This is a genomic window from Paenibacillus sp. FSL L8-0641, assembly GCF_038006265.1.
GTDB classification, from domain to species: Bacteria; Bacillota; Bacilli; order Paenibacillales; family Paenibacillaceae; genus Paenibacillus; species Paenibacillus polymyxa_D.
Genome location: NZ_JBBOUW010000001.1, coordinates 2,742,814 through 2,800,484, shown reverse-complemented (window position 1 = coordinate 2,800,484; position 57,671 = coordinate 2,742,814). Strand labels below are relative to the sequence as shown.

Annotated in this window: 46 protein-coding genes (2 of these 46 only partly in view); 26 read left to right on the top strand and 20 right to left on the bottom strand. The window is 44.4% G+C overall.

The features are described from left to right. On the bottom strand, positions 1-372 hold the 5' end (the start) of the coding sequence (locus tag MKY16_RS12375) for an aminopeptidase (protein WP_039273168.1). It extends 861 nt beyond the left edge of the window; only the first 372 of its 1,233 coding nucleotides appear in the window; it begins with the start codon at positions 370-372; the stop codon falls past the left edge of the window. 162 nt (positions 373-534) lie between these two features. Here MKY16_RS12375 and MKY16_RS12370 point away from each other — a divergent pair, with 162 nt between their 5' ends. From MKY16_RS12370 to MKY16_RS12330, 9 genes are all read left to right on the top strand, one after another. After that, positions 535-831, top strand: coding sequence for a hypothetical protein (locus MKY16_RS12370; protein ID WP_023988878.1), 297 nt, complete (start codon positions 535-537; stop codon positions 829-831). A gap of 126 nt (positions 832-957) precedes the next feature. Further along, the gene (locus MKY16_RS12365) at positions 958-1,761 is read left to right on the top strand and encodes an MBL fold metallo-hydrolase (protein ID WP_340955520.1); all 804 of its coding nucleotides are present in this window, start codon (positions 958-960) and stop codon (positions 1,759-1,761) included. A gap of 137 nt (positions 1,762-1,898) precedes the next feature. Continuing rightward, entirely contained in the window at positions 1,899-2,918 is a 1,020-nt protein-coding gene (locus tag MKY16_RS12360; protein WP_013310435.1) for an aldose 1-epimerase, read from the top strand. A 155-nt stretch (positions 2,919-3,073) separates the two neighbouring features. Further along, positions 3,074-3,775, top strand: a complete 702-nt coding sequence (locus MKY16_RS12355) for a FadR/GntR family transcriptional regulator (protein WP_340955517.1) — start codon at positions 3,074-3,076, stop codon at positions 3,773-3,775. A gap of 96 nt (positions 3,776-3,871) precedes the next feature. Then, positions 3,872-5,416 (top strand): 2-isopropylmalate synthase, encoded by a 1,545-nt coding sequence (locus MKY16_RS12350; protein ID WP_029517510.1) that lies wholly within the window; start codon positions 3,872-3,874, stop codon positions 5,414-5,416. A gap of 164 nt (positions 5,417-5,580) precedes the next feature. Next, entirely contained in the window at positions 5,581-6,969 is a 1,389-nt protein-coding gene (fumC, locus tag MKY16_RS12345) for a class II fumarate hydratase (protein ID WP_340955516.1), read from the top strand. Positions 6,970-7,168: 199 nt separating this feature from the next. After that, entirely contained in the window at positions 7,169-8,635 is a 1,467-nt protein-coding gene (locus MKY16_RS12340; RefSeq protein WP_029517512.1) for a potassium/proton antiporter, read from the top strand. A 221-nt stretch (positions 8,636-8,856) separates the two neighbouring features. Continuing rightward, positions 8,857-9,978 carry a phosphodiester glycosidase family protein gene (locus tag MKY16_RS12335; protein WP_029517513.1) on the top strand — a complete coding sequence of 374 codons (1,122 nt, stop codon included), beginning with the start codon at positions 8,857-8,859 and terminating at the stop codon, positions 9,976-9,978. A 41-nt stretch (positions 9,979-10,019) separates the two neighbouring features. After that, positions 10,020-11,024, top strand: coding sequence for a copper amine oxidase N-terminal domain-containing protein (locus tag MKY16_RS12330; protein WP_340955515.1), 1,005 nt, complete (start codon positions 10,020-10,022; stop codon positions 11,022-11,024). A gap of 125 nt (positions 11,025-11,149) precedes the next feature. Here the strand turns inward: MKY16_RS12330 and MKY16_RS12325 are convergent, their stop codons facing one another. Continuing rightward, on the bottom strand, positions 11,150-11,689 hold the full coding sequence (locus tag MKY16_RS12325) for a helix-turn-helix domain-containing protein (protein WP_165146539.1): 540 nt from the start codon (positions 11,687-11,689) through the stop codon (positions 11,150-11,152). A 269-nt stretch (positions 11,690-11,958) separates the two neighbouring features. Between MKY16_RS12325 and MKY16_RS12320 the strand changes: the two genes are divergently transcribed. Beyond that, a complete protein-coding gene (locus MKY16_RS12320; RefSeq protein ID WP_029517516.1) occupies positions 11,959-12,372 on the top strand; it encodes a DoxX family protein in 414 nt (137 codons plus the stop codon). Between the two features lie 49 nt (positions 12,373-12,421). Further along, a complete protein-coding gene (locus MKY16_RS12315; protein WP_340955513.1) occupies positions 12,422-13,288 on the top strand; it encodes a VOC family protein in 867 nt (288 codons plus the stop codon). 78 nt (positions 13,289-13,366) lie between these two features. Here MKY16_RS12315 and glsA read toward each other — a convergent pair whose 3' ends face one another. Continuing rightward, on the bottom strand, positions 13,367-14,305 hold the full coding sequence (glsA, locus tag MKY16_RS12310; RefSeq protein WP_209947475.1) for a glutaminase A: 939 nt from the start codon (positions 14,303-14,305) through the stop codon (positions 13,367-13,369). A 295-nt stretch (positions 14,306-14,600) separates the two neighbouring features. On the opposite strand from glsA, the gene MKY16_RS12305 reads away from it, so the two are divergent. The 3 genes from MKY16_RS12305 to MKY16_RS12295 are packed head-to-tail and all read left to right on the top strand — an operon-like array spanning position 14,601 to position 27,506. Next, entirely contained in the window at positions 14,601-18,041 is a 3,441-nt protein-coding gene (locus MKY16_RS12305; RefSeq protein WP_245231637.1) for an amino acid adenylation domain-containing protein, read from the top strand. Between the two features lie 7 nt (positions 18,042-18,048). Then, a complete protein-coding gene (locus tag MKY16_RS12300) occupies positions 18,049-26,628 on the top strand; it encodes an amino acid adenylation domain-containing protein (protein WP_340957568.1) in 8,580 nt (2,859 codons plus the stop codon). Next, complete coding sequence (locus MKY16_RS12295; RefSeq protein ID WP_340955508.1) at positions 26,625-27,506, top strand: hypothetical protein; 882 nt, start codon at positions 26,625-26,627, stop codon at positions 27,504-27,506. Before MKY16_RS12300 ends, MKY16_RS12295 begins: the two co-directional genes overlap by 4 nt. Positions 27,507-27,616: 110 nt before the next feature. On the opposite strand, the gene MKY16_RS12290 is transcribed toward MKY16_RS12295, so the two are convergent. Next, positions 27,617-27,919, bottom strand: coding sequence for a hypothetical protein (locus MKY16_RS12290; RefSeq protein WP_069011801.1), 303 nt, complete (start codon positions 27,917-27,919; stop codon positions 27,617-27,619). Positions 27,920-28,211: 292 nt separating this feature from the next. On the opposite strand from MKY16_RS12290, the gene MKY16_RS12285 reads away from it, so the two are divergent. The 5 genes from MKY16_RS12285 (at position 28,212) to katA (ending at position 32,943) form a co-directional block, all read left to right on the top strand. Then, entirely contained in the window at positions 28,212-29,117 is a 906-nt protein-coding gene (locus MKY16_RS12285) for an NUDIX hydrolase (protein ID WP_029515141.1), read from the top strand. Between the two features lie 28 nt (positions 29,118-29,145). Further along, positions 29,146-29,637 carry an NADAR family protein gene (locus MKY16_RS12280; protein ID WP_039273133.1) on the top strand — a complete coding sequence of 164 codons (492 nt, stop codon included), beginning with the start codon at positions 29,146-29,148 and terminating at the stop codon, positions 29,635-29,637. Then, on the top strand, positions 29,634-30,533 hold the full coding sequence (locus MKY16_RS12275; RefSeq protein ID WP_340955507.1) for a TIGR02452 family protein: 900 nt from the start codon (positions 29,634-29,636) through the stop codon (positions 30,531-30,533). Before MKY16_RS12280 ends, MKY16_RS12275 begins: the two co-directional genes overlap by 4 nt. A 59-nt stretch (positions 30,534-30,592) precedes the next feature. Then, on the top strand, positions 30,593-31,195 hold the full coding sequence (gene cysC / locus MKY16_RS12270; RefSeq protein ID WP_165146527.1) for an adenylyl-sulfate kinase: 603 nt from the start codon (positions 30,593-30,595) through the stop codon (positions 31,193-31,195). Between the two features lie 290 nt (positions 31,196-31,485). Then, positions 31,486-32,943 (top strand): catalase KatA, encoded by a 1,458-nt coding sequence (gene katA, locus MKY16_RS12265; RefSeq protein WP_029515135.1) that lies wholly within the window; start codon positions 31,486-31,488, stop codon positions 32,941-32,943. 121 nt (positions 32,944-33,064) lie between these two features. Here the strand turns inward: katA and MKY16_RS12260 are convergent, their stop codons facing one another. The 7 genes from MKY16_RS12260 to MKY16_RS12230 all read right to left on the bottom strand — a co-directional run bounded on the left by MKY16_RS12260 (position 33,065) and on the right by MKY16_RS12230 (position 41,025). After that, a complete protein-coding gene (locus MKY16_RS12260) occupies positions 33,065-34,375 on the bottom strand; it encodes an MATE family efflux transporter (protein ID WP_340955505.1) in 1,311 nt (436 codons plus the stop codon). Then, positions 34,342-35,184 (bottom strand): ABC transporter ATP-binding protein, encoded by an 843-nt coding sequence (locus tag MKY16_RS12255; RefSeq protein ID WP_069011811.1) that lies wholly within the window; start codon positions 35,182-35,184, stop codon positions 34,342-34,344. Before MKY16_RS12255 ends, MKY16_RS12260 begins: the two co-directional genes overlap by 34 nt. Continuing rightward, positions 35,177-36,013 (bottom strand): ABC transporter ATP-binding protein, encoded by an 837-nt coding sequence (locus MKY16_RS12250; RefSeq protein WP_069011813.1) that lies wholly within the window; start codon positions 36,011-36,013, stop codon positions 35,177-35,179. Before MKY16_RS12250 ends, MKY16_RS12255 begins: the two co-directional genes overlap by 8 nt. 8 nt (positions 36,014-36,021) lie before the next feature. Next, positions 36,022-36,876 (bottom strand): nickel transporter permease, encoded by an 855-nt coding sequence (gene nikC, locus MKY16_RS12245; RefSeq protein WP_340955504.1) that lies wholly within the window; start codon positions 36,874-36,876, stop codon positions 36,022-36,024. After that, a complete protein-coding gene (gene nikB, locus MKY16_RS12240) occupies positions 36,873-37,817 on the bottom strand; it encodes a nickel ABC transporter permease (protein ID WP_340955502.1) in 945 nt (314 codons plus the stop codon). The genes nikC and nikB overlap by 4 nt, the downstream gene beginning before the upstream one ends. Before the next feature lies 1 nt (position 37,818). Further along, positions 37,819-39,354 carry a nickel ABC transporter substrate-binding protein gene (nikA, locus tag MKY16_RS12235; protein WP_081317590.1) on the bottom strand — a complete coding sequence of 512 codons (1,536 nt, stop codon included), beginning with the start codon at positions 39,352-39,354 and terminating at the stop codon, positions 37,819-37,821. Between the two features lie 207 nt (positions 39,355-39,561). Next, the gene (locus MKY16_RS12230; protein WP_069011926.1) at positions 39,562-41,025 is read right to left on the bottom strand and encodes a DHA2 family efflux MFS transporter permease subunit; all 1,464 of its coding nucleotides are present in this window, start codon (positions 41,023-41,025) and stop codon (positions 39,562-39,564) included. A 137-nt stretch (positions 41,026-41,162) separates the two neighbouring features. On the opposite strand from MKY16_RS12230, the gene MKY16_RS12225 reads away from it, so the two are divergent. Together MKY16_RS12225 and MKY16_RS12220 are read left to right on the top strand one after the other, a co-directional pair. Continuing rightward, a complete protein-coding gene (locus MKY16_RS12225; RefSeq protein WP_029515149.1) occupies positions 41,163-41,732 on the top strand; it encodes a TetR/AcrR family transcriptional regulator in 570 nt (189 codons plus the stop codon). Positions 41,733-41,932: 200 nt separating this feature from the next. Then, positions 41,933-42,184 carry a YolD-like family protein gene (locus MKY16_RS12220; protein ID WP_340955501.1) on the top strand — a complete coding sequence of 84 codons (252 nt, stop codon included), beginning with the start codon at positions 41,933-41,935 and terminating at the stop codon, positions 42,182-42,184. A gap of 206 nt (positions 42,185-42,390) precedes the next feature. Here the strand turns inward: MKY16_RS12220 and MKY16_RS12215 are convergent, their stop codons facing one another. After that, positions 42,391-42,720, bottom strand: coding sequence for a DUF3817 domain-containing protein (locus tag MKY16_RS12215; protein WP_029515152.1), 330 nt, complete (start codon positions 42,718-42,720; stop codon positions 42,391-42,393). Positions 42,721-43,098: 378 nt separating this feature from the next. On the opposite strand from MKY16_RS12215, the gene MKY16_RS12210 reads away from it, so the two are divergent. Next, the gene (locus MKY16_RS12210; protein WP_029515153.1) at positions 43,099-45,150 is read left to right on the top strand and encodes a stalk domain-containing protein; all 2,052 of its coding nucleotides are present in this window, start codon (positions 43,099-43,101) and stop codon (positions 45,148-45,150) included. Between the two features lie 299 nt (positions 45,151-45,449). Here the strand turns inward: MKY16_RS12210 and MKY16_RS12205 are convergent, their stop codons facing one another. Genes MKY16_RS12205 through MKY16_RS12185 form a run of 5 tightly spaced genes read right to left on the bottom strand, consistent with a single transcriptional unit; the run spans position 45,450 to position 49,726 of the window. Then, the gene (locus MKY16_RS12205; RefSeq protein WP_340955499.1) at positions 45,450-46,838 is read right to left on the bottom strand and encodes a HAMP domain-containing sensor histidine kinase; all 1,389 of its coding nucleotides are present in this window, start codon (positions 46,836-46,838) and stop codon (positions 45,450-45,452) included. Continuing rightward, positions 46,829-47,488 carry a response regulator transcription factor gene (locus MKY16_RS12200; protein WP_029515155.1) on the bottom strand — a complete coding sequence of 220 codons (660 nt, stop codon included), beginning with the start codon at positions 47,486-47,488 and terminating at the stop codon, positions 46,829-46,831. Before MKY16_RS12200 ends, MKY16_RS12205 begins: the two co-directional genes overlap by 10 nt. Before the next feature lie 37 nt (positions 47,489-47,525). Next, positions 47,526-48,284 carry a lantibiotic immunity ABC transporter MutG family permease subunit gene (locus tag MKY16_RS12195; protein ID WP_340955497.1) on the bottom strand — a complete coding sequence of 253 codons (759 nt, stop codon included), beginning with the start codon at positions 48,282-48,284 and terminating at the stop codon, positions 47,526-47,528. Between the two features lies 1 nt (position 48,285). Next, entirely contained in the window at positions 48,286-49,017 is a 732-nt protein-coding gene (locus MKY16_RS12190; protein WP_318627335.1) for a lantibiotic immunity ABC transporter MutE/EpiE family permease subunit, read from the bottom strand. Between the two features lies 1 nt (position 49,018). Continuing rightward, complete coding sequence (locus MKY16_RS12185; RefSeq protein WP_069011825.1) at positions 49,019-49,726, bottom strand: lantibiotic protection ABC transporter ATP-binding protein; 708 nt, start codon at positions 49,724-49,726, stop codon at positions 49,019-49,021. A 150-nt stretch (positions 49,727-49,876) separates the two neighbouring features. Here MKY16_RS12185 and MKY16_RS12180 point away from each other — a divergent pair, with 150 nt between their 5' ends. Beyond that, positions 49,877-51,004 carry an NAD(P)/FAD-dependent oxidoreductase gene (locus tag MKY16_RS12180; RefSeq protein ID WP_340932285.1) on the top strand — a complete coding sequence of 376 codons (1,128 nt, stop codon included), beginning with the start codon at positions 49,877-49,879 and terminating at the stop codon, positions 51,002-51,004. Positions 51,005-51,128: 124 nt separating this feature from the next. Here the strand turns inward: MKY16_RS12180 and MKY16_RS12175 are convergent, their stop codons facing one another. After that, complete coding sequence (locus MKY16_RS12175; RefSeq protein ID WP_340932283.1) at positions 51,129-52,292, bottom strand: MFS transporter; 1,164 nt, start codon at positions 52,290-52,292, stop codon at positions 51,129-51,131. Positions 52,293-52,403: 111 nt separating this feature from the next. Between MKY16_RS12175 and MKY16_RS12170 the strand changes: the two genes are divergently transcribed. Next, positions 52,404-52,709, top strand: coding sequence for an ArsR/SmtB family transcription factor (locus tag MKY16_RS12170; RefSeq protein ID WP_014599797.1), 306 nt, complete (start codon positions 52,404-52,406; stop codon positions 52,707-52,709). A 110-nt stretch (positions 52,710-52,819) separates the two neighbouring features. Here the strand turns inward: MKY16_RS12170 and MKY16_RS12165 are convergent, their stop codons facing one another. Next, positions 52,820-53,686, bottom strand: a complete 867-nt coding sequence (locus MKY16_RS12165) for a MurR/RpiR family transcriptional regulator (protein ID WP_029515164.1) — start codon at positions 53,684-53,686, stop codon at positions 52,820-52,822. Between the two features lie 181 nt (positions 53,687-53,867). Between MKY16_RS12165 and MKY16_RS12160 the strand changes: the two genes are divergently transcribed. Together MKY16_RS12160 and MKY16_RS12155 are read left to right on the top strand one after the other, a co-directional pair. Beyond that, positions 53,868-54,887, top strand: a complete 1,020-nt coding sequence (locus MKY16_RS12160) for a Gfo/Idh/MocA family oxidoreductase (RefSeq protein WP_340955495.1) — start codon at positions 53,868-53,870, stop codon at positions 54,885-54,887. A 1-nt stretch (position 54,888) separates the two neighbouring features. Next, a complete protein-coding gene (locus MKY16_RS12155) occupies positions 54,889-55,875 on the top strand; it encodes a Gfo/Idh/MocA family protein (protein ID WP_340955493.1) in 987 nt (328 codons plus the stop codon). 144 nt (positions 55,876-56,019) lie between these two features. Here the strand turns inward: MKY16_RS12155 and MKY16_RS12150 are convergent, their stop codons facing one another. Next, positions 56,020-57,671: the 3' portion of an alpha-galactosidase gene (locus MKY16_RS12150; protein WP_340955491.1), read on the bottom strand. Its footprint extends 583 nt past the window's final position; 1,652 of the gene's 2,235 nt are visible here — the last part of the coding sequence; its start codon lies off the right edge, out of view; the stop codon is at positions 56,020-56,022.

Sequence of the window (57,671 nt, the reverse complement as noted above, 5' to 3'; positions counted from 1 at the left end):
CCGCACGCGCTGAGCAGCAGTAATTCGGCTGGACGGAATCCCCTGAAGCAAATCCGGATTTTCTGCAATGACATGGAGTACAGCTGCGCCATTTTCGACCTCTTCAGTCATTTCGGCTGCGTACCATTTGGGAGCAATATTAAAAGTTTCATCAGGAGCTAGTTCATACTGTAATCGAGTAATGGTCTCATCACTCCATTTTACTGTAACCAGCTTGGCTCCGGCAGTATACGCTGATTTGACGATAAGTCTCACGAGTTCGGCGGACAAAATTGGTGCATGAACGATGAGTGTCTGCCCAGGATGGACATTGGCGCCGACCCGAACGGCTAACTCGGCATATTTTTGCAATTTTTGTTGAAAATCTGACATGTAACTTTCCTCCATTTCACGAAAAGCCTTAAATAAGGCTTGGGTAACTTGCACAGTTTTTTTGCAAATTCCACACATAGCTTATATATTGTACAATGTAACGAAAAGGTTCACAAATTAGTTTTGGTACTATTTAGTGAAAATGAAAGGGCGGATAGATGAATGACAGAGCAAAATTCACCTCAGGAAGTGAAAGAAGTACATATTCAACAGGCACAAATGACAAGAGATGAGAATGGTGCTTATTTGGGCCAAGTGGTATTTGGAGTAGACGGGCAGAGTTCTGTATATGAAATCACATTCCACAGTAAAAGAGGAAAGGAATGGGATTACAGTCTCCATTTTGCGGGGGAGCCACGGGTGGAGGAAGAGATGCTGCAAATGGATAGCTGGATTGAAGAGAACGATGATTTATTCGACTATTTGCTAGATACGGCATGGAGCAAATTACCCGAGTAATGTAAACATGGTCTATTTTCTTGACAAGCGGATTATATTTAGCAGTGTCCGCATAATCTGCTGACATGGGGGAAGCCTAAAGGTCGATATTAACAGTAAATTCCATGTGAATAGGAGGGTGAAGCTTTGGCAAATCATCTGTTCACCGAAGGAATGACGGCAAATGAAGAGGCTGCTCCCGATCTCCTGAGCTTACGGACGCTATTTGTAAATATGTGTTTTATTGGGGAGCCAGGAAGCCGTTCCTGGGTGCTGGTGGATACGGGGATGACAGGATTTACGGACTCGATTATACGCCTGGCAGAGAAACGGTTCACTGGCCCTCCGATCGCTATTGTGCTTACACATGGTCATTTTGATCATGTAGGTTCGGTTATTGAGTTGGTACAGCATTGGGGTACACCTGTTTATGCACATCCTTTGGAATTACCTTATTTGACGGGAATGAAGGATTATCAAAAACCTGACCCTAGTGTAGGGGGAGGTTTAATGTCGGGCATTTCCTTCTTATACCCCAGTGATGCTATAGATCTCGATGATCGCATCACCTCCCTGCCCCAAGATGGCAGTGTCCCTGGTGCCCCTGGTTGGAAGTGGCTGCATACGCCAGGACATACACCTGGTCATGTATCGCTTTTTCATGAGCGAAGAAGGTTAATGGTGGCCGGTGACGCTTTTATTACGGTGAAACAGGAATCGGCACTGGCCGTTATTTTACAGGAAAAAGAAATACACGGGCCTCCTGCGTATTTTACAACAGATTGGCAAGCTGCGCAGCGCTCGGTGGAAATGCTGGTCAAGTTAAAGCCTGAGATTGCAGTTACAGGACATGGTCATTATATGCATGGTGCTGAGCTGACAGATCAGCTAGAGCGACTGGCAGGAGATTTTGAGCACATGGCTGTACCCAAACAAGGACGTTATGTGTAGTCATGTGTGAAGGACGATGCCTTGCGGGGCATCGTTTTTTTTGTGGACGTGGAATTTTTTTGCTCAGCATGGTATAGTCAAGCCAAAAGCTAAACGCTTTCATTAAACATCGTCATTTCATCAAGGAGGATTTTTTGATGACACAACAACATGCTGCAATTGGTGATCTTTATTATGGAATACCGGCGATTCGTCTTAAATTTGGACGATATGAAGCGGTTGCCCTGCCGGGAAACGGCGCAAATCTGATTTCTTTTCGTGACAATGAAACGGGATATTCTTTTCTGCGTGAGCCAGATGCTGAAAGCATAGAGGCTTTTAAGCAAAGCCCGTCCGTTTACGGAATTCCTTTCCTGTTCCCTCCGAATCGGTATGAGGATGGAAAATTCCTGTGGAATGGTGTTACATATGAGCTGCCGATAAATGAAGAGGCGACCCACAACCATCTGCACGGCTTTTTACACACTGTTCGGTGGGAGGTCGAGGACTACGGTTCCGGGGAGCAGGGCAGCTATGTGGTAATGAATCAGCATGTAAGGGAAGGACATCCCATGTTCCGCTATTTACCCTTCACCTTTACCATGAAACTAACGTACAGTCTGGACGAATTTGGCCTGCATCAGCGTTATGTGATCCATAACGAGGGCGATCAACCGATCCCCAATTTATTTGCCTTTCACACAGCGATTCGCGTTCCGTTCGTACCCGATAGCTCGCCTGAGGACTACAAGATTAAGGTCACAATCGGTGAGCGTCGTGAGCTGACGGAACGGTTGTTGGCCACAGGTCAGTTCCAGCCTTTATCTCCGGAAGAGGAACTGCTGAAGACGACGGGAGTTAGTCCTTATTTTGCCTCTATGGATAATCATTACACGGCAGCTCCGCAAAATGGACGCAACTACATGGAACTGACACACAGTAAGACAGGTGCTACCCTCGTATACGATGTAGGTACAGCTTATAAGCATTGGATGATCTGGAATAACAAAGCGAACAAGGAATTCATCTGTCCTGAGCCGCAAATGAACATGATCAATGCACCGAATCGTCCAGACCTACCAGCGGAGGAGATCGGATTGATAGCACTGGCTCCAGGCCATATTTTTGAAGCAACCAGCCGTTTGTATTGTATTACACCTAATAAATCGAAATCCTAGCATTTAAATTTATCCTTATAGGCCTGTATCGTGTCCAACGGTGCAGGCTTTATTTGGGGTTGTAAAGCACAGGTAAGGGCCAATGGGGAAGGAGGACGAAAAAGGTTGCAGAATGCCAAGCAGTCATAGTATGATACGAAACAGGAGATGATCAGATGAATTTTCCTTTTCAAGCCGTCAAACGCAAGCAAATCGCCGATGAAGTAGCTGAACAGCTGCAACGAAAAATTGCTACTGGTGAATGGGATGTGGGCACTAAGATTCCAACCGAACCTGAGCTCATGAAGCTATTCGGAGTCGGGCGATCTACAGTACGTGAAGCGGTTAGCGTTCTGGTGCATGCCGGTCTATTAGAGAAAAAGCAAGGACACGGAACTTTTGTTTGCCAACCGACAACTTCTCAAGAGCCATTGGATTACCGTCTAAGCCGTGCTGAAATTATTGAGGTTTATGAAGTGCGGAGTGTGTTGGAACTAGAGATTGCCAGATTGGCTGCGTTACGTCGTAAAGACGAGGATCTACGCTTGATGCGTGAGGCGCTGGATCGTCGTGCTGCAACCCTGGCCGCTGGAGATATGAACGGGTATTTGGATGCGGATATCACTTTTCACTTGGCTGTTGCCGGAGCTACACGCAATAAGGTGCTTACAGATGTATATGGCAGCTTTGTAGAGGCCATTCGCAAGGCGTTGAACAATCTCATTACCGATCCGGCGATGCAAAATCATTTTACTGTGCAGCATGAAAAAATATATGAAGCAATCCGGGATCAGGATGGCAAGGCTGCCGAGATGTATAGTATTCAACATTTGGACGGCACCAAGCTGGAGCTGCAAAAGCATATGGGAAGTTCATAATTTTTTTTACTCTTAAACATCAGATGATCGGATGAATAAAATATTTAAACCTTCTACTTGAGCATCTCCTAAAATCAAACCAAAGGTGGTATCTGTATGCGCAAAATATGGGTGTTGGACACAACGTTAAGAGATGGAGAACAATCACCAGGAGTTAGCTTAACTAGCACGGAAAAGGTGGAAATTGCCCTTCAGCTGCAAAAATTAGGCGTAGATCGGATTGAGACCGGCTTTCCAGCAACCTCGCCTGGTGAGATCACCAGCATGCAGGAGATTGCCAAACAGGTTACCCAAGCGACACTGGTTGGTTTTGCGCGCTCGAAAGAACAGGATATTGATGCGGTCAGAGAGGCGCTACGAGGAGCAGAGGATGCCTGTCTTCATTTGTTTCTGGCTACCTCACCTATTCACCGCCACCATAAGCTTCGAATGGATAAAACGAAAGTATTAGAGACCGCTGCTGCTGCCATTCGTTATGGACGCAAGTATTTCAGCAAGGTAGAATTTTCAGCAGAGGACGCCAGTCGTACCGAACTGGACTTTATTTGTGAGGTCGTAGATATGGCGATTCGTGCTGGAGCGACAATCGTCAATTTACCGGATACGGTGGGATATGCCTCCCCGGATCAGTTCGGTGAAATGTTTAGAATTGTAAAACAACAAGTGCCCGGTATCGAAAAAATACAACTTAGCACACATTGTCATGATGATCTTGGTATGGCAACAGCTAACACGCTGGCGGCCATCCGTAATGGTGTAGACCAATTTGAAGGTACCATCAATGGCATCGGTGAGCGAGCCGGAAATACACCTATCGAAGAAGTTGCACTGGCCCTTGACACCAGAACCGAGCTTTATGGTGCACAAACGAGTCTGGTTTTAGAGGAACTGTATGCTACCAGTCGCCTGGTGAGCAAACGAACGGGGATGTCGGTGCCGGGAAACAAGGCCATTGTTGGAGCCAATGCGTTTGCTCACGAGTCTGGTATACACCAAGACGGGATGCTTAAAGAGCGTACAACATATGAGATCGTGTCCCCTGAGCGTATTGGTCTGAAGACGAGTAAACTTGTGTTGGGCAAGCACTCGGGTCGACATGCATTTAAAGAAAAACTGGCGGACATGGGGTTTGATGCTTTGACGGAGGAACAGCTGCAAGAGACGTTCCGCAAATTCAAAGCATTGACGGATAAGAAAAAACAGGTGTTGGATGAAGACTTGCTCGTCCTGATGGACGAAAGCCGCAATGCCTCGCCTCAAATGTACACACTGGATTCCATTCAGGTGTCTTATGGTAATCAGTCGGTTCCAGTCGCATCCATTCGATTGGGTAAACAAGATGGGACAGCAATTGATGAAGTGGCAATGGGTAACGGTTCTGTAGATGCGATTTTCCATGCTATAGACAAGGCCAGTGGTGAAGAGGTGGAGTTGGAGGATTATTCGATCCAATCTGTAACTTATGGCAAAGACGCATTGGGGGAAGTGCACGCCATTTTGAGGCAAGGAGAGTACACAGCTCTGGGAAGAGGCACAAGTACTGATATTTTGGAAGCTAGCGCTAAAGCTTACATCGATGCGCTGAACAAGCTACTGGGCAGAAAAGAAGTACATGCCAAAAGCAATATCACCATTAGTTGATCCTAGTGGTCAGGCTTGTAGACGAATTTTCCTTCTTCCTCCTCTGGCCTCATCGTAAAAAAGCGCTTGCAAAATAAATGATAACATTTGAAATTTAATGTATAATAGGCAAGAGAGATCACCATATTTTGTCTGAATTACATAGGCCAAGAGGAGGAAATGAGTTGAACTACCGCATTGAAAAGGATACGTTGGGCGAAATCAAAGTACCGGCAGACCGTCTGTGGGGAGCGCAAACACAGCGCAGCAAGGAAAATTTCCCGATTGGCTCGGAGAAAATGCCATTAGAGGTCATACAGGCGTTCGCGGTGCTTAAAAAGAGCGCGGCGATCAGTAACTATAAGCTGGGTAAGCTATCACAGGAGAAGCAGGACGCGATTATTTATGCAGCGGACGAGATTCTCGCAGGGCGGGTTGATGACCATTTCCCGTTGGTTGTATGGCAGACAGGGAGCGGAACGCAGTCCAATATGAATGTGAATGAAGTGATTGCTCATCTGGGGAGCCAATGGTTACAAGAGCAGGGAAAGGATGCGAAGCTGCATCCCAATGACGATGTTAACATGTCGCAAAGCTCGAATGATACGTTTCCCACGGCGCTTCATGTAGCGGGTGTCATTGCAGTGGAAGACCGTTTGTTGCCTGCCATCGATAAGCTGAAAGAGACTTTTCAACAGAAGTCAGAGCAATTCAAGGATATTATAAAAATTGGACGAACCCATTTACAAGATGCGACACCGCTTACGCTGGGTCAGGAAATAAGTGGTTGGTATGCCATGCTGGACAAGAGCAAGCGAATGATCATCGACACGGTGCATTACATGAAGGAGCTGGCGATTGGCGGTACAGCGGTGGGGACTGGAATTAATGCTCATCCAGAGTTTGGCTCCCGAACCTCAGCGGAAATTTCCAGTTTCACTGGCAAAACGTTCACTTCCGCACCCAATAAATTTCATGCACTGACTAGCCACGATGAAGTGGTGGCCGTACATGGAGCAGTCAAAGCGCTCGCTGCCGATTTGATGAAAATCGCCAATGATGTTCGTTGGCTGGCAAGTGGTCCGCGTAGCGGCTTGGGCGAAATCACGATTCCTGCTAACGAGCCAGGTAGCTCCATCATGCCCGGCAAGGTGAATCCGACCCAGAGTGAAGCACTGACGATGGTCGTTACACAAGTCATGGGGAATGATGCAGCTATCGGCTTTGCAGCAAGTCAGGGTAATTTTGAACTGAACGTGTTTAAGCCAGTCATTATATACAATTTTTTGCAGTCTGTTCATCTGCTGGCCGATTCCATCATTGCTTTTAATGACAACTGTGCCGTTGGCATCGAGCCTGATCTCACGAAGATTGAGCACAATTTGAATAATTCACTGATGCTGGTGACGGCATTGAATCCACATATCGGATATGAAAATGCCGCTAAAATCGCCAAACTTGCACATGCAGAAGGGCTGTCCCTAAAAGAAGCGGCACTCCGCAGCGGACTGTTGACTGAAGAACAGTTCGATCAATATGTTGTACCTGCGCATATGATTCATCCTAAAGCCTAAAGCACGACGATTGTCTCTGCTTAAGCTTTATAAAAAATATACAAACCAGCTCATGGAGTGCGATTTAGCACAAACCATGAGCTGGATTTTTTATTTTATTATATAATTTTTTGTTTAGAATTAGTATTCTGTGTGATTTGAGGGTATATAGATAAAAGGCGAAAAATTGAACATCTATTTTCAAGATAGGAGAAGCCGTATGGAACAGACAACCGTTATTAATTTTATTGTGCTTTTGCTGTCCGGCTTGCTGCTGGTCGGTGTGCTGACTACCAAATTTTCCAGCCGTTTCGGTATGCCTGCGCTCGTATTGTTTATTGCCGTAGGTATGGTGCTCAGTCAGTTTATTTATTTTGATAATGCCTTTATCACACAGCTAGTTGGCATTCTCGCGCTCATTGTAATCTTGTTTGAAGGCGGGATGCAGACAAAGTTTGCAGATGTTAAGCCAGTTATTCGACCTGCCTTGTCATTATCAACGTTGGGGGTCATCATTACGACCGTAGTCATTGGCGTCTGCGCCAAGTTTATTTTAGGCGTAAGCTGGATGGAATCCATGCTGTTTGGCGCTATTGTTGGTTCGACCGATGCGGCAGCCGTGTTTTCCGTTCTAGGAGGTAAAAACATCAAAAAACGAATTACCTCAACGCTCGAAGCGGAATCCGGCAGTAATGACCCGATGGCTGTTTTTCTCACAGTAACATTGATTGAGCTGATACATCACCCTGAGCAATCCATTTGGATACATATCTTGTTATTTTTATGGGAAATGGGCTTTGGTTTAGCCGTTGGTTTTGTACTCGGACGCTTAGGTGTATATGCCATTAATAAAATGAATTTTGATTCATCCGGTTTGTATCCTGTGATGGCATTGGCATTTGCGGTCTTGACGTATGCGGCGGCATCGTTACTAGAGGCAAGCGGATTGCTGGCGGTGTATGTCATGGCGATTGTATTGGGAAATTCCGACTTGACCTACAAGCGATCTATTATTCATTTTAACAATGGCTTCGCCTGGATGGTGCAGATTATGATGTTTGTCCTGCTCGGGTTATTGGTCTTTCCCGATCAATTGCTGGGCATTGCGTGGCAAAGCTTGGCGCTCTCCTTCATCCTCATGCTCGTGGCTCGTCCAATAGGCGTGTTCCTAAGCTTGCTTTTTTCCAGGTACTCTGTGCGCGAGAAAACACTGTTATCCTGGGCAGGACTGCGTGGGGCGGTACCTATTGTACTCGCAACCTATCCTTTACTGGATGAGATGGATGTAGGACCTTTGTTTTTTAATGTTGTATTTTTCGTCGTGCTCACTTCTGCGATTATTCAAGGTACCACTATTTCGTGGCTAGCGGTGAAGCTTGGCTTGATGGACCCTAACGAGACGTCGTCTCCATCACTGCTGGAATTAGTTTCACTGGGAAAAACTACTTCGGAAATCAACCACATTCAGGTACAAAATGGGATGTCGATAGCGGGCAAAGCGATTCAGGATATACAGTTGCCTGAAGATATTTTATTCACAGCCATCATTCGGAACGAGCAAATTATTGCCCCGAGAGGCACGACGGTGATTGAACCGGGCGATACTTTGTACGTGCTTAGTCCCAAACTCAAGCGACAGCAGATGAAAGAGCTGTTCATGCTGCTCGAACCGGAGGCTGCTCCGTAAATAGGATATCACCCCTATATTTACAGTCCTTCACATTTATGTGAAGGACTTTTTAATGTATTCTTTTTCAGAGTGGATGAATCTGTTAAAAAATTGACACTATCATTCTACAAAATTAGTTTATGATATTGTCGTTAGATGTCGCAGCCTATCGTTACGGATCATTTGATGGGCAATAGTGATGAAATACGATAGAAGTCACCAAACAGGAGAGATGATGAATGAAACCGGAAGTCTTGCCACAGCGTGCAGCAGCTCGCAGGCAGAAAAATAAGAAAAAGAAACGAAAAGGAAAATTTGGTCGCTTTATGCTGCGACTTTTTATTGTATTCCTGTTAGCGGGAATTGGGGGTGGTGCATGGTTGTTTTTAACCCCTTCTGGCAAGGACATGCGCTATCTGGCTGCGGACACGCTGATTACGACTCAGCATCGTCACTGGGCGAAATATTTTATCGGCGAAGCAGAAGCGAAGAAACGAGTGGCTGAATATTCAGCCCGGTTCGAAGAGATGGGTGAGGAGAAGGATAGACATACAATCAACTTGCCTGATCTGATACCCACCAAAGTACAGCAAACGCCGTTGGTTGAAGTGGAAGAAGTGTCGGGTCGTAACTATCATGGCTATGTTATGACGGTGCATGACCCCACTAAAATTAGGCTCGGGATTCCTGCTAAAGTCGGCCGGGGAGAACATGTATCTAGCATGGTCGAGCGTTTGGGGGCTGTTGCTGGCGTAAATGGCGGTGGCTTTGCTGACCCCAACTGGAATGGGAATGGTTTTAAACCGATTGGCGTTGTCATTTCCCAGGGTAAGATATACTACAATGATATGGGGAGAAATGCCTCTGTTCAAATCGTAGGTATTGATAAACAGGGGAAAATGATAGCCGGTCACTATTCGTTGTCCGAGTTGTCCAAAATGAATGTGCAAGAAGCGGTTACTTTTCAACCACGTCTAATCGTGAATGGGAAAGGTCTGATTCGCAATGCAAGCGAGGGGTGGGGAATTGCCCCCCGTACCGCAATGGGGCAAAGAGCTGACGGTGCCATTATATTCGTGACCATCGACGGTCGTCAGCCTGGGTACAGCATAGGTGCCAACTTGTATGATATGCAAAATATTTTGCTTAAACATGGAGCGGTTATCGGTGCTAATCTGGATGGAGGTTCTTCAACGGTGCTAGTCAAGGATAATGCCATTGTAAACAAGCCTTCTTCTGAATACGGAGAGCGCTATTTGCCGACTGCGTTTCTCGTATTTGAGCATCCAGAGACCGTTAGTATCCCGAACATATGGGAAGGTTTGAATCCTGGAGACATTGACGCAGCCAAAAAGAGATAGATCGGGAATGAACTAGTTCATTAAGTGAACGGAGACTGATGATGAAGCTAAAACGAGCAGGATTTCAGCGATTGTTTGTCGCCTTGTTAATGCTATCCTTACTCTTGACCACAATGCATCAGGCGGCTGCCGAAGCTACTAAACAGGGTGCCATAGCGTCTCAATCAACGCAGTTCATAGATATTGTTATAAACGGACAACCTATAGACAGCAAGGCTAAACCTCTATTGATCGACGGAAAGCTCATGGTTCCGCTTAAACCTTTAGCCGAAGCTGTAGGTGCAACCTACCACTGGGATGTCAAAAAGAAGCAGATTACGCTACAAAAGTGGGCAGAACCCTTGGTTCTTAAGGAGCAATCACGTAAGAACCAGCAGCAACTTACCTTTGAAGTTGTAAGTAAAGAAGTATATATACCTCTGAGAGATGTTTCGCTTGATTTAGGTTATACGTTGGAGAAGACAAATACACAGATTCAGATTCAGCCGCCGATTCACGGTAAACTAAAAGAACAAATATATGAGGGAGATCTCGTGGCTGCACGCGAAGCGTTAATCCGCATAAACAGAAGTTCTGTCCATCCTTATATAGAAGCACACCGTCCTAACACTGAACTTCTGTCCAGTGTCTACATGTTCCCCCAAGGTGAAGCATTACGGTATTTTACAGTGAACGGGGATGTGCTGAGTCTGGTTGAAGTGAAGGACGGTTTTCCGATTGTCACCTATCAAGGGTATGTGGGAGCTCCCTTTGATAAAGAATTTACAATGGAATACGACCCGCTGGGGCGTTTTTTGGAGAATAAAGCCAAAAATCAGTGGGGAACTTATCCGAAAATAAATAAGCCGCTGATCTACGAGTTCACTACAGGATGGGGAGACAGCAGTACCACTTTCTATGGGCGTATTACTACGGATAAAAAAGAAGAACTGCTGGGTACTACTGGTGATCCGATAACTGGACTCCCGGCTAATACCAAACAAATTATGAAAACCTTCAAGCTGCCGTGGGAATCGCGTACAGATGCCCAGCAGGTGATGGAATAAGTTAAAAGCAGCAATAGCAAATGAAAATATAAGAAGCGCGGATCGTTGAAGTAAAGATACTTCCGGTACGCGCTTTTTTCGATAGGATTTGTACTTTTGTTGCTTCGTGCTTGCGTAAATATCTATTAAGCATCATTATTTGCTTCGAGAAACACGGAGATCAGAATTCGGGCGTTGTTTTCTCCCACATTTTTGACATAGTGGGGGATGGCTGCTCTCCAGCTAAAGGAATCTCCTGCTTCCAGGGTAGCTGTATCCTCGCCTTGCTCCACGTATACCGTGCCCTCCATGATAAAATGAATCTCATCCCCTGCATGAGCATGCTCTTCTTCTGTAGATGAGCCAGGCGGCATTTCAACGAGCATCATTTTGACGTTACCCTGACCCCCCAAATGATCGACCTGGAGCTTGTTTTTACCATATAAGGTTTTACGGCGCTCGTCCTTGCGAATCACTTGCATCCGTTCCTCATCTTTAAGAAGCAGAAAAGCGAGAGGTACGTTCAGCGCATTAGCGATGCTGTCCAATGTAGCGATGGAAGGGGAGGTTTTATTATTTTCTACTTGACTCATAAACCCTTGCGATAGTCCGGTTCGTTCGCATATTTGCTGAATGGATAAATTTTTACGTTTACGAGCAGCGCGTATGTTGCATCCTATACTCATAGAACGTTCCTCCTTTAAGGAAATATAATGTATACTAATGTAATATTTATCATACCAAATATTTTGTTGACAGACCACAGTTTCTTATGATAAATTCACATTACAAAATAATTATTTCTATTACTAATAATTCGAGTTTGATTCACATTCATGTGTTGCGGCATAGATTCAGACAGTATTATTTTTTTAACCAAATTATTAGTAATATAAATTAATTATTCATATGCACTTGTATGAGTGTAATAAACAAACAGAATGGAGAGATAAATATGAGTTCAGCAAGCAAAAATATTTCTACAATTATGCGGGTGGCACTGGGAATTTTGTTTTTGGCACACGGAATTGCTAAATTCCAAATGGGGTTGGGTAATGTAGCAGGCTGGTTTTCCAGCATTGGCGTTCCAGGATTTTTAGGTTATGTCATTGCGGTGATTGAGTTGGTCGGCGGAATTGCATTGATTCTTGGATTACTTACCCGCTATGTATCTGGGCTATTTGTGATTGTTTTGATCGGCGCTATTTTTACAGCAAAATTGTCCGGCGGGTTGATGGGGAATGGCCAAGGAGCTGGCTATGAACTGGATATTGCTTTTATTCTTGTAGCACTTCATCTGGTATTTGCACCAACGACTCGCTTGTCTCTGGATTCGTTGATCGGCCGTCGTGAGTCAACCGAACAATAATTTTTGAATAGCTTTAGTCCTCCAATCCATGTAGAAAGAGGGAAATCTCATGACAGCACATATTCATGACAACACCAAAATCGGGCAGGTTTCATTAAAAGTAAGCAACTTGGAACGTTCTATTCAATTTTATACAGAGGTCGTTGGTTTTCAGCTGCTGCGTCAAACGGCGGATACCGCTGAATTGACTGTCGATGGGAAGCATGCGTTACTGATCCTTAACTATATTGAAAATGCAGTTATTCTGCCGCGCCAGTCCGCAGCCGGATTATACCACTTTGCTATTCTTCTACCGAACCGTGTAGCTCTGGGCCTGTCTTTACGTAATCTGCTGGCTCATGAGATTGAAATCGGACAGGGAGACCATGATGTAAGTGAAGCCCTATATATCCATGACCCCGATAATAACGGAATTGAAATCTATGCAGATCGTCCCCATGATCAGTGGAAAAAGGATAAAAATGGATTTTACATGATGGGAACAGATCCCGTGGATGCAGAAGACTTGGTTGCGATTTCCGAGAATTTACCTTGGCAGGGACTACCTCAGGGAACGGTAATCGGGCACGTCCACTTCCATGTGTCTAATTTGCTCAAAGCACAGCAATTTTATTGCGATGTGCTTGGCTTTGACATTACGTGCCGGTATGGCTCTTCAGCCTTGTTCGTTTCCGCAGGTGGTTACCACCACCATATGGGCTTGAATATATGGGCAGGTGAAGGAGTCCCACCAGCTCCTGAGCACGCTGCCGGACTGGATTATTTTGAATTGATCGTACCAGATCAGAATGAATTGAATGCCATTGTGGCTCGTTTAGAGGCAGCAGGCTATGGAGTGCAAGAACGCGATGGCGCCAAGTATGTAGCTGATCCGTTCCGCATTCAAATTAAACTGGTTAACGGTCAAATCTCGTAACATAGAAGGAACTCAACAAAAATAGAAAAGGGTATTCCTATAAGCCGTAAAGGCTGGGAATACCCTTTTTTCGTATATCTAGAACAAGCTCCAATCCAAATCACGAGACATCGTCTCCAGCAAGTGTACACCGGCTGTACTGTTTCCCATACGGTTCAGAGAAGGTCCAACCAGTCCAATGCCATAGCGTCCAGGTACCATCGTCATAATACTGCCTGATACGCCGCTTTTGGCAGGTAGTCCGACTTGAATGGCGAATTCCCCTGAAGCGTCATACATGCCGCATGTCGTCATAAATGTTTTGGCGATCTGTACATAGCGGCGGGGAATCAGCGGTATACCTGTCACCGGATCACGGCCGTTGTAGGCTAGTACAAGTCCCATACGTGCTAAATCTGTACAGTTCAATTTGACAGCACAATGTCTGAAATAAACTTCAAGCACATCCTCCACATGACCTCTTAAAATACCTTTTTCCATTAGAAAATAAGCAAGGGAACGGTTTAAATGGCCTGTAGCTGATTCTGAATCGTAGACATCCTGATCATATTCCAATGTGTCATTGTGGGTGAGGAGGCGGAAAAATTGGAGAACACGGGCAAATTTCTCTTCTGGACTGTTCCCGCGAATCAGAGAGGAGATCGCGATTGCCCCCGCGTTAATCAGTGGGTTAAACGGAATTCCCGGCTCAACCAGTTCTAATTTTAGCATGGAATTAAAACGGTCTCCGGTAGGCTCCATCCCCACCTTAGAGAAGACAACGTCCTCTCCATTATCCATCAAGGCCAGAATGAGCGTAAATACCTTTGAAATACTTTGCATCGTAAATTGGATTTCCGTATCCCCGGCTACCACGGTTTCACCCTCACCGTTCATTACAACAACACCAAGCGCGTCGGCCGGGGCTTTGGACAGTTCGGGAATATATGCTGCTACCTTGCCATGAATATACTCATGACGGCTTTGTTCTACCCATTCCGGCAGTTTGGTCTGTAATCTCTGCCACTCCGATGTCATTTCTTTTCCTCCAGTCGAGTAACCAATCTGTGGTATTTTATTGTAGAGCAAAAAGTAGCTATATACTTATTTTAAAGAAATTTTCAGTCAAAAAACAAGCTCTGATGTCATTTCTTTTTCTCCAGTTAAATACCCAACCTAATGTAATATCGGAATTATAGTTTATCCTCTGTAGTCTTCATTCTCTTCATCCAACTGCCTATCCAGAAATCACTTCTAAGTGGCACATATACCTTTTTTAGCATTGGCTCATAAGAAAGATTCCCATCTTTAAAAAAGTTAATAGGAGAAGGAGATGAAGTGGAGCATGGTACACGGTATGTTAGCGGATTACCCGCGGGAGAAAACGATTCATCAACTGTTCGAAGAGCAGGTTGAGCGCACACCGGATCACATAGCAGTTGTATTTGGGGACAAGCACTTGACGTATGCTGATCTGAACAAACAGGCTAATCAACTAGCACATGTTTTGCGGGCTAAAGGTTTAGATCAAGACGAGGCTGTCGGAATGATGGTCGAATGTTCATTGGAAATGATCATCGGAATTTTCGGGATTTTAAAAGCTGGGGGAGCGTATGTGCCGATTGATCCTGAATACCCGAGGGAACGTATACGCTATATGCTGACGGATTCTGGTGCAAATCTCCTGCTGACCCGGCTTCCAATCCACCAGCAAACAGAACTCGCCAGTGTTGTACTGGATTTGATGGACAAGCGGAACTATGGGAAAGAAACAGGGAATCTCTCATCTAAGCAAGGTTCCGACACCCTTGCTTGCATTATGTATACGTCTGGCTCTACAGGCGTACCTAAGGGCACCCTGACGATGCACTACAATATTACACGTGTTGTTAAAAAGCCGAATTACATCCAATTCTCGACAAAAGATAGGATATTACAAGTGGCCAGTTTTTCGTTCGATGGTTCTACATTTGGTATTTATGGAGCTTTGCTTAACGGAGGCACTCTCGTTTTGAACTCACAAGATCAAACCATGAATGCACGTGAGCTATCAAGCGTCCTACGGACACAAAAGATCACGAAATGCTTCGTCACGACAGCACTTTTTAATGCATTGGTGGATGTGGATCCCGATTGCTTTGCAACAATTGAAACCTTGCTATTCGGTGGTGAGAAGGTTTCAGTCAGCCATGTGCGTAGAGCGTTTGCCCGTCTAGGTCCGGGCCGCTTAATTCATGTCTATGGACCGACGGAGAGCACGGTATTTTCTACTTATTATCATATCGATCATTTGGACGAAAATGCAAATACCGTACCGATCGGCAAACCCATCAGCAACACGAAGGTTTACATCTTGGATCAAGAGCAGCATCCTCTGCCACAGGGAGTTGCAGGTGAACTGTACATCGCTGGCGATGGATTAGTTAAAGGTTATTTGAATCGTCCAGAGCTGACAGAAGAGAGGTTTATTCAGTCTTCATGGGTACCTGGAGGCAGGTTGTATCGAACCGGAGATTTGGTGCAAGAGCAAGCGGACGGAAACATCGAATATATCAGCCGGATCGACGATCAAGTGAAAATACGGGGTTATCGAATTGAGCCTGGGGAAATAGAGTCGCATTTATTAAAAGTAGATGATATACAACAAGCGGCAGTTATTGCCCGTGAAAAGGAGGCCGGTCAAAAGCAACTGGAAGCATACTTTACGGCGACCAAAAAACTGACAGCAGATGAAATTAAAACGGCTCTCTCTATAAAGCTGCCGAATTACATGATTCCATCTTTTTATATACAACTAGAACAAATGCCATTGACACTGAATGGTAAGCTGGACCGCAAGGCACTGTTGGCCCTTGAAGAGAATATGCATGGTGGAGCAGAATATGTGTCTCCTAAGCCAGGACTGGAAACGAAGCTGATGGACATCTGGCAGGATGTATTGGGTGTGCAGCAGTTCAGTGTTTTAGATAGCTTCTTCGACCTCGGTGGGCATTCTATTCATGCGCTTACATTAATGTCGAGAATGGAGCGTGCAGGATATCACGCCACTTTAACAGACATTTACCACTATAAAACGATTCGGGCACTCGCTGATTATCTTCATTCAACTCAGAATAATATTGTAGGGTCCGAAAAGCAACAGGACATCATAAAAACAACTCAAGAGTTGATATCTTGGCTTCACCAAGAAACAGATGGTGTTTACGAGCTGGTGAAATACCAAGTAAGGGATTTTATTCACGAAGTTAGAGATATTCAGGTGCTTTACTGCGACACGGTGGCTGACGTTAACCATATCATGCGGATCATGGACGGGAAAATAACTCAAGAGCTACTGCCACACTACATTGTACCACTGCATCAAAAAACTAAAATGGCTGATCTATACTGGACCATGGATGAAGAGGTATTTTTCCAACGTCTGGGCTTAAAAAGCATGGATCTGGATCAGGTGGAAGGTTTACGCAAGCTTCTGGAAAACGATTATTTGAAAAAAGATCAGTGGATTAAAACAGGAGCAGTGGCACAAGAATATCCGCTAAGTGGAATTCAGCAAATGCAAATTTCGTTTGATACACCTCCAAGTTTAGGTATATTTAGGCTGGATGAGTGCGTGAATTACGATTTTTTGGATCAGGCTTTCGCTCATTTTGTACAAAGTCAAGGATTACTGAGAAGTGTCCCGGTCCAAAGAGATGAATGGACTTATTGGAGGGAATACGTACCTTCTAGCGATGGTTTACCAAAACTCAACATCATTGATGTGTCGGATTACAACCCATGTGGTCCCATTACGGACATGATAAATGATTATGTTACGAACACCCGTTTCGCCGAAGAACATACTTTGTTCCACATGTTTGTGCTGAAACGAAACCTTCGTGAACATTATGTCATAACTATTTATCATCATGCGATATGCGATCGGGTGACCTCGGAAGTAGCTGAAAGACAGTTGGTTGCTTACTACAGGAGTCTGCTTCAAAATCGACCCCTTCCTACGGATGAAGTGAAGCCCTATGTGGAGTATGTCAATCTAATCCAAAGTGGACCGAAAGGAATTACGGAACAAGAATTGATATCAGCCTTTAATTTGGAAGCGTTTCAAAAAAGCAAACAAAATGTCTTCCAGGCACCAAATCTTCGAACGTGCACAGAAGCCTACCTGTTTAACGTAAGCATCCCTGCTGAAAATCCTTCTTTGGAGTTTGCGCTTTCTGTCTATACAAGGGGCTTGCAAACTTATTTAGGTATGGATAAGCTACCATTGTTATTTTTATATGATGGAAGAAGGTACGAGGAGGCGGCTTATTATAACACGGCCGGTGAATTTATTGATTTTGTACCTATGCTGATCGAACTGAAACAAAATCCGGATGAAATGATGCAGTCTGTCAGAAGCAGACTGGAATTATTAAAACACCATACGATTAATTTTATGCATCTTCTTACAAGTCCTGATTACAAAGACAAGTGGGAACGTGCCAGAACACTTGCACAGTTTGGGAAGCAGTACGAGCAACTAGACTTATTCATGTTTAACTATTTAGGAAACAGCGCTAAGGCAGACTCAAAATACAGCAATTATTATGATGAAACTATCATAAAGCAACCCAATCCGCTGCCGATCTATTCACTGTTCAATTGCATTGCTTCTTCCTACACGGACGGCCTTATTTTTTCTATACGATGCAGTTACGAGATAGAGGTTGAGGAAGTCAGGGCTGCATTTTATCAAGCTGCCGGTATGGCATCCCGGATAGGGGAGGTTTAATAACGTGATGGAATCAGCTAATACATCTAATCAGAGTAGTTCTGATAGGCCGCGACGTTACTTGCCTTTATTTTCTCAGCAAAAAGGAAATGCCGGATTGCCCGAAGGCGATGATCAAGCACTTTACAAGATTCGTTTGGGGACAAGACAGGTCAAAACGATTATGGGTTTTGTACAGCATCATCAGTTGGGTATGCCTTCTTTTATAACAGCCATATGGTCCGTACTGCTATCCCATTACTCCAATCAATACGCTCTGCCTGTTTTATATTCCGTGGTATCAGACAAGGAAGGGAAAGAATGTCGTCTGGATTATCCATTACTCATTCATATACAGAAGGAAGATCATCTTCTCTCTTTGATACAAAGGATACAAATGGAATGGAACAAACAACATAGTAGCGACGAATTGAGAGAGGATTTTTCGCAGCAAACTAAAGTTGATCCTCCATCAGGGGCAGGGAAGGATTTCTTCAATGTGTGTATCGCAGAGATTTATGGTGACTTTCCTTCTCCAAGTTTAAATGCGGAAAAGTCCCCTCCCCTTTACGGTATAGATCAGCCAGAAATCGCGCTCTGCTACCGGTATGACCCGGATATATTGGAGTGCGCAATACAGTATGATGGCAGCCGTTTCGGAAAAATGCAGATCGCTAGATTCGCAGGCCATTTCAAAACACTGCTGGCAAATGCACTCCTTCTTCCGGAGAAGACGGTACTATTTCACCCCATGCTGACCACAAGAGAACGCAGACAGATGCAACAATGGAATGATACGGAACAAGCCTATCCTTTGGATAAAACTGTGGTTCAATTGATCGAGGAGCAGGCTAGCCGAACACCCGATGCAATCGCTTTAGAGTTTGGAGAGCAGAAGCTGACCTACTATGAGTTAAATCACCGGGCAAATCAAATCAGCCGAATGATTTTAGAGTCGTATTCGATACAGGGGCATGGCGTTCTGCCGACCGGCACGCTGATTGCCATCGTCTTGGATAGAAGCGCAGATGTGATCCCGTCGATGTTTGGAGTTATGAAAGCGGGCGCTGCTTATCTTCCGATCGATCCCCAATATCCTGGGGAACGGCTGCGATTTATTTTAGAAGATGCACAGGCCCAAATGATTATAACGCACAGCCAATTAGTAAGTAGGCTAAATCCATATATTTCTCAAATGGGTATGGGAATACATTCGCTGATTTGTGTGGATGAATGCTTGGTGCAGCAGGACTACTATCCCTACGAAAACTTGAAGATCAAGGTTACACAGAATGATCTCGCTTATGTCATCTACACATCCGGTTCTACTGGAAAACCGAAGGGAACCCTTATTGAACACGCGGGTCTGGTTACGTTGATCCCTTATCTTGTTGAAAAGTTTGGTATCACCTCAGATTCAAGAGTCATGCAATTCGCCTCCATTAGTTTCGACGCTTCAGTCTATGAATGGATCGGCACGCTATCAGTAGGCGGAACAGTGGTTGTTCTGTCAGACGAGGAACTGCCTCCTTATGCAGACATTTCAGATATTCTTGAAGAGAAAAATATCCACGTTGCGATGCTAACGCCATCTGTGCTGCGAACGATGAAACATAGAGAACTGCCAAGGTTACGGACAATTGTATCTGCTGGAGAACCCTGTACGCCTGATATTGTGGACTATTGGGGAAGAGGAAGACGATTCGTGAACGCTTACGGGCCGACCGAAGTGACGATTATTTGTTCTACTTCCGTCTGCAGACCGGGAAAAGAAATTACAATCGGCAAACCCGTCTATAACAAACGTTTATTCGTTTTGAATCCATTCGGCAGTCCTGTGCCTGTCGGCGTTCTCGGTGAATTATGGGTGGGCGGCATAGGGCTTGCCAGAGGATATTTGAATCGTGAAGAACTGACTCAGGAACAGTTCGTTCACAAAGAGGTTGTAATTAGCAGTGAATATCCGCCACACAGTGAGCGGCTATATAAAACCGGGGACATTGTGAAATGGACGCCGGATGGTGAATTGGTTTTTATCGGCCGTAGTGATGAACAAATTAAAATCAGAGGGTATCGTATCGAGCTAGGTGAAATAGAACATCAGCTCCGCCAACATCCTGACATCGGTCAATGTGTCGTTCAAGCCTGGAAGGACGGGGCCTACCATAAACTGGTGGCCTATTATACTGCTGTAGAAGAGCTGAAAGAGGCCGATCTGACACAGCACTTAAACTCTGTATTACCAGCTTATATGGTTCCTTCATATTTTTGTTATCTGGAGTCAGTTCCAGTAAATACAAACGGTAAAGTCGACCGTGGAGCTCTCCCTGATCCGAGGGGTACCTTATTTAATCAAGCTGATGAAATTGTGGAAGCAGACGAGGACGGTTTCGAAAAGCGCTTGCTTTGGATTTGGCGGCAGATTTTAAAAAGAGGAGATATCGGGGTTAACGACCATTTTTACGCGGTTGGGGGAGACTCAATTCTTGCCATTCAGGTCGTATCTATGGCCAGGGATCATGGTATCATGCTTACTCCAAGACAAGTTGCGGAGTATCCAACCATTCAGAAATTAGCTGCTGTGGTTACTTGGACAGACAATGATCAAAAGGAAGATCTCAGCATTGACTTGACAGGCGAATTTGGTTTGACACCGATCCAGCACTGGTTTTTCGAGCAACAGTTTGTAGAGCCGCATTATTTCAACCAATCCCAGCTGTTTGTACTCCGTGATTGTGATCCTGTGAAGCTGGAAACCGCCATTAATCAATTGATTCGATTACATCCAGAGCTGTCGATGGAGATCGTAGTCAAGGAACATGCGTATTCGCAGCGCTACCGAAAGGATGCTTCCATTCAACTGGCTAGCTACACCCTTCAACAAGTCGATTATCCCGAATCCGAAATTTCAAGCATATGTGATACGTGGAACAGACAATTGAATTATGAGACGGGCGCCATGATGTATGCAGGAGTAATTCAAGGCCACCCTGACGGTAAAGCCCGTCTGTTTATGACTATACATCATCTGGTCATTGATGGAGTGTCTTGGAGAATATTGGTTCAGGAATTGTATCAATTGTATCAGGGTACAGCGTTGCCTCCCGTTTTAAATCCATACAAGAAGTGGCATTCTGCATTGATGAGTTATTCTAGACATAAAGATACTTTACGTCATATTGAATATTGGAAAAAAGTACAGCATCAAACTACAGCATTTGTACTGCCAGTAGACCATTACCCGGATCGTAAAAAGAGCAGTGAGTCTTCGGAATTAGTTACAATGCTTACTCCTGACGATACGGAACTGCTTTTGCACCATTGCTCTCAGGCTTATCATACCGAGATTAACGACCTGCTACTTACAGCCTGGTCCCTGGCGCTCTCCGCTTGGTCTGGGCAGAAGACGATTTCGTTTCGCTTAGAAGGCCATGGACGTGAGCACTTTGTATCCGATATAGATCTGACAAGAACCATCGGTTGGTTTACCTCCATGTTTCCGGTATGCATTCAGATTACGGACAGTTCCCCCTTGGGAGCGACGATTAAATCTGTCAAAGAGCAGTTGCGTTGTATTCCTCACCGCGGCATGTCATATGGCGCTTTGAGATACTGCCATCCGAATACAGAAGTCCGTTCCGAGTTATCAGCTTCTGAACCTCAGGCTCTTTTCAATTACTTGGGCCAGTTTGATCAGGGGAATGCGAGCGAATTAAACCAGTGGTTAGGGTTTACAAGTGACGCAGCACAGGATTATAGCTCGCCGCTTAATCATGGAACAAGCCTATTGGAACTCAACTGTTCCATTGTTCATAGCAAGCTGCATTTGTTTATGAAATATAGCAAACGTCACTATGAAGAAACCACCATTACTCAGTTGTTAGATACTTTTATAACACGTGTGCTTGCTATTATCGAACATTGTAGCCGGACTGAACACCAAGAGTTCACACCTAGTGATTTTCCATCCGTGTCACTGGAACAACATTCGCTTGACGAGATCGTAAAGACATATCATTGGCAATATGGTTTGGATAAAATGATGTACCTAAGTCCCTTACAAGAAGGACTGCTGTTCCATTATTTAGATCATCCTAGTTCCGATCAATACTTTGTGCAGGTTAGTTGGAAATATCATGGTAGGCTAGAGGTTGACCGTTACCGGGAAGTCTGGAACAGCATTATTTCTGAAAATGATAGCTTGCGGACTTGCTACATTTGGGAGGCGTTGGACAAGCCCATACAATGTATTATCCGAAATGCAGAATGGGATTGGACATTTTTGGATTTTGAAGTAGAGCAACCAGAGCAGCAACAAGAGTGTATCGAACGCTGGATGACAATGGATCGTAATCGCCGTTTTGATCTGAGTCAGCCTGCATTCCGCATAACACTGATTCAGACTGCTTCAAACGAATGGACGATGATCTGGAGCTACCACCATATTTTGCTGGACGGTTGGAGCCTGCCGCTACTAATAAATCGAGTTCATGAGCTCTATGCTTGTAGCCTGCAAAACCGGATGCCACAGCGCAGCTTGACCCGTTCTTATGAAACTTATATTCGTTGGTTAAACAATAAGGATCGCACAGAGGCCGAGTTATTCTGGAAGGCATATTTAGCCGACGTAACGGAGCCAACCCAACTACCGATAGAGAAGGGCATACTTCCCGAGGTACATCAACCGATTGAGAACCAGCAGATCGAGACTCTTTGTATTGATCCGAGACGAACCAAGCGGATCGCTGATTTTGTTCAGCAAGCACAAGTTTCGCTAAATACGTTGGTGCAGTTTGCATGGGGTAAAGTGCTACAAGTCTATCAAGATGCGGATACAACCATATTTGGTATGGTCGTTTCCGGAAGGGGATCGGATCTTGCAAAAGCGGATCAGATCACAGGTATGCTGATTAATACGCTGCCTTTGGTCATGCACTGGAATGTCGAGCAAACCATCACTGAATATGTACAAAAGCTGCACCAAACCATTCAGAAACTAAATGACTACAGCTATGTGAGTCTGAATGAACTGAAGAGCTGGACTGGTATTCAAGGACATGTCATGTTTTACAGCATCGTAGCATTCGAAAATTATTTGAACGACTATCGGCAACCAGAAAATGAATTGAAGATGTCAGCTATGGAGGAACGAGAGAAAACGAATTATCCAATGACGATCACCGTTGCCAATGACGGGGAACAGATCACCATCAAGTTTATGTATGATGCAGATCGATTGAACCAAGAAACGGTTTGTCGACTAGCAGAGCATCTGCTAAATACGCTGGAATATGTGCTGGAATACCCGAATTACAACGTCAGAGACGTTTGCTTCATGAACAAGGATGAATATGAACGAATCGTCTACGACTGGAACAATACGTATACAGCATATCCCAGAGAGCGTTCAATTATTGATCTATTCCAAGAGCAAGCGGAGCTGCGGTCTTCACAGCCTGCAGTAATTGCGCACAATCAGGTTATGTCCTACCACACCCTAAACCTCATATCCCAGCACGTTGCCAAGATGTTAACGGATGATGCTGATGATAACAATCATGGAAAGTTTATTGGAGTTTACTTGCCGCGCTCTCTTGAATTCATTGTCTCCATCCTGGCGATCATGAAAGCGGGATATGCCTATGTTCCCATTGACCCCGATTTTCCGGCAGCAAGAACCCGCGAATTAATCAAGGACGCTGGACTGGACACCATTATCACTTCACAGGAAGGAGCGGAACGTATCTCGGAAGCCTGTAAGGGAATCCGTTTAACACTGATGGATACAAAGTATTTTGACCAAAATGGAGTTGTGGAACAAGAAGAGAAGGAGAACATGATTGCTCCCAATGACCTTGCTTATCTAATGTATACATCCGGATCGACGGGAAAACCGAAAGGCGTTATGGTGGAACATCGCAATGTCATTCGCTTGGTCAAAAACACCTGTTATTTTCCGTTTTCTTCTGATATCAGATTGCTTTATACAGGTTCGCCTGTTTTTGACGCTTCTACGTTTGAAATTTGGGGGACGCTGCTGAATGGAGGACAGCTGTTTGTAGTTTCAAAAGATGATCTTCTAAATATACATGTGCTGGAGCAGCGGATGAAGGAGTGGAGAATTAATACACTATGGCTAAGTTCTGCACTGTGTAATCACTGGATTGAAGAAAATGAAAAGATATTTGCTGGACTCCAATGGTTGCTCATAGGTGGGGAAGTTTTGTCGGTTAAGCATATCAATCGTATCCGTCTTGCCAATCCGGAACTTTCGATTCTCAATGTATACGGTCCTACGGAGAACACCACCTTTTCGACGAGCTACCGGATCGAAAAGCCTTTTGAGCAGAATATTCCTATTGGCAAGCCCATTAGTAACTCAACTTGTTATATTCTGGACAAGTGGGGTCGTGTTCAGCCTGTCGGAGCAATCGGGGAATTATGCGTGGGGGGAGACGGGGTTGCAAGGGGGTATTGGCGGCAAAACCAATTGACACAGCATGCGTTTGCACCGAATCCATATCGCTCTGCCAAAGATGGTGAAAGAGGTACGAATTCAATTCTATACCGTACGGGAGATCGGGCGAGATGGCTGCCAGACGGGAATATCGAGTATATCGGACGGGCTGACGATCAGGTGAAACTTCGCGGCTATCGAATCGAACTCGGAGAAGTCGAGTTCCGTCTTAGCAGCTATCCTGTAGTGAAAGAATGTCTGGTCTTTATCCGGGAGGTTTATGGCGATTTGCGGATGATCGCTTACTATACAGCGGAAGAGGAGCAACGAGTGGAGCAGCTTCATACTTTTATGGCCGAAGGTCTTCCTTCTTATATGTTACCGTTTCGTTACGTTTGGCTGAAATCGTTCCCATTAACGGCTAACGGGAAAATCGATCGCAAAAGTCTTCCTTTACCTGAAATCCATAGCAGCGATAAGGAAGCAAATGCTGGACCGAAGACTGAACTGGAGCAAACCATAGAAGCAGTTTGGTGCACGGTTCTGAAGCTTGATTACATTGGCAAGACTGAAGATTTCCACACGTTGGGAGGACATTCGCTCCATGCACTACGCATAGCCAGCCTGTTGCAAAAAAGTGGATATCCGGTTACGGTCAACCAAATATTTCGCGAACAGACGATCGAACGTTTGGCCCTCTCATTGATCAATGCAATGACGGATACAGCAACTGACCTTTGTCCGAACATGGATATCCCATATCAGTCTATAAGAAAAGAATACCCGGATGACGGATTTCCGCTGTCTGCTGTACAAAAACGTTTTTTCCAAAGAGATCTCGTGAATTATAACATGTTTAATGTACCTTACTTGGCTCGGCTCAAGAATTACATTCCTACAGAATTGCTGAACGCGTCGATTGAACCACTATTGAACAAACATGCGGCGTTGCGGCTGTCGTTTGCTCAACTGGATGATGAATGGTATCAGTTTGAGCAGAAAATAAGTGCAGGACAGGTAGTTTCTTACGTAGATTTGCACATGGTCTCAGGGTCGCATGACGCCTACATTTCGGAATACTGCTCGAAAGTGCAGCATGAATTCGATATCAAGGAAGGACCTTTATGGAAAGTTGTGTTGTTTGACCATTATTGCGAAAAGAGACAACAGGTGATATTACTTCTGTTCCATCATTTAATTTTTGACGGGATTTCCATAAACATTTTTTTAGAAGAGTTGAGATATCTTCTCTTGCCGGGAAAAAGGAGTGATTTGGCGTTACATGCGGAGGAGAAGGAAAGCAGTTATCGGGATTGGTGCATAGCGTTGTCGCAATATGCGGCAAAGGACCCTTTTCCTAAAGCATCCACTTTCTGGAGTAAGGTTGTGGAAGGCGGCCAATCTTTACAGGTTGACAGGGAATCGGAGATACAGCCTCTTCACCGACACATGAGAACTATAACGTATGATTTACTTGAAGGAGAGGAGCATATTCTTCTTCTAAAGGCATTGGCTATGAAGCATCATACTACTCCACTGAGCATCTTACTGACGGCGTTGTCACAAGCTTGTTTCCAATTGAAAAAGCAATCGGATTTGCTGCTGCATGTGATGTCTTATCAACGTGAGTCTTTTTTGCCGGGTATTATGATTGATCGTACTATCGGTTTTTTTGCCGGTGCATACCCCCTTCGAATTCAGATCCCAGAAGGAGAACTATTGGGGAATTGGGAAACGGCACTGAGACATGTCACACATACGTTGCGGCATATACCATCTGAAGGCTTGGATTATTTTATTTTACGACATATGATACAGGGAATTTATCTAGATAAGGAACCACTAAGGGACGGAACACACATGCTTTTCCATTACCAATCAGAGGAAATGAACGGGATAGCTGATGATTTGTTTGAGCCTTTACCCATATCTTACGGAAATACGAACGCGGCGGACAATCCCTCTGCTTACAAGTTAAATATGACGGCAGGTCTTAGATGCGACAGATTAAGTTTAACCTGCTATTATAGTTCACTGCATTATAAGGATCAGACGATCGCTGAGCTAATACGCCTCATATCCAGACATCTGTGCCAAAGCATCAGTGTTCGCCCATATACCATGATAGCGGAGGGGAGCTTCAGATTATGAAAATATATGAATTTTGTCCATTTTTCAATGAAAATCGCATTGCAGATATTAAAATAAAAGAAAATTCCGGTTGGATTGATGAGTTGCACGTGATCGAAGCTAACAAGACGTTCAGCTATTTAGATAAGCCTCGGAACTTTAATCCAGATTATGTTGGTCCCAAGGTCATTTATCATCCATTTCATGCGGATCAACTGTTTCGTGAACCTGAGAAGCACTCATTGTACTTTGATGTGGATAGCTGCGGTGCGGATAACTTTGACCGCTGGTACTGGCGTCTGCTCAGCCATAACAGTGCGTTTCATAATGAGGCTTGCCAAAGAAACAAGAGTATCTCTATCTTGCAGGATAAGGTTGAGGATGATGATGTGATCATTTTGGCTGATTTTGATGAGATCATTGATAACCGGATGGCGGATCGTATTGTTTCGGAAGTGAAGAAACATCAAGTTATTACAATTAAAATGCACTACTCTGTATTCTTCCTGAATCTTTTTTGCCAATCTAATCACGGTGCTCCTTATTGGAGCTATCGCGTGTTCGCCATGACCGGCCGGTACTTCAAAAGTATGCCTTTCTTACCCGACTATCTCAGGAAGAAGGGGATTGCTGAAGCGCTGTATCATGACATTTATTGTCTGGAGGAGCCAGCTGGATTCCATCATTCATGGCTTGAATATCAGAAAACCGCGCTTCCCAAACTGCAAGCTTTTGCCGCCAATGTAGAAGATAAAAGTATATTAAATGCAGAGTATATTGATCAATGCTTACATGATAAAAGGCTGTACTATATTGATACTGAACTTTATGTTGATAACTCAAAATCGTTTTTGAGCAGTCTACAGGAACTTAAAACAGATGATCTTTGGTACAATTAAAGGGAAAAGAGATCAAATAAAAACTGCCGACGGGGTCGGCAGTTTAGTTTAAAGACCTTCTGATGTATCAGATTGATTTATCGGAAGGTTGTTTTGCTATGTACTTGGAATCAATAGTAGCTGCTTGAATTCAATGAACTTATGAGTGCAGGCAACAGAGCAACAGCCATAATGATATAGATCACGATTACAATAGCGGCCCAAAGAAGGCCTGCTTTAGCGTAATTAGCTTTGCTCGGATTAGTCGAGCCGCTAAATGCCCACACAAACAGCATAATAAGTCCAACTACCGGTATAGCCATCAGAAGTAAACTGATCATCCATTCCTTGAATGAGACTGGAGGCGGGTACACAGGGGCTGGTCTGGATGGTGCTCCTTGTTGATTGTTTTGCGGATTAAACTGGTTAGACAATTGGATCTTCTCCCTACGTGATTAGTATGTTGTGTTTCCTATATTGACCAAAACATCATACATGATATGACAATAAGCAACAAGTAAAATTCAGTAAACAGTCTAACAGTACTATCAAACGTTTAAAAATAGGTCTATACACCCTATTGACGAAGCAGTTTTTATATATTATTGTATTGATATTAACATTTTGTTTTTATCAATTGATTCAAATTAAAAGTTACATAGAGCATTCGCCACTTTTGACTCAAAAGCGATGAAATACCCATATATGAACAGGTAGGTGACGCAAGTGACAGATGGATTGAAACATAATTACAGTGGCTTGACGGAAGAGGAATTTTTGGCCGCTTATGATGCGAGTGAATATGAGCGCCCATCCGTAACGGTAGATATGCTGCTATTTACGGTAATGGATCAGCTCCAACAAAATTACCGTAAGCTGCCGGAGAAGACCCTACAGCTTCTTTTGATCCAAAGAGGGGAGCATCCCTATATAGGACAATGGGCGTTGCCAGGTGGTTTTGTAGGCATAGATGAAAGTCTGGAAGAAGCTGCACGACGCGAGCTTAAAACGGAAACGAATGTGGATCAGATTTATATGGAGCAGCTATATACTTGGGGAGATGTGGCACGTGATCCACGTATGCGGGTGATCAGTTGCGCTTACATGGCTTTAGTTGACCACGATTCCTTGGAGGTACAGGCGGGGGATGATGCCGCTGATGCCCAATGGTTTGAGCTGGATTACAGCGTAGCTCAGGAGACGCGGACGAATCAGCCGGAAGGTTACACATGGGAACAAGACATTGACATCACATTGAAGCATGGGGACATCCATCTGTCAGCCAAAGTAAAAATAACTGAAATTCTTAAGGGAAGAACCATTGAAATCAAGCGAGAAGTGCTGGAGTCACAGGGAATTGCTTTTGATCATGCCAAAATTATTGCGTACGGTATAGAGCGTCTGCGCAGCAAAATAGAATACACAGATATCGCATTTCACCTGATGCCGGCTCTATTTACACTAAGTGAGCTTCAGCAGGTGTATGAAATTATTCTAGGTAAGGAGCTGTTGGCTGCAGCTTTTCGTCGCAAAATAGCTGATCTCGTGGAAGAAACCAATGAGTATAGAAAAGCGGCCGGACACCGTCCATCCAAGTTATACCGATTTAAGCCTCGGTCGCGTTTTATGTAACATAAGGAATATGAAATGAGGAATCATCATGGAAAAGTTTACGTTTTTTTATCGCAGTCATTCGCCGTTTTCGCAATGGTATCCTTCTGATTTTGTCGTGGATGGAATGGAGTTTAACTGTGCCGAGCAATATATGATGTTAAAAAAAGCCCAGCTTTTTGGGGATGAAGAGGCGGCCTTGAAAATTATGCAAGCCCCTACTCCAAGGGAACAAAAAGCCCGCGGCCGCAGTGTGCGCGGATTTGACCAATCCTTGTGGGAGGCCAATTGCCGGCAATTTGTGTATGACGGTAATTACGCCAAGTTTACACAAAATCCGAATTTGCTCAAGCACCTGCTTAAAACGAAAGGAACCACTCTGGTTGAGGCTAGTCCAACCGACACCATTTGGGGTGTAGGCTTAGCTGAGAACGATGCTCGTATACGGAACCGCAAGCTATGGCGTGGCACGAACTGGCTAGGAGAAATATTGACGAATTTACGTGAGGATGTATTGCAAAAGGAGGAATGGTCATCATGAAAAATACAATGAATTCTCGGAGCAACCGAGATGCCCGATCGAGTATGGCGCAGGAAACACTATCCATTTTGGAACATGGGTATTATACGAATAACAAACAGGCTCAAGTAAATATGACAAATGACATAGGGAATGCGGTCACAGGCTCGAAGTTATATACACCTTCTCAGCTGGTAACTGTAAAACAAGAGGCAGAGCAAAGAATAAAAAGTATATTGGAGCCTTTTTCCCGCATAGACGAACAGAGGATCATTGCAAAATTGGAGGTTACGGGAGAAAGCACGTTACAGGCGGCATACAGACTCCAGGTAGAGGAGAAGCTGACCCACGTGGCGTGTTTGAATTTTGCATCAGCCAAAAACCCGGGAGGTGGATTTCTCGGAGGCAGCCAGGCTCAAGAGGAAAGCTTGGCTCGTTCGTCAGCGTTGTATCCTTGCATTTCACAAATGGAAGAGATGTATGGACATAATCGGAAGCTGCGGAGCTGTTTTTATTCAGATTATATGATTTATTCGCCTGAAGTTCCGGTATTTCGGGATGATCAGGGAACATTGTTGGAGAAGCCGTATCAAGTCGATTTCCTGACCGCACCTGCTGTAAATGCTGGAGTGGTGCGAGAACGGGAGCCAGAGCAGGTGAATCGGATTGGTGAAGTGATGCTGGAGCGAATCCGTTACATTCTTGGAATGGCTAAGCAAAACGGCGTAGAACATCTTGTGCTGGGAGCCTATGGTTGCGGGGTATTCCGCAATAAGCCGGAAGAGGTTGCCCTCTGGTTCAAGCAAGTAATTGTAGATGAAGGATATGGTTTGCTGTTTGACCGGATTGTTTTTGCAGTGTTGGATCACAAAGCAGAGCAACGTACTTTAAACAGCTTTAAAAATGTTCTTTCTTGAAGTAAAGGCAGTGCATTAAATCGTTTACTATAATATCTCATGAAAAAGGAAGGTGCTGAATGGAACCATCTTCGAATATAACCTGGCATGTGTCCGATATTGATAAGCAAGCGCGTCAGCTTTTGAATGGCCATAAAAGTCCGGTGCTTTGGTTTACAGGGCTGTCTGGTTCGGGAAAATCAACGGTATCCTCCACACTTGAAAAAGCGTTATATGCACGAGGCATACACACGTTTATTTTGGATGGGGATAATGTTCGGCATGGTTTAAATCGGAATCTAGGTTTCCTACCCGCTGACCGTAAAGAAAATATTCGTCGTATTGCTGAAGTTGCAAAGCTAATGGCACATGCGGGTGTCCTAACCATTTGCGCCACCATTTCCCCTTATCGTGAAGATCGTGAAATGGTAAAGGAGATTTTAAAGCAAGAAGGTTGCTATGAGATATATATACAGTGCAGCCTGGAGGAATGTGAGCGACGCGATCCAAAAGGAATGTACAAGAAAGCGCGCGCCGGAGAAATTCATCATTTTACGGGGATTGATGCTCCTTATGAAGCACCGTTGGAACCGGATCTAATCGTATCCACTGAAGGGCGGGAGGTAATCCCGTCGGTTCAGGATATCTTGGATTTTCTCGATAGCAAGCAGCTACTTTTATGATTTTATGATGAATTCTATATGAATATTGTCTGAAAGCCTCAATGGCAAAACTTCGAGAAGTGATCAAAGGAATCATTACAGAACGTGAAAATGGAAGCATACTTATTAGTAAATAAATACAGTAGTGCATATACGGCAAGCCTTATAGGGCTTGCTTTTTTATTTATGATTTTAAACTAATTCTAAATCCTAAATTATAATAATTATAAAAAAGTATTGATTTTTGTTTGTGCACAATTTATAGTGAAAGACACATAGTCAACCAATTCATTCAAGAGGTGATTTCAATCATGAGTAACCAACCAACGAACCTGACTACAAGCTGGGGCGCTCCTGTTGGAGATAATCAAAATTCGATCACAGCAGGCTCGCGGGGTCCCGCACTAATTCAGGATGTGCATCTGCTGGAGAAATTGGCACATTTTAACCGGGAGCGTGTGCCGGAACGTGTCGTTCATGCAAAAGGTGCAGGAGCACACGGATATTTTGAAGTTACTAATGATTTGTCTGCATATACAAAAGCAAGCTTCTTGTCTGAGGTGGGCAAGCGTACACCGATGTTTATTCGCTTTTCTACAGTGGCGGGTGAGCTGGGCTCGTCCGATACTGTACGCGACCCGCGTGGTTTTGCGGTGAAGTTTTATACAGAAGAAGGCAACTATGATCTCGTGGGCAATAATACACCTGTGTTTTTTATTCGGGATGCCATTAAATTTCCTGACTTTATTCATACGCAAAAACGCCATCCCCAAACCCATCTGAAAAACCCGAATGCGGTCTGGGATTTCTGGTCCTTATCTCCTGAATCGCTGCATCAGGTAAGTATTCTAATGTCTGACCGCGGTATTCCAGCTACTCTTAGACATATGCATGGTTTCGGTAGTCACACGTTCAAGTGGGTAAATGCCGAAGGACAGGCAGTATGGGTGAAATATCATTTTAAAACAGAGCAAGGTGTGCAAAATCTTGATGTGGATTTGGCTGCGAAAATTGCTGGTGAAAATCCGGATTATCATACAGAAGATTTGTTTAATGCCATCAAAAAAGGTGATTTTCCTGCATGGAAACTTCATGTGCAGATTATGCCGGTAGAAGATGCAGATACGTATCGCTTTGATCCATTTGATGTGACAAAAGTATGGTCTCAAAAGGATTACCCGCTGATCGAGGTTGGACGCATGGTGCTGGATCGCAATCCTGAGAACTATTTTGCTGAGGTAGAGCAGGCGACATTCTCCCCGGGTTCATTTGTTCCTGGTATTGAGGCATCCCCGGATAAAATGTTGCAAGGACGCCTGTTTGCCTACGGCGATGCACATCGCTACCGTGTAGGTGCAAATCATAATTCGTTGCCGATCAACCGTCCGCATGCGGAAGTTCACAACTACCAACGCGATGGTGCATTGCGCAGTGACAGCAATGGCGGAGGATCTGTCTATTACGAGCCTAATAGTCTCGGTGGACCCAAAGAATCACCTGCGCACAAAATGGCTCCTTTTGAAGTGTCTGGCGAAGCTCAAAGTGTAGCCTACGATCATCATGATCACTACACACAACCGGGCGACCTATACCGCTTGCTCAGTGAAGAAGAGCGTGCACGCCTGGTCCGAAACATCGTAAATGCGATGAAGCCCGTAGAAAGTGATGAAATCAAACTGCGTCAGATCGGACATTTCTACAAAGCTGATCCTGAATACGGACGCCGTGTAGCCGAAGGTTTAGGCTTGACCGTTCCTCAAGGCGAGTAGAGGTATCTGCAAACTCCTAACCTGAAAGCCGTATGAATAAATAATAAAAGGATGTCCCAACACCACGTACATGGTGGATGGGACATCCTTTGTTTTTGAGAGCGATGTAAATCAGGTGCTGCTATATCCTCTGCAAGCGAGGTAAATAGATTACAAGAAACAGTGACCGTCCTAGTGCAAATACGATAAAGGATAGCCAAAGTCCGTGATTCCCATAATGGGGAACGCACCAGAAGAGAGCGATCAAAAAGCAGAGCAATGAAATCAGCATCGAATTACGGATCGGATACGTTACCGTCATCCCCGTAAACACACCGTAGAATACCAGTCCCAGCCCGGCTGCCAGTGGAAAGACCACAAGCCACCCATTATAAGGGCCTGTAAGGCTAATCACTGTAGCATTGTCCGTAAATAGTGAGATAAGCGGCTCTTTCAGTGCGAAATACAATCCTCCTGTCACTACGCTGGTCACCAGTGTCCAGAACCAGGACAAGTGAATAACCCTTTGCAGCATTTTACGATCCCCGGCACCCCGAGCCTGACCTGTCATGATGCTACTGGCGTTGGCGAACCCATCAAAAAAGTAAGCCATAATGTAATGGATCTGCAACAAAATAGCGTTTGCCGCCAATTGATCGGTTCCAAAGCTCGCACTGCGCGCCGTAAACAGATTAAACATCGTCAGCAGACAGGCTGTACGGATCATAAGATCAAGGTTTGTTGCCATGACACTTTTCAACTCTGAAGCTCCAAACCATCCTCGCCAATTCATCTGTCCGCTTTGCTTCCATTCTCTCCAAATCGATGAGCGGAACACCAGAACGAGACCCAATATACATGCAAGAGCCTCCGCAATCAGAGTAGCGCTTGCTACACCAGTGACATTCCAATGCATCATCTGTGTAAATACAATAGCTAATACCATATTGATTACGTTCATTGTAATTTGCAAAAATAATGTAGCCTTCACACGGGATAATCCCATCAGCCAGCCGAGCAGCACATAGTTCACCAATGTAAGAGGGGCTCCCCAGATACGAATGTTAAAATAAATTGCTGCCTGCGCTGCCACATCCTGAGCTGGATGGATTAGCTGCAGAGAAGCTAACAGAATGGGCTTTTGTAACACAATGAATACCGCACCAATGAGTAAAGCAATGGCCAGTGGGCGCATGAGAGCAGCTATGCCCTGGTCGTTATTTTGTGCCCCCGCGGCTTGGGCCGTGAAAGCTGATGTGCTGACTCGCAGGATGCCAAACAGCCAATATAAAGTATTGAAAATAAGAGTGCCCACCGCTACACCGCCTAAATACGCGGAATCGCTCAAATGACCGATTACAGCTGTATCCACCGCACCGAGTAGCGGGGTTGTAATCGTCGAAATAATTAAAGGGATAGCTAAAGCAAGATAGGCTCGGTGGGAAGGCAACATGTTGAAAAAACCTCCAGTAATGATTGTGTGTAGGGATGGCGATCCGAATGAAATAATGCTTCCTTGGGAAAATGCTCAAGCACACTGCCTTCTTTCATGACCATGATTCGATCACTCATAAAGTGCACAGCCGCCAGATCATGTGAGATAAACAGATAAGCCAATCCTAGCTCATCCTGCAAATCCTTGAGCAGATTTAAAACGGTGGCTTGTGTGGTCACATCCAGACTTGCTGTTGGCTCGTCCAATACGATAAAATCCGGCTCTGTGCTGATGGCACGTGCGATGGTTACACGCTGCTTTTCCCCACCGCTAAGCTGATGTGGAAACTTGTCCAGATAGCTGGCTGGAAGCTTTACCATATCAAGCAAATGTTCTGCTATATCCCGACGTTCTGAGGACATACCCGTCATAAAAGAAGGAACATAGTACTTAAGCTGGTCCAGTGGCTCCAGCAGGGATTGCAGGATGGTTAGTCTGGGGTTCAAAGCCGCAGATGGATGTTGAAAAACTGCACCCAGCCTGCTGCGAATCCGTTTTAACTCGCTCCGCTTTAATCCCCGGATAGACTGCCCATCTAGTCTAAGCTCACCTTGATCAAATGGGTCCAATGTCAATATACAGCGAGCGAGTGTGCTTTTCCCACTGCCGCTTTCCCCGACAATGCCCAGACATTCTCGAGGGGAGATCGACAGAGCAACATTTTGCAGCACCGTTTTGCCTCCAGTGTAAGCCTTCGTCAAACCGGAGACGGTCACGACAGGATTAGACGTGTCTTGCCGCTGAGCGCAGGCGGCTTGATTATTCATGTGCAGCGCTCCTTTCCATTGCGTCCTGTTCTTCAGTGCTGTTGTAAGGTAAACGTGCTGGAGCGCCCGGAGACAGCGGCGGAATAGCTGCCAATAGACGACGAGTATACGGGTGGTCCGGATGGTTCAGCACCGCTTGCGTTTCACCTATTTCAACCAGTGAACCTTCGCGCATCACTGCGATTCGATCTGCATACTTGCGTACATGACGCAGATCGTGAGTGATCCACAAGACGGAAATACCCGTTTCCGTCCGGATTTGGTCAATGAGCTGCAGCACCCGATGAGCTGTGAGCGTATCCAGCGCCGTTGTGGGCTCGTCGGCAATAAGTAACTTCGGCTCCAGTAGTAGTGCAGCCGCAATAGCTACCCGTTGCAATTGACCGCCGCTGAGTTGGAACGGATAGCTGCGGTACACACGCTCGGCGGGAAGCTGTACGCGCTCCAGCACCTCGATACAGCGCTGCTTGCGCGCCTTGCGATCTTGCTTGCCATGGGCGCGCATCAGCTCGTCCAGTTGGCTGCCTACACGCAGAAAGGGGGTGAAAGCCCCGTGGTAGTCTTGAAAAATGTAGGATATTTCACTGCCAAGCAAAGAGCGCCTTTGTTTAGCGGGTAGATCTAGTAAATTATTGTCCTTCCACGCAATGATACCTTCCGCTGTAACAGAAGAGGGGAGAAGGCCGCCGATAGCGAACGCCGTCATGCTTTTGCCGCTACCACTTTCGCCGGCAAGAGCACACCATTCCCCCGGACGAACGGCAAGCTCCAGTTGCTCTACAATCGTTTTTACATTGGTCCGAATCGTTAAGCCTTCAATAGTCAGCATGTGCCAATTCACTCCTCTGTCCGGGTTTTAACATCATAACGGTCGCGTAGTTTATCTCCAAATACGTTTGCCAGTAGCACGGTTAGCACGACAGCTATCCCAGGAACCAGCATCAGGTGGGGAGCCATTTGAAAATACGCTCGTCCTTCATTCAACATAGTACCCCATTCCGGAATTGGTGGCTGTGGACCTAAGCCCAAAAAAGATAGGGAGGCAATCATTAAAATAATTTTGCCGACATCCAGCGTAGCCAGCACAAGAACATTCCCTAATGCATGGGGGAGAATATGTCGCATGACAATCCGCAGGGAGGAGGTACCCGCCAGTATGGATAACGAAATGTAATCCTTTTGCTTTTCTGCCAGCACGGTACTACGCACCAGGCGTGCATAACCAACCCATTTTACCGCAGTTACCGCGAAAATAAGATTTACTAAGCCTGGTCCGAGCAAACCGCTTAGCACAATGGCAAAAATATAATCTGGTAATGTCATGAAGGCATCGACCACCCGCTTGAATACACGATCCATCCAGCCTCCAATAAATCCTGAAAGCAGACCAAGAGGGACCCCGACAACCAGCGAAACTGCCAAAATCAACAAACTGGTTCCGACAGTCGTCCGAAGTCCAGCTATGACTCTCGATAGTACATCTCTGCCCAAATGATCCGTTCCCAGCCAGTGCGTAGCGCTGATCGATTGTAGTCGATTCCCCATCTGGATACGATACGGATCTTGCGGTACAAGAAACGGAACGACTGTAATTGCTGAAAGAATGAGCAGGATGGAGAGCGACACGATCCATGTTTTGGACAATCGCGTTCTAGTGAGCTGCCCGTTTTCCGCATGTACGGATTTTATCATGATAAACGTTTCTCCTTCAAAGCGATTTCAGGATTGACCCAACGGTAGGACAGCTCTACCAAAATATTGATACATACAATGAATACAGCCATAAATACGGTATAGCCCTGAATTATGGGGTAATCCCTTGCAGCAATGGCATCCACAATCCATTTTCCCAGCCCCGGATAGGCGAATAGCACTTCAATTACGACTGTGCCTCCCAGTAGACTGCCTATACTCTCACTGAATACCGTAATGAGTGGAACTAGACTGTGACGAAGCATGTGTCTGAAAAAAATGCGGATGGGGCTGATTCCACGCGCTTGCGCCGCTTTGATAAAGTCTTGCCCCGAGCTTTCAATCAGACTTGCGCGAATCATTCGTACATAAACGGCCGCCATTGCCAATCCCAAGGTAAGAGAAGGGAGTACCAAATGAAAAGCGGTTCCTTCACCCATAGACGGCAAAATGCGCAATTTAACTGCAAACCATTCGATAAACAAAAGCCCCAGCCAGAAGCTGGGAATCGAGGAGCCGATTAAGGCAAACACACGACTGGCGCTGTTAATCCAGCGGTTACGGTAGAGCGCAGCCATCGTTCCCAAGGGTAGAGCTATTAGCAGCAAAATGAACAGAGAGCCTCCGGTCAGCAGCAGCGTATAAGGCAGTTTTTCCATAAACTCTGTGAATACCGGACGATGGGTTAAATAAGATTGTCCAAAATCAAACTGAAGCAACTGAACCAGCCACTTACCATATTGCACAGGTAATGGTTGGTCCAGCCCTAGTTGGCTGCGCATATCCGTAATTTGCTGATTGGACACAGCTACATCATCGACTCGGAGAATGCTCCGGACGGGATCGCCCGGAACAAGCTTAAGCAGACAGAAGCTCACAAAGGAAAGAATAAGAAAGAACAAAACTAGTTCAAGAAACTTTTTGGCCATGGATTTGAACATGCTAGTTCACATCCAGGTCCTGGGTTAGCAAGTAATATTCACTTTGGCTAGTTACCCAGTTATGTACGTAATCGCGATAGGCCACTACGTTGTTTGGATGGACCAGAAAGGATTGCAGATTTTCTTGGTCAATCAGTGTGACAGCTTTCAGCGCCAGCTTGTTGCGTTGTTCCTCATTCACGGTTGTGTTCAGCTGTGAAATCATACTCGCGAGTTCCGGTACATGCACACGCCCATAATTTAGTGCTCCTTCAGGCATGTAAGCCGCATTTAGAAAATAGCTTGCATCGCCGCGCGGGGCTGTAATGCTACTATAAGTCGCTAAATCCCAATCCTGATGAGCGGTAAGATATTCGTCAATATTATCAACCTGACGGATATCAATCGTAATGCCAAGTTCTTTAGCATTAGCCTGAATCAGCTGGGAAATGAGTGGAAGTTCCGCTCTCGACTGGTAAGTTAGTAATGTAAGTTGAAGCGGCTTGCCGTCAGGGGTTGCAACTTTTCCGTTCTGCACTGTATATCCAGCTTGCTTGAAGCCTTCTCGTGCAGCATTTAAATCAAATTTTTTCGTAATATATTCCGGCGAAAATGGAAAGTCGGGCAAGAACGGCCCTTGAGCAGGGGTTCCCTGGCCGGACATAATACCGCTGGCAATCTCATCACGGTTGATCAGGTTATCGAATGCCTTACGCACAGCCGTCTTTTTCAGATCGTTATTGTTCATATTGTAAATAAGTTGATGCGTTCGCAAACTAGGAAGCGAGTCAACCTTAACAGTAGAATCAGCTTTCAATAGCTCCAGGCTTTCAATTGGCGGGCGATACACAATATCAGCAGTTTTGGCTTGAAAAGCAAGCTGACGTGCATTGGCGTCTTCGTTAAACATGAATTTGGCATGCTTCAACTTTACTTCACCGTTCCAATATTGTTCATTGCGATCTAAATTCAGTTCACTTCCAGCACGGAAGCTGGCAACCTTGAACGGTCCCGTCCCAGATGGGAGGTCACCTGTAGCTGTGGTGTCTATAATAGCCGTATTCGGATGAACCAGCTCAGACACAAATTCTGGGAAAGGCTTGTCTGTCGTAATGGTCAAAATCTGTCCATCCGCATGAATATCACGGATATGTAGCGCATTTTTGACCGATGGATTGAGCTTTAACGCTCTTTCCAAAGAGGCTTTGACAGCAGCAGCATTGACGGTTTTACCGCTGTGGAAGTTCACACCTGATCGGATGTTGAAGGTCCAGTGCTGTCCGTCCTTGCTGTTCCATTTGTCTGCAAGCCAAGCTTCCAGCTTAAGATCCTTGTTCACTTTGATCAGTGTTTCACTTACTCCAGCACGAACAGCTGTGTAATTTACATCTGAATGGGGGTCTATAGTAGGGCTCTGCACGTTGAACAATAAGGTGACACTTTTATCTTGTGGTGCAGCAGATGGAGAGGGTGAAGCTGACGGAGAAGAAGCGCAGGCTGCCATCATTACCGCCATTACCGCAGGTATAAATAGTTTAAAATACGAACGTTTAAACAACAGGAAGTCCTCCTTAATAGTAATCGTAATTTTTACGCTTTAACTCATGAATCATATCGTAACCAAATGAAGGTGCTTTGTAAATATGTAATTGACGAATGTGTATGTAAATTCATATCAAAAAGACTGCTAACCAATAGTGATATGGTTAGCAGTCTTTAAGTTTATTCACATATTATTAATTTGGAATCACATGAAAATTATGAATTAGTGCATGGGAGCTTTGGCAGTGCCATGTTCAACATGAACTCTACGGATGAAAAAGGCAAGGATCAACCCGATCACACTGATGATCATCGCAAAGAAAAATGAATTTTGTGATCCGATTGTCATGGCATTGGCCATTTCATTTACGGATTCAGGCATACTGGATTGGCTCAAATAGCCTTCCATACCTTTGGAGAGAATGCTTACCGCTACGGCTGTACCGATTGCACCAGCAACTTGTTGGAGCGTACTCATAATGGCTGTTCCGTCTGGGTATAGATCCATAGGGAGCTGATTTAGGCCGTTTGTCTGAGCTGGCATCATAATCATGGAAATGCCGATCATCAAGCAGCTATGAAGCACAATAATGAGTACAAGAGTTGATGTTGTTGTAATGCCGGACAGGAAAAACAAAACAGCAGCTACAATCACAAGTCCTGGAATGACAAGCCACTTGGGACCGAATTTATCGAACAATGAACCCATAATAGGAGACAAGAGGCCGTTGATAATCCCACCGGGCAGAAGTACTAAACCTGCTGTTAGAGCAGACAGAGCCAGCCCCTTTTGCAAAAAGAGTGGAAGAATCAGCATCGTAGAAAGGATCGTCATCATACATAGGAACACCATAATAACGCCAATAACAAACATAGGGTATTTAAATACACGCAAATTCAACATAGGCTGCTTCATTTTCAATTGACGTACAGAGAACAGTATCAACGATATCAGACCGACAATCACAGGAAGCAGAACCATCAGGCTAGCCCAACCTTCGCCACCTTCTCCGGATTTACTGAAACCAAACACGACACCGCCGAAGCCAATGGAAGATAACAGGATAGATAAAAAATCAATTTTGGGCTTGGTCGTTTTTGAAACGTTTTGCATAAATAAAATACCGCAAATCAGTGAGAGAACCAAGAACGGAAGGGAGATCCAGAAGATCCAGTGCCAAGACAGATTTTGCAGTACCAGTCCTGCAATGGTAGGGCCCACTGCCGGTGCGAACATAATGACCAATCCGATGATCCCCATAGCCGCGCCTCTCTTTTCAGCCGGGAAAATGATCAAGATGGTGTTAAACATCAATGGCAATAACAACGCCGTGCCAATGGCCTGAAGAATACGTGCGATCAATAGCACTGAAAAAGTAGGTGCAAGCGCAGCAACGAGACAACCAGCTATTGAGAACAGCAACGATGTAACAAACAGCTGTCTTGTCGTAAAGGTTTGAATCAGCAATCCCGATACAGGTACTAAAATACCGAGTGTAAGCAGATAAGCGGTTGTCAGCCATTGGGCTGTTGCAGTTGTAATATGCAAAATCTGCATCAAATCATTCAGTGCAATGTTAAGTGCCGTTTCACTGAACATCCCAATAAAGCCGCTAAGGAGCAGCGCAATCATAATAGGTAGCACCTTGAACGTTTTGGGTTCAGAGGGTGAACTTGTTTGACTCATTGTACTCATGTTGTTTTTGTTCCTCCAAATAAATTAATAGTGTTGAATTATAACAATCGGTCTATATATAATAAACATGTTGTTATTTTTTTGTCAAAGTATAAGTTGTAAATATTAAATAATGAAGGATGCTGTATATGGCTGCTAAACCCGAATCATACGAGAATATCGTACAAACCGCATCGAAGCTCTTTTTTCATCAGGGGTATCACGCGACCGGACTGAATCAGATTCTTGCGGAGAGTGGATCACCGAAAGGGTCACTTTATTATTATTTTCCGCGTGGTAAAGAAGAATTGGCTTTGGAGTGCATAAGAAGAGGGAATGAGTTTATAAAGCAAAAATTAAAACAGACACTGGACGGGAATGATAATCCAGTGCTAGCCATTCAGGATTTTATTCGTAATACAGCTGAGGAGGCAGACCGTACCGGCTTTAACGACTTCATGCCGATTGGCTTCTGGGCTGCTGCGGAAACTTCCTGTATTAGTGAATCGCTACGTCATGCTTGTGTGAATACGTTTACAGATTGGCAGCACATCTATATGGAGCGTCTTCAGGAATCGGGCTGGGACGAGGAAAAGGCACGCAGTCTGGCGGTACTTATCATTTCGATGCTCGAAGGTGCATTGATTTTGGCCGTTACGCAACAGAGCAGTGCTCCTATTTATAATATCGTGGATTACATTCCACAGTTGGTCAAATAATCCTGTCTCTTCAATTTTCAATCTCTCCTATGAGCTCCAACAAGTAACTTTAGAGAGCCGATGTTCTCGTTTTTGAGAACTCGGCTTTTTTGTGGTTCTGAGACGTAATTTTACTCACATTACCAGCACCAAATGATGAAAAGTATGGTAAAATAGAATGAATTTGATTTTGATTTTGCGTGAAGGAAGGGTGATAGCAAGTGGCAAAAGCGAAGGTACCCAAACGGCCTACTCGGGATGAATTTGTACTGGAGGAAATCGGGAATCAGCTTGTAGAAGCACAACGAGAGCAATCCGAGGTTGTATTGACCGTATGGGGACGCGCAGAAGCAACCCGCGGACAGATTGTTAAAATGGACCCAAGAACAGGGAAGGTTCATGTAGAGAGTAATGGAGAAACGGATAAAGTTCCTTTTATGGATATTATGAGTGTAAATTACCCGAGAGATTAGTTGTTGTGATTACATAAATATAGCAGAAAGGGACAAAAAGAATGACAAAGTTAGAGTCTCCCTTACTGCGAGGGAAAGTAACAATTTAAAATTCGCGTATACAAAAACAACCGAGTGGTTTAGAGCCATCGGTTGTTTTTGTATACTGCTGCATGAGTGGGAAGAGAAAGCCGCGTTGTTGTATTGGCACTTGCCCTTGTACATGCTTATGTAGCTTTTATCGGGCTGGTATGACTCGCACGTGCTTCGGCTTTCTTAAGCACCTTACGATCAAAAATGAAGGGGCCAAACGGCAAAAGTGAGGCAATCAAGGCAGCAAGACTTTGCAGTAGCGTTATTTTCCGCATAATCAGCATGACCACAGTCGCTACAACATAAGCCACGAACAGTACCCCATGGATCATACCCACCCAGCTTACCATTTGCGGTATTCCAGCTGCGTATTTAAGTGGCATAGCGATACACACAAGCAGTAGATATGAAATTGCTTCAATATTACCAATGACACCAAACATCTTAAAGGCATTTTTGAACATAATACACCTCTTTCTCTTATTACTTAAAATTTAATATATCCTATAATGCATTGTTATTAAACGGTAGAAAGTTACGATATATCGAATATTTACGGCAGATGCCAACGTCACACAGCTTAGCGCTCCTGGAAACGATAATTGTAATTTCATTTAACTTGTCAAAATGTGTATCCCTATTGTATGCGCGACCCCCTATCAGTAAAAATACGGTGTGAAGCCTAAACATTTTGTATGCAAATTCCGATAACAGTTAAATGAACGTGTGTACATTATGGTACATATTTTAAAAGCTGGATTGCAGCAGAAGGGCTTGTAAGCTTAACTTATTAGTTTTTGACAAATAAAATTTCCATACTGGTATCAAGGAGAGCATAGAATATGAATAAAAAACGTTTGCGTCAATGGATGGCTCCGTTCGCAACGGCTACACTGATTTTGAATACGGGATATGGCATTTTGACACCCGATGCAGTGGCTAGCGCGTTGCCGACTGAGAGGCATTACTCAAATCTGACAGGCCTAAATACAACACAGTTACATACCAAATTAGCAACCGCTCAAGGTAGTCAAGTGCCTGTTACTTCAGGTCCGAAAGTGACTACGTTAACCAAAGGTTATGGTCAGAACACCTATCTTAACCAAATGCTAAAAGTAATGTCGAGCCAAATGGTGACTGCGAATATCGCGCCGGCAGAGGTAAGCAATCTGACAGCGGTTCCTACAGAAACAACAAAAGTAAATTTGTCCTGGAACAATCCGTCGGACATCAATTTTGACCACGTAAAAGTGGTTGGTGTTACTAACGATGTGTATGTAGATAACATTAGAAGTAACTCTTATATGTTAAGCGGTTTACAGCCGAACACGACATATACCTTTCGCGTGAAAACGGTGAATAAGAGTGGAAATGAATCTCTCGGTACAACAATACAGGCTAAAACGGCTTCCGTTGATGGTCCTGTGGATAAGACACCACCAGGAGAAGTAAGCGGACTGGCAGCGACGAATGTAGGATATAATGGATTTACCATCAATTACATATTGCCTAAGGATGCTGACTTAAGCCAAGCGATTGTCTATTTAAATGGTACAGAAATTCAAAGAACCACAGGCACGTCTTACACGTTTAATGTCTTGAATGCTGCCACAGCCTATACCGTAACGGTCAAAACGATAGACAAATCCGGAAATATATCTCAAGGAGTTAGTATTCCAGTTACAACTTCTACGGTCTCTACCGATATCGTGCCCGATGTGACAGGTGCTTCAGTGACATCAGTTAATAACTATAGTGTTACTGTTTCCTGGACAAGGCCTAGCGGAATTAGTACGGTCAGTCTGTATAAGGACGGGCAACTGGTAACCGATTCAACAGGAACATCCTATACTTTCAACAATCTTTCGGCAAGCCAGACCTATACGTTCACGATAAGATCTAAGCGAAGCACAGGTACATTGTCCTCCGGTGTGAGACTAACTGCCACAACGGACAGTACGTCTTCCAATTCGTCAGAAGTGTCCAATCTTGAAGTAGATAGCAAAAGCGACACCTGGATCAAAATCACCTATGATATGCCGAGTCGAGCCGACAAGGTGAAGATATATGTGGATGGTGATTATAAGGGGACTACAAGCTCTGAGTCCTATAAAATCACGGATTTGCGAGAAGGACGCTGGTATGAGATTAAGGTCGTGACTGTCAATAGCAATGGAAGAGAATCTAGCGGTGTAAAGATATCAGAACGCACGGATTCGGATGGTTACTACTCTTCTTCATCTAGTTCATCGAACTATGAGAAAGCAAGAGATTTGATGCGAATTGCGGAAAACAGTCTAAATGCGTCCGACTGGCGTTCTGCCAGAGATGCAATCAGTGATCTGCCGAGCGGAACCCGTAAAAGCGATCTGCTGGATCGGCTAGAAGCTATTCGCAATAGAGCGATTGGTACCGGTAGTTCATCATCCGGGACGAGTTCTACTACGACAACCACTTCTGGTACAACGTCTTCATATCCTAACAATGCGGTTTCCTCCTATTCATCTTCGTTCACCCTGACACCAGGAGCTAAATCAGCTTATGTCGATGGTCGTGCTACGACGATGGCTCAGGCTCCTCGGATCATTAATGGGGCGACGATGGTCCCGCTGCGCTTTATCAGTGAACGGATAGGTTACGAGGTGAATTATGAAAAATCGACCAAAAAGATTATTCTGAATCGACCTACAGACGGCAAACAGGTAGTGCTTCAAGTCAAGAATTCGACCCTTGCCGTATATGAGTTAAACAACTCCCGAAGTTATTCGACGAACATCACAGCTCCGGTTATTGTTAACGGCTACACGCTGGTTCCATTACGAGTGATTAGCGAGCTTTCGGGGTATCAGGTGAACTATAATACTGCATCCAAACAAATTACGATTACCAAATAAATGCATCTGTTAAAAGAGTTCTAAAGTGAAAACTTTAGAACTCCTTTTTGTCTACTATCCAATAAGTGTACGTAAAATGCGAATAGGGGCGCTTTATAAGCGCCCGCTAATAGAGTTATAAATTGACAATCAGCTACTCTGTAAACAAGTTATTTTGGCTAAAAAGGATATCAAGCTGCTTAAGATCTTCTACAGTTAGTTGAATACTCAGCGTTTGAAGATTAGTTTCGATCTGATTAGGCTTGGTCGCACCTGGAATGATTAAGGTATACGATAGGATTGATTCTCGCTTGTATGATTCATGCACTGATTGGTATCTCAATGCTTACCTGTCCGCCGCTTGTCTGGGTGGAGTTGGTGATGATCAGTTGTCCGCCATGTAGGTTGACAATGGATTTTGTTATATACAGGCCCATACCGTAATGTCCACTCAATCTTCTGGATGAATCACCCATATAAAACTGCTCGGCGGCCTGTTTGAGACCTGCTGGAGAGAAGCCCGGGCCTTCGTCTACGATGCTGAACCGAATACAGTTTTCAACAGATTCTACGATCAGCTGGATCTCGCTGTATTCAGGCGCCTGATCTACCGCATTAGAAGCAACATTCATAATGGCACGCTCAAGTAGCACTGGGTCTGCATACAGCGTCTTAGGGAGGTTATATGCAGCGAATGCTACAGATATTTTTTTGACAGCAGCCAAGGCCATTATCTGATCTTTCACTTTCGATAAATAGAAGTCAGCATCCATCGTTTCCGCCCGCAGGGTGACTAGTGTTTCCGCTTTTGAAATGTCAATGAGAGTTTTAATATACTGCTCCATCTGCCTGGTGCTTTCCGCAATATAATCCGTATAGTTCTTTTGCTCTTCGGACTGTTCGGTCTCGGACAGTAGCTCTACGTTTCCACGAACGATAGTGAGTGGTGTTTTGACATCGTGTGCTAGAGCGGAAATTTGCTCGCGGCGGGATTTTTCGAGATTCCACTGTTTCTGAAGCGATGCCTTTAAAGTTTCTTTCATTTTATCCATGGAATGCAGCACCTGATCGATCTCCATCACGCCACTGAACTTGATTGAGAAGTCCAAATCCTGCGCTTGAATTTGTTTGGTAGCCTGCTGCAATCCGATCATCTTACGTGCCAGCTTTCGTCCGAAGGAGGAAGCCAGTAAAGCACCTCCCCCCAGGAAGGCGATACAGAACACGGCCAAAAAGGACAATTCTGCGTTCGGCAGATATTGACGCAGGATAGGAAGTTCAAACTGTGCCGAGACAGAATAGCGCATCACAGTAATTTCATCATGATGTGGAACTTTTACATAGTTATAGGGAAATTGATACGCAGTATTGCTCTGCTGCGTAACACTCCAAGCGGCTTGGGCCTGGTTTTCAGAAAGATTTCCTTCAATGAGGCGGCCTTCCGAAGTGAACAACGCGTACTTATACAGTTTTATCTGAGAATTCGGTTGCAGGGTCTTGCCCGCTTCAATGATTGACTTGTCCTCCCGTACCTGCTTCTCCGCATAGTTCGCGGGAAGAATGGCCCCATAAGATATCAGGGCATAGAAGATGAGGACCAGGAACAGAGCGAGCGCAATCGTCCCAATACAAAACATAACTAAATAACCCAGGAAAATGGTTCGTAATTTGGTAGTCTTGCGTGCTTGTTGTACTTTGGTTACTTCCATCGGTAGCCGATCCCCCAAACCGTCTCCACTGGAGAAACCTCTACTTTGCCAAGCTTGGCCCGGATATTTTTGACATGCTCTACAATGGTGGCGGAATCGCTGTCCCCATCCAAGCCGAAGACCGCTTCGTAAATCTGCTCCTTAGAGAATACCTGCCCCCAGTTCAAAGCTAGAAACTTACATATCTCATATTCACTTTTGGTAAACGGGACTACAACATTCTGAACGGTGATTTCCTTGCCAGACAGATTGAAATGAACTTCCCCGATGCAGAATACATTACGCCGTTCACGATTCTCCCGTCTGAGATGGGCGTTGATTCGTGCGCGCAGCTCTCCAGTGCCGAACGGTTTGACAATATAATCGTCGGCTCCATCCCCAAGCCCCAACATCACATCGTTCTCCATGGATTTTGCGGTAAGAAACAGTATCGGACAGTCTACCTTGCTGCGAATTTCCCGGCAGAGTGTGAATCCGTCCATGGTAGGCATCATCACGTCAAGCAGTATAAGATCAAATGCTCCGAGCTGCATGGTGAGAACCTGTGGGGAGGCGGAGACCACCGTGACAACATGGCCATCTTTCTGCAAAATATTTTGAAGGAGTGCCAAAACGGCGGGTTCGTCATCAACGGCCAACAAGTTTGCCATGCTTTATTCACATCCCTTGCTTTCTTTACTCTAATCTTTACTCCAACGAACTTTGTCCTTCCCAACGACAAATCCATAACCCTAATAATACCATGATGACTAAGGTCCCTACTACGCAATATCTGATTCCCAAATCGAGCTGTATAGCTTCAGGGATAGAATCAGCTGAGCTTACGCCGTATTGCACCCAGATCGTGATGAACCGGGCCGCCCAAGCAGAGGGAACGAATATCCAATTATGATCACCCAGCCCTGTAAGAAGCAAAGCGGACAATAGACTCTCCATAATACCCAGGCCGATGGAAGCTCCCTTACCGAACCGCAAACTAATGAAAAAATGCAGAATATAAAGGAACACACTGGACACAAACAGAATGCAGGCAGCCAACACATAAAACTTCAAGCCATACGGGGACTCTTTCATAAGAATTATATAGCCAGCCCCAAAGCCGCCTGAGGCAAGCAGCACACTGCCAAATCCCAAGCACAGGAGTAGGCTAAGCTTGCTCAAAAAAGGTAACAGCTTCACCGACGAGGTCAAGAGGTGTTGGAAATTTCCAGCGACTGACTCCTGCTCAACAGCAATGGAGCATACAATACCAATCATGATAGGAAGAACCACAGCCAGGACCTGCAAATAGCCGTCTATCTTCGAAATCGGTGAATACGGAGTAAAGGAATAGTAGGCTAGAAAAATTGCTATCCCCAAGATCGGCACAAGCAGCTGCACGAGCAATAAGGGCTGCCTTCGAAGTTTAAGCACGTCAGATTTCAGATTGCGGAAGAAAGATATCATCTTACTTAGCCTCCCGTTTACGGAAAGACATGGCCGTCAGCACTGACAGAATCATGAATAGACATACTGTGATCAACAGGCCGGGAACAATTATGCCTCCATCCAAAAGTGGATCTCCTGAAGGAACGGCAAGCCCATTAGGCAGCACTTGGATGACGGCGCACATCAATCGCGCTGGTATAGCATAGGGTACCGCCCACCATACAGAAGACGTAGCGAACAAGACGGTGCAGGCTACGTTGCCCAGCATGTTGATGATTAGGGTGGCAAACATGCCTATTCGATCCATCAGGAACAGGCAAAGTGGAACTTGCCACAAAAAGGTGATGAAGAGGATCAGAGTTGCAGCGACGCTTTCTGCTAGTGTCACGGAAGTTGAGAATACGAATCCGCCAAGAGTTATCCCTATAAATAAAATAATAGAGGAAACCATTAAGAGTCTTACGCAAACCCCGATTTTACCGTACCATACCTGAGCCAAATCTACAGACATGCCAAGGACAGCACGGTATTTCAGCTTCTTGCCATCCTTTTGGATCACTCCTGAGCATATTAAGGTGAGCGCACCTGGCAGCAGCATGAAATACCACCAATTGTAGCTGGCGCTTTGGAGCATATGTCCCCCCATGAGCACGGTACACAGAAGAAGAGTAACGATGGGGGCCAGCCAGACCAGCTTTTTCGTAAAGGTACGCTTTAATTTTAGATGCTCGGCGGCTATATATTGCTGCATCCTACTCATCCCCTTTTCGGTATTCCTGTGCAATCTGCATGAACAACGATTCCAAGTCTTGTCCTGGTGTAACCGCCTCTTGGTAAGCTAATATGCCACCAGCGATAATACCGACATGGTCAACGATTTGTTCGACTTCGGATAAAATATGACTGGAAAGAATTACGGTAATTCCTTGCTTCGGGAAGGAGCGAATCAGCTCGCGTTGCTCCTGAATGCCAATGGGGTCAAGTCCGTTGGTTGGCTCATCTAAAATTAGTAGTTTGGGATGGTTGAGGAGCGCAATAGCAATGCCCAGCCGCTGTTTCATGCCCATCGAGAACTGGCCAGAGCGTTTTTTCCCGGTATGAGTCAAATCAACAATGTTCAGTACTTCATCAATTCGTGAATCAGGTAGTCCGAGCAAGGTTGTACGAACCTTTAAATTCTCTCTAGCAGTCAAATTCTCATAGAGTGGAGGAGATTCGATCAGTGCGCCGATCTGAGCGAGATATTTTCGTGACCAGGGTTTTCCTTGGAATAAAATTTCACCGCCTGTCGGACGTAGCATACCAGTTAACATTTTCAAGGTGGTTGATTTTCCAGCCCCATTTGGGCCAAGTAGCCCATAGACGGAATTCTCCTGAATAGACAGTGTGACGTTGTTCACCGCCTGTTGCCGTCTAAAGGTTTTGCAGAGATTTTTAGTCTGTAAAATAATGTTATCCATATCAGTTCATCCTTTTCATTCGTTCTGACAACTACTTTACAGATCAATTCTAAGAACTTTATAAGGATAGAAATATTAATGTTTCAAACTTTATGCATTCATGCGGTATTCGCTATAATGGATACAGTGATTTAGGAAAGGGATGTATTCATGAAGAGGGTTATCGTAATCGGAGCAGGAATTCTGGGGGCATCGACAGCATACCAGTTAGCAAAATTGGGCGCTGATGTCATTCTTGTAGACCGCAAAGATAAAGGACAGGCGACTGATGCAGCTGCTGGCATTATTTGTCCCTGGTTATCACAGCGACGCAATCAAGCTTGGTACCAGCTCGCCAAAGCGGGCGCACGTTTTTACCCCGGATTGATTGAAGAACTTAAAAGCGAGGGGGAAACAGAAACTGGCTATGCTCAAGTTGGAGCTCTCAGTATTCATAATGATTTGGAGAAAATTAAAAAAATGCAGGAGCGAGCACACTTACGACAAGCGGATGCGCCAGAAATCGGTGAGATTACGCAACTAAATGAAAAGGAAACCCATGAACAATTTCCTTTGTTAGTAGAAGGTTACCATTCTGTTCATATTAGTGGTGCCGCTCGTATAGATGGTCGGGCGCTGCGTGATGCGTTGATCCGATCAGCACAAAGAAATGGGGCAACCCTTATCCATGGGGATGCTGTGCTTCAATACGATTCCGACCATGTAACCGGAGTGGCGGTCGGTGCAAACAGCTTCTCATCTGACGAAGTCATTGTTTGTGCAGGTGCATGGGCCAATCAACTGATGCTGCCTTTGGGCATTCATTTTAAGGTTAGTTATCAAAAAGCACAAATTATGCATTTGCAGGTTTCTAATAGGCAAGACACAGGCACCTGGCCTGTAATCATGCCGCCTTCTGATCAATATCTGCTTGCTTTTGACAAGCAAAAGATCGTAATAGGGGCGACTCACGAAAATGAAATCGAAGGCTACGATACAAGAGTAACAGCAGGTGGAACGCAAGAAATCCTAAATAAAGGTTTAGAATTAGCACCTGATTTAGCAAATAGTACTTTTCAGGAGGTAAGAGTTGGTTTCCGTCCTTTTACACCCGGTTTTCTACCGGTGATCGGAGCTGTTCCTGGCTGGAATGGCCTTATAGCGGCAAATGGGCTTGGAGCATCCGGGTTGACCATGGGTCCCTTTATTGGAAATCAGTTGGCAAAGTTGGTACTTGGAATGGCCTTGGATATCGATATCAATGATTATGATATTCGAAATGCTATTGATGAAGATTGATCCTTGAAGCTAGACAACAGTAGATATGCATAAGAAGCCGCCATACTGGTGGCTTTTCTAATAATATAAGTTCTTTTCCTGGCCCAAAGATAGAGCTTATGTCGATTTTTAAGGTTACTCGTTTCTATTTTAGTCTTAGACCTAGTAAAACCCCGCTACGTAGGAACAAGATTAGTGACACACCGAAACAAATCACAGAAAACAGGCTAACGGAAATAAAACCACCGCTGTGAGTGTATAGCATTCCTGCTGTGAAAGAGCCAACCATTGTTCCAAAATACATAGAAGAATTGGCAAGTGATGAAACTGTTCCGCGTGCTGTGGCAGATATGGTTTGAAGCATACTCATCATAAGCGGAAAAATCATTCCAAGGATAAGGAAGATCAGAAAATATGTAATTTCGACATAGGTCACACTAGGTAAATAGGGCAGAAGCAAATAAAGCAGACCGATGAAAATTACGCCATAGATCAAAGAGTGCTTAGGCCCCACTTTGTTAACTAAGCTGCTCCCGAATAAGCTACTAATCGTATTTCCTAAACCAAGGAATAATATCACCGTACCAATATTTGCAACATTGAGGCTGAATTTGTCGGACAGCCATGTGCCAATAAAAGAGAAGGCAGCAAAATTTCCGAGTTGGAACAGGAAGTAGGCCAGAAAAGCGACCTTAGGTGTTGACCCCTGCAGCAATGAACGGTATCTGTTCCTAATCGAGGGAGCCTTTTGCTTCTGTATAGAAGGAGGCAAGGCGGGCAAGAGAACAGCAGTCCAAATAACGATCAGGAAGGTGCAGCAACCAATCATAATAAAGGGTGTTTGCCACCCGGTGGTAGCGAGATAGCTGCCAATGGGAACGCCTAGCATTTGGGAAAAAGCTAATCCTGCGGTGACAACTCCCATGGCTTTTAACACTTTATGTGGTTGAACTAACTGAGGAATGGCTGCCCAAACTTGAGGTGAGACAAAAGCGGCACTAATGCCAGCCAATAAGCGAAAAGCAAACATGGTCCAAAAATCAACGGCAAAGCCGCAAAGTAGAGTGAAGATACCAAAACCAAGTAAGCCGAACAGTAGTACTTTTTTTCGATTCCATGCATCTGACAACGGTCCTGCAATTAAGGCAAACAGAGCATACCCTAAAGCATAGGCTGAAACAATCCAGCCTGATTGTTCGATAGAAATGCCGAAGCTTTCACGAAGAATAGGTAGAAGAGGCGACACAATGAACGTATCTGTACCAATGAAAAACATGATCAAGAAAAACAAGGTGATAATTTTATTCAAAACGAAACCCTCCATTTGTTCTATAGTTCGAATATTTTCGAATAATAGAAATATAGCATTCCAATATGCTATAATGCAACTACAATTCTTTGTTAGGCAGGTGAACGGATCTTGAGAACGCTGTATCATCCCAACGTAATTGAAATTACTCTACCTACAGTTTTATATGCTCTAAGTGACCCCATTCGGCTTAATATCATCCAGATTTTAGACGAAAAAGGGGAGCAATCCTGCAGCTCGATAGATATTTCAGCTCCAAAGTCAACCTTGTCTCATCATTTTAAGGTTCTTCGGGAATCAGGGGTTATTCATACGAGAATAGAGGGAACCCAACGCTTTATCTCTATCCGTTACGATGATTTGAATGAACGCTTTCCTAGCTTGCTGTCGGCCGTACTGATGGGCTTGAAGCAATAAAAGAAAAAGGTCTAGTTAGCATAAAACTAACTAGACCTTATTTGTCGAAGAACAACCATATATAATTATAAATTGCCGCTTATTTTGCAGTTAGAGAGAAGCTAATCCCTCTACACGTCATTCATCATGTCATTGAGATGCGAATTCTTCAACGATTGTGTTGCGAATTGCATGTTTTTTAAGTAGTCAATTTTATAGATACAGGAGTAGATCACATTTAATACATAGTCAAAGGCAATTTGCGACGAAAATGTACCAATCTTGGCATGTTTTACTTCGTCATTAGGCACCTGAATACAGATATTACTGAGTTTGGCCAATTCATTTTGACTGGTTGCTGTAATTGTGATAAAAGGAATATTTTCATGTGTAAAGTGCTTTGCTGCTTTTAAAAAGATCGGTGATTTTCCGTGGTAAGTTAAAAAAACAGCGCAATCCTGTGGCGTAAGATTAGCCGTATGGTACGCCCACTCAGACAGCTCCGTAGCTATAACCACATACTTGTTAATTTTCACTAATTTATTTTGGAAACTTTTCGCACGGATTTGTGAATCTCCTAACGCATATATAAAGATCCTTTTCGCTTGATCCAGCAATAGGGCTGTTTGCGACAATAAATCATCATCCATGAATGTAAAGTTTTTTTCTATCGTTTCCTTCATTAATTCTGCAATTTCTTTCGCCACTTGAAGTGGGGATTCATCAAAACCAAATGGATAGTTGGGGTCTACATTGGAAATGTTCTGGGTATTCTGCTGAAACTCCCGAGCAAGTTTGATTATGAACTCCTTGAAGCCAGATAGCCCAAGTTTATGTGTTAATCGATTAATCGCGGAATGCGAAGTATATGTTGCCTTTGCAAGCTCCTGAATATTTAAGTGCAGGATACTTTCCTTATGAAGCAAAATATAGGATGCAATGCTTTTTTCATTTGGTGTAAAGTTTTGCATTTCGGATAATTGCATCAGTATTTTCAACAAGTTCAACTCCGGTTCAATTGAAATGACGTTTGATAAAGGATCTAAAATAAACATTTTGTTTGAAAATAAATAAACATTTTTAAAAATATTCGGTTGATTGTACCATTTTAGCGGCAAATCCTTTACGATCAACGTTCTTCTTCTATAATAAATGAAAAAGAGCCTAGGGGGAATTAATATGCTTAACATCGGTTATATTGGGAATGGCAAAAGCACCAATCGGTATCATCTTCCTTTTTCATTGACCAGAGATCATTTGAACGTAAAGACGATCTACGCCCGTAATCCAGATAAAGGGGAGTGGGGGAAAATCCCTGGCGTGCAGTATACTGATAATCTTGAATCTCTAATGAACGATAAGGAAATTCAGTTGATTGTTATCTGTACACCTGTAGAATCCCACTACACTTATGCGAAAATGGCACTCGACCACGGGAAAAATGTACTTGTTGAAAAACCCTTTATGTTAACGAAAGAAGAAGCTGTGTCCATCTTCCAATATGCCAAAGAGAAAAATCTGATTATTCAATGCTATCAAAACAGACGTTACGATTCGGATTTTCTCACTACCAAGAAGGTTATTGAATCAGGGAAACTCGGTGATTTGTTGGAGGTGGAAATGCATTTCGATTATTACCGCCCCGAGACCCCCAACTCCACCTCTCATTTTTCCAGATATAACAGCTACCTCTATGGACATGGCGCTCATACCATTGACCAGGTTCTTTCCTATTTTGGGAAGCCTGACACGATCCATTACGACGTGCGCCAATTGCTCGGTTCTGGAAGAATGAATGATTATTTTGATCTAGATTTTTATTATCCCTCACTCAAGGTATCCATTAAATCCAGCTTTTTTCGTTTAAAAGAGCGGCCGAGTTTTGTTGTATACGGCAAAAAAGGCGTTTTTATAAAGCAGACAAAGGATCGTCAGGAGGAGCATCTGAAATTATACTATCTGCCTAAGGGACACTCCGATTTCGGCATCGACCTGCCCGAGCATTACGGCATCTTAACATACCTTGATGATAAGGGCGAGTATCATGAAGATAAAATCGTTTCTGAAAAGGGAGACTATGCCCGAGTGTATGACGATATTTATCAGTCGATCGTAATTGGTAAACAAAAAGTGATTAAAGACGAAGAAACGATAATGTGTATGGAAATACTTGAAAAAGGTATAGAGGAGTGCAGCTAAAATGAAGTTAGGAATTGTCGGAGCAGGGATGATCGTAGGGGATCTATTAAGCTTTATTCAGGAAATCCCGACCATTTTACTAAAGGGAATTTGTTCTAGACCTAGCCACAAGGAGAAATTACTGGATTTACAAAGTAAATATGGAATATCTCAGATTTATTCGGATTACAGCGAGATGCTGATGAGTCGTGATGTGGATACAGTTTATATCGGGTTGCCTAATCATCTTCATTATTCATATGCGAAAGAGGCATTATTGAGTGGTAAACATGTCATCTGTGAGAAGCCGTTTACTTCCAATTTGCAAGAATTTCTAGAGCTAAAAGAAATTGCTCAGCAAAGAAAACTGGTATTGGTGGAAGCCATAACGAATCAATATTTGAAAAATTATTTGTCAATGAAGGAGTATCTACCTAAGCTTGGTGAGATCAAAATAGTGGAATGCAACTATTCTCAATACTCATCTCGGTATGAAGCTTTCAAAGCGGGAATAATCCAGCCTGCGTTTAATCCGGAAATGTCTGGTGGAGCCTTGATGGATATTAATTTATATAATATTCATTTGGTTGTTGGATTCTTCGGGAGCCCGAAGAAAGTGCAGTATTGGGCGAACATGGAGCGTGGAATTGATACTTCAGGTATGCTGCTGCTTGATTACGGTGACTTCAAGTGTGTCTGCATAGGTTCAAAAGACAGTACGGCTCCCAATGCAGTGAACGTTCAAGGCAATAAGGGCTATATACACATGGCAAGTTCAGCAAATATATGCGACTGCTTTGATTACACTGCGAATAAGGAAACGCCAATCCGGGTAGATCAGAAAGATCATCCCCATCGAATGTATGATGAATTCGTTGAGTTTGACCGTATCATCGAGGAAAAAGATTTGGAAAAAGTCTCAGAAATGCTTGAACACAGCGAGAGGGTCATGAATGTCATTGAGAAAGCCAAGCAATCCGCCAATCTTGTATTTGGTCCTGATAAATAAAGAAGCAGCTCAATTACTGAGTTGCTTCTGATCCGTAATTCCCACACAGCGGACACTGCATAACGGATAACCACTTCTTCGTTTAATCCTTGATTTCTCTCTTCAGTCATGTCTTTGATATCATTACTTCAAGTCATAATCCAATCACGAGGAAGTCTCTTTAGTTAGAGTGAATAATTCAGATGAAAAATCATATTTCTCCGCAATATTAAAATCCTGGTCATCCTTATAAGGCGGGGTGAGTATAAGTCCGATGTTCATTAACTCGCTGCCTGTAAAACGTCGGTCCAATTCTTTCACGAAATATACTGCCATTTCGTCCAGTCCGATGAGCTTTAGCCGTGAATAAGCTGCATTGGGGCGTGAGAGAGCCTGGTACCAGCCGACGAGAGCATGCTCACGTTCTGCATCAATGGTCATCCATGCTGTTTCATTTTTTTCAAAGGGACTTAGCAGACGGTAAAAGGTTCCCTGTGTAATTAATCGTCGGTGACGTTTATACACTTGTATTTGTTCTTTGATTACATTGCACTCTTCTTCGGACAAAGCCAATGGATCCAGTTCATAACCAAATACACCAAAGTAGGCGACATTGGATCTGGTTTGCAGCGGTGCCGTTCTGCCTACCTGGTGGTTCGGGATGCTTGACACATGAGCACCCATACTGCTAAGCGGATAGGCCATGGAAGTGCCATACTGAATCTTCAGACGTTCTATAGCCTCGCTATCGTCGCTTGTCCATGCTTGCGGAGCGTAATAAAGCATCCCTGGATCAAACCGTCCCCCACCGGAAGCACAGGACTCAAACAAAATCTCAGGGTGTTCGGTAATCAGCTTCTCATATAAAGCATATACACCCAGGACATAGCGGTGAAAAAATTCGCCCTGCCTTTCCTTGCCCAGAGATAACGAATAGGCTTCTGAAATACAGCGATTCATATCCCATTTTACGTATTCGATCCGAGCAGAAGAGAGCACGTCATCCATTAACTTAAACAGGTAATCCACGACAGGCGGTTGGGAATAATCAAGAACATATTGATGACGTCCATGCTTGCGTTGACGGCCGGGTGTTCCCACAACCCAGTCTGGATGCTCCCTCATAATATGAGAGTCGGAGTTAACCATTTCCGGCTCGAACCAAAGACCGAATTTCATCCCGAGCTGATTGATCTTCTTTGCCAAATTCGAGATCCCGTTCGGTAGCTTTTCAGGATTTTCAAACCAGTCACCGAGGGAAGAGGTATCATTGTTTCTTCGACCGAACCATCCGTCATCCAAGACAAAGAGTTCAATCCCCAGTTCACCTGCTTTTTTTGCCATATCAACTATTTTCTGCTCAGTAAAATCAAAATAGGTCCCCTCCCAGTTATTGATCAATACAGGTCGTTCCCGCTCGGTCCAACTGCTGCGAATTAAGTGTTTATTGTACAGGCTATGGTATGCTTGGCTCATGCCATTTAAACCGCTCTCAGAATAGACCAGAACTGCTTCAGGCGAATAAAAACATTCTCCTGGCTTCAGGGTCCAGCAGAATTTGTCAGGATGAATGCCGATCATCAATCGGGTAGTTGAATAGCTGTCCACTTCCGCCTGGGCAAGAAAGTTCCCGCTGTAAACGAGATTAACCGCATATACTTCTCCTTGGTGTTCCTGTGATCCGGGTTTGGCAAGCGCCAGAAATGGATTGTGAACATGACTACTAATTCCTCGAGTGCTCCCAATCGACTGTAGCCCAGGTCTCAATGGTGTACGCTCCACATGACGTTCCCTGCCCCAAGCCCCTGATAAATGAA

Bases quoted from the DNA above. Each gene is read 5' to 3' on its own strand.
- MKY16_RS12370 (WP_023988878.1), top strand. From the start codon at position 535: ATGACAGAGCAAAATTCACCTCAGGAAGTGAAAGAAGTACATATTCAA.
- MKY16_RS12360 (WP_013310435.1), top strand. From the start codon at position 1,899: ATGACACAACAACATGCTGCAATTGGTGATCTTTATTATGGAATACCG.
- MKY16_RS12355 (WP_340955517.1), top strand. From the start codon at position 3,074: ATGAATTTTCCTTTTCAAGCCGTCAAACGCAAGCAAATCGCCGATGAA.
- MKY16_RS12350 (WP_029517510.1), top strand. From the start codon at position 3,872: ATGCGCAAAATATGGGTGTTGGACACAACGTTAAGAGATGGAGAACAA.
- MKY16_RS12340 (WP_029517512.1), top strand. From the start codon at position 7,169: ATGGAACAGACAACCGTTATTAATTTTATTGTGCTTTTGCTGTCCGGC.
- MKY16_RS12335 (WP_029517513.1), top strand. From the start codon at position 8,857: ATGAAACCGGAAGTCTTGCCACAGCGTGCAGCAGCTCGCAGGCAGAAA.
- MKY16_RS12330 (WP_340955515.1), top strand. From the start codon at position 10,020: ATGAAGCTAAAACGAGCAGGATTTCAGCGATTGTTTGTCGCCTTGTTA.
- MKY16_RS12325 (WP_165146539.1), bottom strand. From the start codon at position 11,689: ATGAGTATAGGATGCAACATACGCGCTGCTCGTAAACGTAAAAATTTA.
- MKY16_RS12320 (WP_029517516.1), top strand. From the start codon at position 11,959: ATGAGTTCAGCAAGCAAAAATATTTCTACAATTATGCGGGTGGCACTG.
- MKY16_RS12315 (WP_340955513.1), top strand. From the start codon at position 12,422: ATGACAGCACATATTCATGACAACACCAAAATCGGGCAGGTTTCATTA.
- glsA (WP_209947475.1), bottom strand. From the start codon at position 14,305: ATGACATCGGAGTGGCAGAGATTACAGACCAAACTGCCGGAATGGGTA.
- MKY16_RS12305 (WP_245231637.1), top strand. From the start codon at position 14,601: ATGAAGTGGAGCATGGTACACGGTATGTTAGCGGATTACCCGCGGGAG.
- MKY16_RS12300 (WP_340957568.1), top strand. From the start codon at position 18,049: ATGGAATCAGCTAATACATCTAATCAGAGTAGTTCTGATAGGCCGCGA.
- MKY16_RS12295 (WP_340955508.1), top strand. From the start codon at position 26,625: ATGAAAATATATGAATTTTGTCCATTTTTCAATGAAAATCGCATTGCA.
- MKY16_RS12280 (WP_039273133.1), top strand. From the start codon at position 29,146: ATGGAAAAGTTTACGTTTTTTTATCGCAGTCATTCGCCGTTTTCGCAA.
- MKY16_RS12275 (WP_340955507.1), top strand. From the start codon at position 29,634: ATGAAAAATACAATGAATTCTCGGAGCAACCGAGATGCCCGATCGAGT.
- cysC (WP_165146527.1), top strand. From the start codon at position 30,593: ATGGAACCATCTTCGAATATAACCTGGCATGTGTCCGATATTGATAAG.
- katA (WP_029515135.1), top strand. From the start codon at position 31,486: ATGAGTAACCAACCAACGAACCTGACTACAAGCTGGGGCGCTCCTGTT.
- MKY16_RS12260 (WP_340955505.1), bottom strand. From the start codon at position 34,375: ATGTTGCCTTCCCACCGAGCCTATCTTGCTTTAGCTATCCCTTTAATT.
- MKY16_RS12255 (WP_069011811.1), bottom strand. From the start codon at position 35,184: ATGAATAATCAAGCCGCCTGCGCTCAGCGGCAAGACACGTCTAATCCT.
- MKY16_RS12250 (WP_069011813.1), bottom strand. From the start codon at position 36,013: ATGCTGACTATTGAAGGCTTAACGATTCGGACCAATGTAAAAACGATT.
- nikC (WP_340955504.1), bottom strand. From the start codon at position 36,876: ATGATAAAATCCGTACATGCGGAAAACGGGCAGCTCACTAGAACGCGA.
- nikB (WP_340955502.1), bottom strand. From the start codon at position 37,817: ATGTTCAAATCCATGGCCAAAAAGTTTCTTGAACTAGTTTTGTTCTTT.
- MKY16_RS12230 (WP_069011926.1), bottom strand. From the start codon at position 41,025: ATGAGTCAAACAAGTTCACCCTCTGAACCCAAAACGTTCAAGGTGCTA.
- MKY16_RS12225 (WP_029515149.1), top strand. From the start codon at position 41,163: ATGGCTGCTAAACCCGAATCATACGAGAATATCGTACAAACCGCATCG.
- MKY16_RS12215 (WP_029515152.1), bottom strand. From the start codon at position 42,720: ATGTTCAAAAATGCCTTTAAGATGTTTGGTGTCATTGGTAATATTGAA.
- MKY16_RS12210 (WP_029515153.1), top strand. From the start codon at position 43,099: ATGAATAAAAAACGTTTGCGTCAATGGATGGCTCCGTTCGCAACGGCT.
- MKY16_RS12205 (WP_340955499.1), bottom strand. From the start codon at position 46,838: ATGGAAGTAACCAAAGTACAACAAGCACGCAAGACTACCAAATTACGA.
- MKY16_RS12200 (WP_029515155.1), bottom strand. From the start codon at position 47,488: ATGGCAAACTTGTTGGCCGTTGATGACGAACCCGCCGTTTTGGCACTC.
- MKY16_RS12195 (WP_340955497.1), bottom strand. From the start codon at position 48,284: ATGATATCTTTCTTCCGCAATCTGAAATCTGACGTGCTTAAACTTCGA.
- MKY16_RS12190 (WP_318627335.1), bottom strand. From the start codon at position 49,017: ATGCAGCAATATATAGCCGCCGAGCATCTAAAATTAAAGCGTACCTTT.
- MKY16_RS12185 (WP_069011825.1), bottom strand. From the start codon at position 49,726: ATGGATAACATTATTTTACAGACTAAAAATCTCTGCAAAACCTTTAGA.
- MKY16_RS12180 (WP_340932285.1), top strand. From the start codon at position 49,877: ATGAAGAGGGTTATCGTAATCGGAGCAGGAATTCTGGGGGCATCGACA.
- MKY16_RS12160 (WP_340955495.1), top strand. From the start codon at position 53,868: ATGCTTAACATCGGTTATATTGGGAATGGCAAAAGCACCAATCGGTAT.
- MKY16_RS12155 (WP_340955493.1), top strand. From the start codon at position 54,889: ATGAAGTTAGGAATTGTCGGAGCAGGGATGATCGTAGGGGATCTATTA.